This window comes from Bacillus sp. NTK034 (assembly GCF_017303275.1).
In the GTDB taxonomy this organism is placed as follows: Bacteria; Bacillota; Bacilli; order Bacillales; family Cytobacillaceae; genus Cytobacillus.
The window spans coordinates 57672-115342 of record NZ_JAFKOJ010000002.1; the positions used below are offsets into that span (position 1 = coordinate 57672).

Here is a 57671-nt window from a genome sequence, read left to right on the forward strand (position 1 = left end):
TTCATTTGGGAATCGGTAGAAGAGCTCATTGCCAGAATTACATCCCTTACTTTCACATCTTTTTGAATCGCACCGCATGTGCCTACTCGAATTAAGTTTTGAACATTGTAGCTCTGCATCAGTTCATTAATATAGATGGAAATGGATGGCACTCCCATGCCTGTACCCTGAACTGATATGCGTTTCCCTTTATATGTTCCAGTATAGCCAAACATGTTGCGGACTTCATTGTAGCATTCTGCATTTTCCAAAAATGTTTCTGCAATATATTTTGCACGAAGAGGGTCTCCAGGAAGCAGGACCGTATCCGCAATTTCGTTTTCTTTAGCACCGATATGTATGCTCATAATCAAAACCTCCAAATTATTTCTGAAGCCTCTGTAAATGCTTCCAAGTCAAACTATACCATATGTGCCATCACTTAGAAACAAATTACATAAGGCATGTTTTTTCTCTGTACGGGAAAGCTATTTTTAGCTTTTCCAAAGGAGGTTGTAATCATGCCGAAAAAAGGAATGAGCAAAAAACTAAGGCAGGCCGTACAGCATGCCAATGAGACAAATCCATCTTCCAGGGCTAATACCGAGCCCAATACATCCAAAACGGTTAAAACAATAAGCAATCGATAAGCGGAGGGATTAGGATGGGCAAAAAGCATCGCAATCGTATAAATTCACCAAAGAAAAATAATCATATTCCTGCCGAAGCAATTATTGCAGAGCAAGAAGCACACGGCAAGGAATACACTGCCAATAAACGCAAGAACGGCCCGGGTTCCAACATTGAATAAAATTTTTATAAAAAGAAGCAGGAGAGCTATAGTGCCCTCCTGCTTTTTCATTTAACGTATATGTATTCGATTAACTTCTTCCCAGCCGCCCGGCTTTAGCTGATAATAAAATTGCCCTCTCCTGCCTTCATCAATATAGAGTATATCCCCTGTGGAAATAAATCGGCCATCAAAATCCCCAGGGATCCGGTCATGCACATTAAACTTCCTAAAAACTGAATCCAGGCATTCCACATGGGTTAAAGCTTCTACATTTAGGCGATATACTTGCTGAAAGCCTTTTTTGTCCCTAAATTTAGGTGTTTGAAAGATCGTCACATCAAATTCTTTTCTTTTGATTCTTGTTAATTCCTTCAGCATATGGCATCCCCCTCTTATTCCATGCATCCGCTTGGCTGATTTACCTATTAATTGAATTGATCTGTCAGCTGCTTTGACGAATAAGGTCTTCAAAAGCATTTTTATGGCATTTTTTTATTTGCGGCCAAAATTTCTAATAACAATTTTTTATTACTGTTTAATTAGCCATTTTTCTTGTCGTTTCCTCCATCAAAAAAATACTACTTTTGTCGATTCACGGCTTTTTTCACAAAGAAAACGCTTTCAAAAGTATCCAACCTGCATATTATGTATAAAAGTCTTTTCGGGAGGTGATGAAAATTGTTGGTATCCAAAAAGCCTGTTTTATATTCAATCCTTATCGGATTGGCAATAATGACTATTTCTTATTTTTTTCAGCCTCTCATGCCTTTTCAGTCTATCGCACACAGAGGCGCATCTGCCCTTGCACCGGAAAACACGCTTGCATCATTTGAAAAAGCTATTGAATTGGGCTTTGACTATATCGAGTTAGATGTAAGGCTGAGCAAGGATAAACAGCTTGTCGTTATCCATGACGCTAATGTTTTGCGCACTACCGACGGAGAGGGACTGATTGAGGATTTGACGGTCAGGGATATAAAAAAGCTGGATGCAGGATCCTGGTTTTCTCCTGCATTTGCCGGTGAAAAAATCCCATTATTAAATGAAGTATTAAAAAAAGTCAGCGGGAAAACAGGAATCATAATTGAAATGAAATCACCTGAAAATCAGCCTGGCATGACAGAGATTCTGGCAGACATGCTAAATTCTTATAAACCAGACAATCACATAAAAGTCCAATCTTTCCACATTAATGAGATGAAAAAATTCCACCAGCTTGCACCCGAAATTCCTGCAGGCCTGCTGCTGAGCAAGCACCTGGATTTGTTTCATTTGGCATCCTACCGCGATTTTGCCTCTTTCCTATCTGTTCACCATCTCTTACTTTCCAAATCCTTCATTAATCAAGCTGAGTTATTCGATTATGAGATATACTCGTGGACCATCAGCAAGCAATACCAGTTTGCAGACATGCAGCGGCTCGGTGTTCATGGAATTATTTCCGATGATGAGAAGAAAATTCCCGACTCAATCATGTACGTGCTAATCACCCCATTTTTAAAAGGACAGGATTTTCTAAAAACACTTCTGGCATAACTATATGCATTCCACAGCCGCAGTCTGAGCATAAAAAACGATGGGCTTCACCCATCGTTTTCATTAGCATTTATTTAGGCATATTTTGCAATGACAGACTGAAGCTTTTGCTGCATATAAGGAATATCTGCATTTGTAACAGTGAAACGGACAAAGGTTTCATCCATTTCCAGTGCTTCTGCCAGGAATCCGCCCAGCCCTCTCGCTTTGCGGTCTACTTGTATCATGATCTCTGTCTCTCCATTTGACTGCGGAAAAAATACAACTTCCAGTTCATCCAGCTTTCCTCTGAAAGGACCGGAGACTGGAACAAATTCAAACTCTTGTATAAACGGCAGCCTCCTGCGGAGGCGGTGCGGAGCCTGTTCGCATTCTGCTTCCCGCAAACGGAATCCCATACTCGAAACAGCGTTCAATACAGAATCCATTAGCGGGTTTGCCACGACTCGAATATAATCCTTATCGGCAGGATCCACTGCGTTTTTTATATCCAGCCCAGTCGCCACCCAAATTTTTGTTTTCCCAAAAGACAAAGGCGTGTCAGCTGGAAGATTAAAAGTAAAAGGAATTTGCTTTCGTTCATTCGCAGCCAGGGTGAAGGCTTGAGAGAGCCTGAAACGGTCAATCAAACCCGAGACTGTATATTTTTTATCATCTGATTCTTTAATGTAAGTAGTATTCAATGAAAGATAAATATCATCGATCTTCTGTTCGGTGCTTCCCCCTGTGATCTCTACAACACCATTAAGGGCTTCACCTGGGGCTGCTGAATCCTTTTCAAGTTTCGTATCGACTTTTGCCGACCCAATTCCCACACTTGCCAGGACCTTATTAAAAAATGACATATGCTTCTCTCCCTAGTTCTTTTTTTATTTTATTTCTTTCCCAATTGAAGATTTACCTTCCAGCCGGCCAACTTTTTTAACCATCTCCGGCGGTCTTTACTATATAACACAAAGCACTTGCTTCATTTAGATGTACGTGTTCATAACAAGAAAAGTTTCATTTTTTATATGTGCTGCTACATATTTTTTTATTTGCAGAAATTGCTTTACCATTTTTCAGCGTTTTCTTTTAAAGATGTATCAGAATATGTATGTGCATGATGTTCCTGCTGCTCCGCAAAAAAATGACGAGCACCTTTCCTCGTCATTTTTCTATATTAGTCATCTTCAATTTCTTCATCAATGATGCACTTTTGCAGCAGGTATTCAAATGTGATATCTGCAAGTTCATCCAATTCTCCTTCAGTAGGCACATAACCTCTTTTTGCCAGCTCATGAAAGAAAAACTCAGCAATTTCTTCCGTATCTATTACGACCTCTATTTCCTTCACAGCAACGCCCCCTTTGTACAAAATGTATGAAGCACTGAATGGATTCATGCAAAACAACTTTCAGAAAAGTTATATTCTTTATTTTGTTTTACAGTGCATTTTTCTTCAATTAGGACATACAAATAGGATAAGCAGCTAATATCGATCCATTTTATTCAGTAATTGAGGAGGCAGTGACATGTCAAGTATATCCAGACTGGTCCTAATCATTAAAGAAGATGTCAATCGTGAAGAAAGCTCCATTATAAATCTTTATAGCAATCTATTAAATGCTTTATTTAAGCTGGTCATATGGTTTGGCATCCCTTTTTTGCTGTATCTCCTAATCACTTGGCTCTAAGAAGCTTAGACCTCTGAGCTGCTTTTGCTTTTTACACAGTGCTCTTATCATCATTATTGGCAATATGCTTCAGTTTTCTGAGTATTACCCGCATGATATGCTTATACTCATCATCCTGAAACATTTCATAAAGAATACGATAATCATTATATATATCAAGCAAACCATCAATCAGCACTTTTCTTTCTTTTATGCCTTCAAGCAATTCCTTTTCTGCCTTGCGGAATGAATGAGCGGATTCCTTTAATTCAGGCAGCTTTTCTTTTTTATTTATCATATAAAGGAGTCCCAGCTTCTGGATAAAGGCATCTGCACTTTCAGCATCCGCAACGAGTGTCAGCTCTTCCTCTCCTGCCTCCAGCCATTCCCCGTCATTAATTCTCGAAAGCTCATAAATAACATCTTCCCATGCGTCTTCTTTGTATCTCCAAATTTCCGTCCTGAAGCCTACTATTTTGAAAAGATCCGAACCATACCCCTTGACTTGGACAAGGTCGCCAAAAAAGTATTTATATTCGATGTCAATATGCTCCTTTTCCATAATCTCACCTTCATACTCAGACAGCATTTGAAGGCTGGATTCCATATATAGACCTTCGCTTTTATTGACTTCATAGACGTACATATCATCTAGCCATTTCACATCTGTTACTTTTCCGACTGTACCATAAATAGTGATCACGACTGTATCACCGATTTTGTACTTTGGTTTCTTCTTTTTGCTCATTTCCTCCATCCTCTCAATGACTGAGTCGTGAGTATTGAATACAATAGTATATGCACTTTTTATGAAAATCGTCCGTACGTTCATCACAATCAAGCAAAAAGCGCAGCTAAATAAAAAACACTCCAGAGTCGGAGTGTTTCCATGAATTCATTTAGCTTTCAGAAAGAATATACAATTCCCAGACTTCATCAAAGACAGACATGCTCTCAGGATAACTTCCGTTCATTTCAAGGTAAGAGCTGATCTCATCATAATCATAGGCTGTTTTCGGAAAGCTGTGATCCTCATAAGCATCATTGGCAAAACGGCTGATGTGATCCTTCGGTGCAGGGTGCCTGTACTTCATTAAAAAGTGATAGAAAGTTTTGGACATACTAACGCCTTCCTTTTTTCTGTCGTTCATTAATTTATTTTCTACTATAATTGAAATGTGCTCAGTTCGTCTACTAATTCATAAGAAAAGCGGAAGGCGCCCGCTTATAAAGGAACGCAGACTAAAAACGCCACGTCCTGTGGCAACGTCTGCATGACCCGCATCCTGCGGGCCTCAAGCATAAGACGAGCCGGCTGAAAGGTTGTTCTTTAACCTTTTGGCCGGCTTGGCTTATGACCTCGAGCCGATGGCCCCTGGAGCTAGACAGTTATCTAACTTTAAATTTATACATTCTTATCTTTTAGAAAAAGCAGCCCGTATATCTTTTCGGGCTGTCCTTATCACTTACTTATCATAGGAAGAGAAATCGAAATAATTTCGCTTCAGCAGCCTCGGCAGCTCCATCAGCTTTTCGAAACTAATCTCTTTTCCAATTTTTTTCACATCAATCAAAAATAGTTGGTCCTCAATCTCCTTAACAAGATCATCGGTCTGGTAAACCATATCACAATCCCTGCAGGAAATGGAAGGTGTCTCATTGATTTGGATAGCCCTTGTTCCATCAGGCAGCTCCCAATAAACAGTTTCCCTGCTCTCATTAATATTTTGGCTTTCACACCATGCACATTTAATTTGCATTCCTAGCCTCCTATTCCTTTGCTGCTGCCGTCTCGGCATCCGTTTGAGCTACTGGATTCTGCTTCGTCTGCTGGGCATTGAATTTCTTTTCCTTTAGTTCATCCCGTTTGTCACGTTTATCCTTCAATGAACTATGGGAAGGATCGCTTTCATATTTTTCACGGCGGTCAAGTCTTGCAAGCCCTTCAGGTACAAGATTAAACTGCTGATCATTCATCAGTGCGGCTATTCCGACATTGGACCGTTTTTCATCCATTTCCGGGTAAACTTCTTTAAAATACCCTTCAGCACGGCCAGGAACATAGTTTTCCGGCTCCGGATAAGTTGTAATGACTCCTTCAAAATTACGAAGGACCACTTTATCGGCACTTTGTGATATTACGTAATTTGGCTGCAAGGAGATTTTTCCTCCTCCCCCAGGCGCGTCCACAACAAAAGTTGGAACCGCATATCCCGAAGTATGTCCTCTTAATCCTTCAATGATCTCAAGCCCTTTTGAAACTGGCGCACGGAAATGGCCAATCCCTTCAGATAAATCACATTGATAAATGTAATAAGGCCGGACCCGGATTTTAACAAGGTCATGCATTAGTTTCTTCATAATTGGAACGCTGTCGTTTATGCCCGCCAAAATAACAGATTGGTTGCCAACTGGAACACCTGCATTTGCCAGCATCTCACATGCTCTCTTGGAATCTTCGGTGATTTCAATAGAAGTATTAAAATGTGTATTCAGCCATACCGGATGATACTTCTTCAGGATATTGCATAAATTCTCGGTAATCCGCTGAGGAAATACAACAGGTGCCCTCGTGCCGATTCTGATGATTTCAACATGATCGATTTCCCTTAAATTCTTCAGAATGTATTCAAGGATATTGTCATTGATTAAAAGGCCATCCCCGCCAGATATGAGAACATCTCTAACCTGAGGGGCACTCCTGATATAACTGATCGCTGCATCAAGCTGTTTTTTCGGCACTCCCATGCCAATTTGACCGGAAAATCTCCTCCTTGTACAATAGCGGCAATACATGGAGCATTGATTTGTCACCAGAAATAAGACACGGTCAGGATAACGGTGCGTCAGGCCAGGGACAGGAGAATCTTCATCTTCATGCAAAGGATCTTCAAGGTCATATTTTGTTTTATATATTTCTTTTGAAATTGGTACCGATTGCATTCTGATCGGGCATCGCGGATCATCCGGATTCATTAGGGATGCATAATAAGGTGTAATGTTCAGCGGAATCGTTTTAGTCGAGATCCTTACCCCTTCTTCCTCATCCGGAGTGAGGTTTATGACTTTCTTCAGATCATCAACGGTGCGAATCGTATTTGTCAGCTGCCAAAGCCAATCATTCCATTGTTCATCTGTGACATCCTTCCACAGTTCAATGTCTTTCCAGTAACGATCCGGTTTATATAAAAAGTTCTTCAATTAAATTCCCCCTATATGGATTTCTTTAAAATATACACTGCAAGAATCATGCCAATCCTGAAGCTTTCGTATTATCATATGAAAATACTGCCGGAGAGGCGATAGTTAGCAGCTGAGGGGATATTTTTATTAAACTATTGTCTTTGAAACAAAAAAAAATGCCGATTATTCGGCACTTTCATAATTGCTGCAGGCAAGGCTCCTTTTATTTATTTCAATATTATACTTTGCCAGTTTATATTGCAGCGTTTGACGCGGAACCTCCAATAGCTTTGCGGCTCTTTTAATATTTCCATTGGTCTCTATAAGAGCTTTTTCAATTAATGCTTTCTCCTGTTCTTCCATACTCGCCTTTAATGGCTGAACCTTTAGTGAACCATCCTGTTTATCCTTTTGCAGCTGCTGCTTCATTATCACAGGCAAATCCTCAGCCTTAAGGAAATCATCCTCACAGACATTCATCATATATTCAATTGTATGCTTTAATTCCCTGACATTTCCGGGCCAATGATATTGTCTGAAAAAGGCAAGTACATCATCCCCGATTCCGGAAAGGTTTTTGTGTAAAACCTGATTAAATCCCCTAATAAAATAATGTGCAAGAAATTCAATATCTTCTTTTCGATCCCTTAGAGGAAGGAGCCCGAAAGTGAGAACATTTAAGCGGTAAAATAAGTCTGTTCTGATTTGGTTTTTCTCCAGTGCTTCCACTGGATGGATGTTCATGGCTGCAATCACTCTCACATCTACATGAGAGCTCTTCGGGCTACCCACTCTTCTGACAATCCCATCCTCCAGCACTCTAAGCAGTTTTGCCTGAAGCTCAAATGGCATGGCATGAATTTCATCAAGGAAGAGTGTTCCCCCATCCGCTAATTCAAATAGGCCCGGCCTGTCTACAGCTCCTGTATAGCTTCCTTTAGCCGTCCCGAAAAGAATGCTTTCAAGCAAGGGTTCCGGTATAGCTGCACAGTTCTGGGCAATAAATGGCCCGGCAGCTCTTGAGGAAGCATGGTGGAGTCCCTGAACAAAGAGCTCCTTCCCGCATCCGCTTTCGCCAAACACCAGAATGGAGGAATTAGACTTGGCCAGTTTGGCCCCTTCTTTTTTAATTTTTTGCATTTCCTGATTTATAGTGAGAAGGCTATCCAGTGTGTACTGAACATTATCTGCAGCAGTCTTTTTTTTGACAGGCTGTGTTATTTTTTTTCGCAAATCCAGCAGGCTTTCAGAAAGAAGCTTCAACCTGGAATAGTCCTTAGCAATCTCAACAGCTCCCGCTACTTTCCCATCTACAGCAATAGGGAGAGTTGTATTAATGGTTTCTATTTGTGCGCCATGAAGGTTCACATAGGATTGCGTTTGATTATAGATCGGTTTTTTTGTTTTCATTACTTTTAATAAGGTGCTTGTCTCTTTATCCAATGAAGGAAAGACTTTCAGAACAGGTTTTCCGATAACCTCAGAAACCTCCAGACCATCGTGTCTTGCAGCAATTTCATTATAAAAAATGGTATTTCCATTCAAATCTACCACATGAATCCCTTCATCAATGCCCTTTAATATGGCTGCCAGAACTTCTTTTGAAATGCTTTGAATTTCAGTCATCAATATTCCCTCCCATATATATGTATATGACAGGGTGCCGAAAATTTGTCAGGATGGTGCCGAAATACTGGCACTATTTTATGTGTCTCCAATAATCCGCTGCAGCCAAATTCTTTACCCAGACATTCATATTTTCAAGTTTATCGAAAATATAACAATTGTTAAGCAGCCGGCCCCGATAGGAATAGCCCAGCTGATGCAGAACGGCATTCATTCCGAACGACAGCGCTCTGGCAATGGAGTAGGCACAGAATACACCCTGCGATTTTAAATCCTTTTCCAATTTTTCAAGGAGTATTTTCATTAAACCATGTTTACGGTGGGACGGAAGTGTCGCACAATCTGTCAGTTCTGCGTTTTTATAAAAAAGATTGACCTCCGCTGAAGCTGCACTCACAAGGTCATCATTATTCCGGAATGCGTAGTAGATGGTACCTTCCTGGATGGTCTTTTTAATATATGCGGGATCATGGAGAGGTGTTGGATAAATTTGAAATACTTCACGGTAGAGTGCAGCAAGTTTTTCTGCATCTTGCTCCGTTATTTTCAGGAGCTGATATTCGGAAGGAGGCATAATGACATCCGGGTTTCTTTCAATGGCTACTACACTTGTAATGATGCGGTCTTCAGAAATCCAATGTGGATTGATTCTTCTTTCATCTGAGAAATATTTACAGAAAAAGTATTGATTAGAGCCCCGGAAATACCCGTCAATAACAGCTTCGCATTGAAAACCCATTGCAAGAAGATCCGAATAATTTTCCACTCTTCCTCTAAAAATTAATTTCTCACACTGCTGTTCTTTTGCGGTTCTCTCTGCTTCATGAACGGCATCTTCCAATTTCCCTGCATAATCGTCTACTCTTAAGCGTTTATTGAATGGATCAAGGTATAATTCGGCAAGAAAGTTTTCTGTTTTTATTTTTTTTACAGAAGCTGTATTATGCATCGCTTGGACCCCCTTCAATTAAAAAACTGCCCAGCCAAACGGCCAGGCATTTATAGATTTATTAAGAAATTCTGGCCAATACTGCCTTTTTTCCGGCCGAATTAGCGGTTTTACCGGCCAATTCGATTAAAATACCGCCCAAACCCAGGCATTTACCGGCCGAAGAATAATTCCTGTCCTTCATCTTAGTCAATCTTAAAGCTGATCAGCTTCATCTCTGTCATTTCTTCAACAGCATATTTTATGCCTTCACGTCCCATTCCGCTCATTTTTACTCCACCATATGGCATATGGTCTACACGGAAGGTTGGGAAATCGTTAACCATCACACCGCCAACATGAAGCTCTTTTGCTGCTTTGAAGGCTTTGTTCACATCATTGGTGAATACACCAGCCTGCAGGCCATAATCTGAATCATTCACAAGTGCCAGCGCCTCTTCAAAGCTGCTGAATGAATTAATATGAACAACAGGTGCAAATGCTTCCTCACATGAAATCTTTTCTGATTGGTCAACGTTCAGCAGGACGGTTGGGTGCAATGTATTATTTTCCGCCTTACCGCCAAGAGCAAGTTCTGCTCCGCTCTTAACGGCACTCTCGATCCAGCTTTGCGCGCGGTCGGTGTCACTCCTGGAGATCATCGCAGATAAATCTGTTTCCTCATTAAGCGGATCGCCAATTTTTAGCTTTTTGGCTTCCTCAACGAAGCGTTCTGCAAATGTCTGGTACAGGGATTCATGCACATAGATGCGCTGAACGGAAATACAAACCTGCCCCTGGAAGGCAAATGCCCCTGCTGCAATTCGCGCGACAATTTTCTCGACGTCTGCATTCTCATCCACTACAACTGCCGAATTGGAACCCAATTCAAGTGTAACTCTCTTTAAACCTGCATTTTCGCGGATCTGCTTTCCTACTGCAGGGCTCCCTGTAAAAGTAATCATCGATATGCGGTCGTCTGCAACAAGTACATCGCCGACCGTTCCGCCGCTTCCTGTTATTACATTCAGAGCTCCCTCAGGAAGTCCGGCTCTGTGAAAAATATCTGCTATTTTATATGCCGACATTGGCGTTTGGGATGCAGGCTTTAATACAACCGTGTTTCCGGCAGCAATTGCAGGACCCACTTTATGGGCAACCAGGTTCATAGGAAAATTGAATGGAGTGATTGCGCCGATAATTCCAAGCGGCTCCTTTACTGTATAGGCTACCCTCCCTTCGCCTCCAGGAGCAGCATCCATGGGGATTGTCTCTCCATAAAGCTTGCGCGCTTCCTGGGCAGCGAAGGTATATGTCATGATGGTGCGGTCCACTTCTCCTCTTGCAGCCTTTAAAGGTTTAGATGCTTCACGCGCAATGATCATTGCGCACTCTTCTTTTTCTTCCTTCATGATGGCAACAGCATTTTCCAGTATTTCTGCCCTTTTATGGGCAGGCATTTCTGCCATTATTTTTCTGGCCTGATCTGCCGCATCAATCGCTGACTCCACATCGGAAGGAGAAGCCATGGCAACTTCTGCAATAACCTCCCCGCTGTACGGGCTTTTCAATGCTTTGTAGTTCTCAGTTTCCTTGAACCTTCCGCTGATCCATAAATGTTGTTTCATTGATATTCCTCCTTAAGTGCAGCATTCACCTATTACTTCTTCTAGTACGGAAAATCCTTCATTGAGCTGTTCATCGGTTGTAATAAGCGGAGTGAGCAGACGAATGATATTGCCAAAGAGGCCTGCGCTCATAACAATGAGGCCGCGCTTGTGTGCTTTTGACAGGATCTCCTGAACAATTTCCTTATTCGGTTCCTTTGTATCCTGATCCTTAACAAATTCAACGGCACACATTGCCCCTAAAGACCGAACTTCACCCACTTGCTTATATTTTAAAGGAAGATCTGAAAATTTTTCAGTAAAAAGGCTTCCGATTTCATTTGCCCTTTCTAATAATCCTTCTTCCTCAATTGTTCGAATCACTTCTAATGCGGCTGCACATCCGAGCGGACTGCCACCATAAGTTCCGCCAATTTCACCGATATTCGGTGAATCCATTATGTCAGCCCTTCCAGTTACAGCACTGATCGGCAATCCGGCAGCGATTGATTTTGACATCGTAATTAGATCCGGCACAACATCATAATGCTCCATAGCAAACATTTTGCCTGTCCTGCCAAATCCCGTTTGTACCTCATCAGCGATAAAGAGGATTCCATGATTTTCACAAAGCTGTTTTACACCTTTTACAAAACGTGAAGACGGCATAACGAAACCGCCCTCACCCTGTACAGGCTCCATAATGACAGCAGCAATCTCTTCAGGTGGCACCTCACTGAGAAAAAAAGTTTCGAATCTCTTAATTAAGGCAAGATCATATTCTTTATCCTTCAGACCCTCGCTGCGGTAATAATAAGGATAAGGCCATTTATATGTTTCAGGTGCAAATGGCCCGAATTCATATTTATATGGTTTAACCTTGCTCGTTAAACTCATGGACATATACGTACGGCCATGAAAACCCCGTTCAAATGATATGATCCCTTTTCGGCCGGTATATTTCCTTGCTATCTTAACGGCATTTTCCACTGCCTCTGCGCCGGTGCTTAAAAAGAATGTTTTTTTGCTGTGTTTTCCGGGTGTAATGCTGTTAAGTTTTTCTGCCAGCTTAATATAGGGCTCATACATCATGACATGGAAGCATGGATGAAGATATTGGTCAATTTGGGCATGCAGGGCTGCTACAACCCTTGGCGGGCAGTGGCCAACATTTAGAGTACCGATTGCCCCGGCAAAATCAAGAAAAGTATTTCCGTCTATATCTGTCAGAAGTGCTCCTGCCCCCTTATCCGCAAATGTCTGCATCGTGTTAAATGGTCCCTTTGGCACATTCTCCTCTTTTTTAGCCAATAATTCCTTTGCTCTCGGTCCGGGTATCTCCGTCCTTATTTTAATTGATCCCATCATCATTTCCCCTCTCACTGATTAGTGCCGCACCATTCCAGTATGGCCAGAGCAATGATTTCAGCAGCTTCAAAGACTTCCTGCAAGGAAATATACTCGTTAACATCATGGGCAGCTTCAGTCACTCCGGGGCCAAAGATAACCACTGGCGTATTCCCAACTTTGGAAAGTATGCCTCCATCCGTGCCCCAGGGTGATGCTTCAACAGCCGGCTGCATGCCTTTTACTTCTTCAAAAGACTTCGATAATACGGTCATTATAGGGTGTTCCTGTTCCAAATCACCTGGCAGCCAGCGTCCGCCGAACCATTCAACTTGAGGAGGGTTCTTTTTTAGCCACTCATCATTTTGTGCTGCATCCCTCAGGCACTGTTCCAGCTCTTTTTCTGCAGATTTCATTTCTTCATCTGGCGCCACCCCCATCCTTCCCTCTAAGGTGGCAATATCCGGCACTGAAGATGGCCATTCTCCGCTATTTATTTTTCCGATATTAATAGGGATCGGAATAGGAATCTTGGAATATAGCGGATCCTCAATTCTAAGGTTTCTTAATTTTTCCAGCTCTTGAAGCTTTGTCATCACTATCATGGCTTTTTCGATTGCATTGATCCCTTCATATCTGGTTCCTCCATGAGCAGAACGCCCTTTGACTGTTATCCGAAACCACATTGAACCCTGCTGTTTTGGGAAAAGCTTCATATTTGTCGGTTCAGGAATGATTGCCCCGTCGGCTGAATATCCCCGGAGGACAGCAGCCAAAGTTCCCGCCCCGCCGCTTTCTTCTTCTATCACACTTTGGAATATCACATCCCCTTTAAGCTTGATTCCAACCGTTATGATGGCTTCCATTGCAAGCAGGAGCGAGACAGTTCCCCCTTTCATATCCGTAGATCCCCGGCCAAAAAGTTTTCCATCTTCGATTCTTCCGCTAAATGGATCATGGTCCCAATCGTTTCGGTCTCCCTCTGGAACAACATCAATATGGCCATTCAGTATAAGGGACCTTCCCCCGCCTGTTCCTTTCAAAGTAGCCACCACATTGGGATTACCGGAAAAATCCTTTCTATCTGAACAAAAGGCAGGATGTTTGGTCAATTGCTCCTTGCCAATTTCCCAAATATCAAGGGTTAGTCCAAGTTTGCGGCATTTTTCAATAATGACAGCCTGTGCACTGCTTTCTTTCCCACGTATGCTTCCTTCCTGGACAAGCTGCTGAAGAAGTCTTGTTCCCCTTTGCCTATTATCTTTCAGCCACTGTTTAATCTTTGCATGTGCATTCATATTCTCACTCCTTTTTTGAGACCACAGCCAAACATAGAATAATATCTATCAATTAATCACTCTCACATCCCCAGCAATTGTAAAACCGCAGCCGGTATTCTCCCTTACTGCATGAATCGAATGCGGTGCAAATAATTCAGTCAGTATCAGTCCATGATTCTTTATTTGAAAGACAGCCATCTCCGTAATAATCATGTCTACACAGCGGGCAGATGTAAGCGGCAGACTGCACTCCTTCACAATTTTTGAATTTCCGTTTTTGTCTGTCTGGTTCATAAGGACAATTACTTTTTTGGCTTTTTGGGCAAGCTCCATTGCCCCGCCCATACCAGGAACTTTTTTACCAGGTACAATCCAGTTGGCCAGATCTCCCTTTTCACTCACCTGCAGGGAGCCAAGGATCGTCATATCAACTCTTCCTCTGCGTATCATCCCAAAAGCAATAGTACTGTCACAATACGAAGCACCTTTTACAGCGGAAACGGGAAAACCGCCAGCATTACAGAGATTTGCATCTTCCTTCCCTTTCTCCGGACTTGGCCCCATACCCGTAATGCCATTTTCCGCATGAAACATTACTTTTGTCCCATCTGGCAAATGATTAGGAACAAGCGAAGGGATTCCAATGCCGAGATTTACAATCATCCCGTCCTTTATTTCTTCAGCTGCACGTTTTGCAATGCGATCTCTGATTTCTACTCCCATGCCCATTTCCAATTAACTCCTTTCGAAGGGACAATATAATCCACAAAAACCCCTGGTGTTATAATTTCATCAGGATCGAGGCTGCCAAGAGGGACTATTTCCTCCACTTCTGCAATGGTCATATCTCCTGCCATAGCAACAATCGGGTTTGTGTTTCTCGCACTTTTGTCATAAATTAAGTTTCCGTAAGGATCAGCTTTCTTTGCAAAGACAATTGATATTTCAGCTGTTAGAGCCGATTCGATGAGATATTTTTTCCCACTCAAATTACATGTTTGCTTATTGCTGGTTACAATGTCATTATCAAGGCCAATATCGGAAAGAATGGCAGGGATGCCGACTCCCCCTGCACGGATCCTTTCCGCCAATATCCCCTGTGGTGAAAATTCCACTTCCATTTTCCCATCTGTCATTAATTGGCCGGCTACGGGATTTGAGCCGATATGGGAAGCAATCATTTTTTTTGCCCTTCCCTGGCTGACCACTTTCCCGATGCCAATATGGGGAAACCCTGAATCATTGCCAATAAGCGTTAAGTCTTTGAATCCATTTTCCAAAATGCCGTCAATAAGGGCAGGAGGGGTGCCAATTCCGCCGAATCCTCCAAACATAATGATCATGCCATCCCGAAAATGCTTCATTGCCTCATCAATTTCAATGATTTTGTTAAAAGTGTTTTCCATATTTATTCAGCCTCTTCCTCAGCAAAGATCAAGTGATTTTCTGTGAAAATCTGTAAAGTACTTTCAAACCTTTTCACCAGATCATCTATTTCCCTTTTGGTAATGGTAAGCGGCGGTGCAATCAGTACAGCATCTCCATCGGTGCCGGTTTTGCCTGCCCCCGCAGGGTAAATAAGCAGTCCCTGCTCCTGAGCTTCCTGTATTAATCTCTGTGTCAGATTAAACCTTCTTGAAAACGGCTCTCTTGACAGCTGCTCCTTTACAAATTCAAGTCCGATCATCAGTCCTTTTCCTCTTACATCACCAATGAAAGAAAATTTGGATTGCAGTTTTGTCAACTTATTTTTCAAATACACACCTTTGCTTTCCACTTCAGGGATGATGTTATTTTTCTCAATATACTCAAGTACTGCGAGAGAAACTGCGCAGGACTGAGGATTGGCACTCAAGGTATGGCCGCTCATAATGCTCTTTGACCCTGCCAATATAGGCTTCATAACTTCATCGCTTACAAGGGCAGCCGCAATCGGTGCATAGCCGGCTCCCATTCCTTTACCAAGGGCGACAATATCAGGTTTCACATTCCATTGCTCGCAGGCAAGCATTGTCCCCGTTCTCCCAAAACCAGTCATAACCTCATCAGCAATAAATAAAATTTCATACCGGTCACAAATTTCTTTTATTATCCGGTAGTAATCCTTTGGAGGGGTAATAGCTCCCCCTGCAGCCCCAATGACCGGCTCTGCAATAAATGCAGCAATATTCTCTTGCCCTATCCGTTTAATGATGGTTTCAAGTTCATGTGCACAAAGATAACCGCATTCAGGCGCTTCTAAATTGTAGGGACACCTATAGCAATAGGGCGGATGAATGACAGGAAAATCTTCGAGCAGGGGTATGAAGCGCGCCCTTCTGCCGGTATGACCTGACATGGATAAAGCACCAAGGGTTATGCCATGATAGCTCATCCACCTTGAAAGCACCTTTGTTTTTGTCTGAATGCCTTTTTCCTGCCAGTATTGAATCGCTATTTTCATAGCTGTTTCAGTGGCCTCAGACCCGCTGTTCACAAAAAAGCTCCAATTCAAGTCACCAATCGCTGCCTCTGCTATTTTATGAGCAAGCTTTTCAGCTGCCCCGCTGGTAAATTGCGAACGATACACAAAAGAGACTTTCTTAGCCTGTTCATGCATTGCCTCAATGATTTCCTCAATACCATGGCCAATATTGGCCGTTATCGCACCAGACGATGCATCCAAATATTCCTTTCCGGCAGTATCATATAAGTAAACTCCCTTGCCATAATCAATTATCGGGTACTGCGCATCAAGCATCGGCTTAATTAAATTCGACCGGTTCATCATAGTACTCCCTCCACCTATAATTGCGAAAAATGCCGGCGTCTAATCAGTATCCGCCGATGGCTTCATGAGCATTCACAGTAAATCTTCAAGTCTAACAAGCCAATCATTCTCTATCATTTTTGGCAATATAGTAAATTGTATGAGGTCACTTCAGAAATCTTTCATAAAAGAATTCAGTATTTTAGTCAGCTATTTTTTCCTTGCATAAAAAAACAGCCGCTGGGAAGCGGCTGCACCAAATTTCTTTTTGCTATTTCTGTTCAATCCAAATTTCACTTTCAAAACCTTGTGCTTTTATTGCAGCCCTTCCTCCAATCGGGATAGTGGCATAAGGCTGTACATGGCCAAAATTCACATCAGCTATCACAGGAAGGCCGTGAAGCTCTTTTTTCGAATCAATAATCTTTCTCAGCGCCTCTTCGGTAACATGGGAATTCTTCTGAAACCTGCCAATCAGAATTCCTTTAATGCCTTGAGCATCAGGCAGGTGCAGCAGTGATTGGAGATCCCGATCAAAGGTAAGAGCATGTGATTCCTCATCATTTTCAATAAATAAAATTGAATCCTTTAATGATGGCATGAAATCTGTCCCCTGCAGCAAATTAAGTGTGCATAAATTCCCTCCAATTAATCTGCCTTCTGCATTCCCTTCCTGGATTACCGTATACCCATTATTTTTGATGAAATGCCTGTCTTCCTGATCAAGGTACCATGGATCATCACTCCAATGTGGCGATGCGAGGATTTCATAAGGAGCGTCATTGGTTACTGCATTAATAAAAGAATCAAGAGTGTACTCAAACCCATGTTTAACACCGAAGCTTGAAAAATGCGGGCCTGAATAGGTGATCAATCCTGTTTTTTTATAAACGGCGCCCTGCAGTGCTGTGATATCACTAAATCCGCAAAATATTTTCGGATTGTTTTTTATTATCCCGAAGTCTATGTAATTCAAAAGCTGGTTGGCGTTATAGCCGCCAATCACTGTCAGGATTCCCTTTACATTAGGATCAGTAAAAGCATCATGCAAATCTTCAATTCTCTCTTCAATAGAAGTACTGAAAAACTCATCATGAAGTTCTGCATTTTTGCCGTATGTTACTGTGAATCCAAGCTGATTCAGCCGTTCCTGGGCGATTCGCAATTGTTCGCCTTTTATGAGGGCCATGCTTCTTGACGGTGCAATGACCCGGATCTCATCCCCTGGCTTTAAACGCTCTGCAAGCATTCTGTCCTCTCCTTTGCCGCTTTTAGTCTTGTTTATTGTTCTACATTCTATCAGATACAGTCTCTTTGAGAAATAACTGTTTTTACATAATGAAAAAAGGCCAGCTTTTCAGCATGGCCTTCTGCTTTTATACTATTGCAGGTTCCCTTCTTGGTGCATTGCTTTTCTTCTCTACAATATCCCTTGCAATCCAAACTCCGCACGCTCCCGCTTGTGCGAGCCCTCTGGTGATGCCTGCACCGTCCCCGCCGACATATAGGCCGCTGATTTCCGTTTCGAATCGGTCATTCAGTCTTGGGCGCGCAGAGTAGAATTTTGCCTCCACGCCATAGAAAAGTGTATGTTCTGATGCAAGTCCAGGAGATACATGGTTTAAAGCCTCAGTCATTTCAATCAGGCTTTTCATTGTATTATATGGAAGCACAAGTCCTAAGTCGCCAGGTACCGCTTCTTTTAAGGTTGGCTCCAGAAATCCTTCCTTAATCCTCTTCTCAGTAGATCTTCTTCCTTTTAATATATCTCCATACTTTTGAACAATGATTCCGCCGTTTGAAAGGCTGTTGGCAAGCCTTGAAATTTCGTGTGCATATTCATTTGGCTTATCAAACGGTTCTGAGAATGTATGGGATACAAGGAGCGCAAAGTTTGTATTAGGGCTTCCCAGTTTAGGGTCTTTATAAGCATGGCCATTCGCAAGCATGATTCCGGAGTGGTTTTCCACTACGACGTGCCCAGATGGATTGCTGCAGAATGTCCGCACTCTTGTACCTACAGATGTATTAAATGTGAATTTTCCTTCGTAAAGATGTTTATTGATCTCTTCCATGACAATATTGGAAGTTTCAACCCGGACGCCAATATCGACCTGATTATTGATCATCTTTAATCGGCGGGACTTCAGGAGGTTTGCCAGCCAAACAGATCCATCTCTCCCGGGTGCTACAACCACCTTATCAGCATGAACCTCATTTCCGGACTTCAGCATGACACCCTTAATGCGATGCCCATCAGGCGTTTTTTCGGTTATGAGGTCTTCAACCTCAGTCTTATAGGACATATCAATTTTTTCACGCAAATATTCATAAATGCTTTTTAGTATTTCAAGGTTCTGCTCAGTACCTAAATGCCTAACCTGTGCACGAAGAAGTTTTAGTCCCGCTGCATAACCGCGGCGCTCAATATCTCTCACTTCATCAGTCATTGGATCTGTGATGCTTTCAGTTGCACCGTGTTTCAAATTAATTTCATCTACATATTTTATCAATTCAACAACCTGTGAATCAGGAAGATAATCTGTCATCCATCCGCCGAATTCACTTGTAATATTGAATTTTCCATCTGAATAAGCACCTGCTCCGCCAAAACCATTAGTGATTGAACATGCCGGCAGACAGCCTGCATACTCTTTTCTTCCCGCGGCAGGCGGGCATTTCTCAATCTTTTTCTGTAAAATCGGACAATTTCTCCGATAAATATCATGACCTTTATCAATTAATAAAATATTTGCTTCAGGCATTTTTAATGTTAATTCATAACAAGTAAATATTCCAGCCGGTCCAGCACCGACTACAATAACATCATAATTTGCATTCATCGTCCTTTTCCTCCAGACGCATTATTCGGTAATTTCATTAACCCTAGGTAACTATATCAAACACTGAAGAAACGGTCAATCCTTTTTACGAACTATTTAATTAAATCAATATTTATTGTTCGGTTTTGAAATAATTTATGTAAAATTCCGTGAATATCGCAGCCCCTGCAAGCTCCTCAACAAAAAGAAGGCTGCTCATAAAGAGCAGCCTCCACAAGACTTATCTAATGTTACCAATTTCCACAGCAGCATGCTCCGATAATAATCAATAGAATGAACAATACGACGATCAATGCAAAACCGCCATATCCACATCCTCCATATTGAGCACCTGCTACAGGATAGCCATATCCTGGATAGCATTGGTCATAGCCAGCACCAGCAACTGCACCTTTATACATTAATAATCACTCCTCAACAAGATTTCTTGGGCATTTTCAATATTAATGTATGTGCGCAGAACTTGACCCGCATGTGCATTTGCCCATTTTTATAAAAAAACGGTGAACTCCATTTTAAACCTTCCCCCATAGCCATTATTAGGGTACGATAACATTAAGAGATTCAGAAGAGAAGCGGGGGATTCAAACCAATGAAGAAAAGGAAGATCGGCATATACTTTTTTATCATCACTTTTATATATGGTTTGTATCATTTGTTTGATAGTTTTTCTAAAGCCGAAGGGGCAAATCCAAGTAACGTATATCAAAAGTTATCGTCAAAAGAGAATATCAATTACCTCATTATTGGGGACAGCATAGGCAGGGGGTCGGGTGCGACCTCCAAATCATCTGCATGGTTTACAAGGCTTGAGCGGCATATGCATAGTGAATTTGGGATTAAAGCCAAAAGGCATTCCATAGTCCAAAGCGGTGCCACTGCCTTTGAAGGTTTATATAAGCTTCAGCAATCCGAACATTTAGGAAAAATTGACTTAACTTTTATCGTGTTTGGGGAGAATGACCGCAAATATATGGATGAAAAGCAATTTTCATATTTCTACGAAGGACTTATCCGGAAAACCAAACAGCTCTACCCTGACACCGAGATCATAACCATTACAGAAAATCCGCTTGATAATGAGGCATTTGTTCAGGCAATTTCAGTTATCTCTAATCACTATGGTGCAAAAAATGTGGATATGAGAAAACCATTCGGACAATCCGGAATGCCTGCAGAGGAACTGACTAAGGATATGGTCCATCCAAATGATGAGGGCTATAAAATATATGCAAATACACTAATCAGGAAAATAAGAGAATTAGCAGGCAGTCATGCAGAGATTGCTGAACTTTCTGCCCCCATTCATGAAAATGCGGATATCGAAATAGCATCCATCCCTCATGTTACCGATATATCGGGTTCATTTATTCACAAAGACGGCATTTGGGAGAGCAGCAAGGCGGGTGACAGTCTTGAATATCAATTTAGCGGCCCTTTTCTTGGAGTCAATATGATTCGAAGCGAAAAAGGCGGGAAGATGGATGTTTTTATAGATGATATTTATATTACATCTTTATCCGCCTGGTGGCCTCTGACTAAAGAAAGATATCAATATATTGTCAGCGGCCTCGAAAACGGACCGCATCATGTGAAATTTATTGTGACTAAAGAAAAATCAGTGAATAACAGTACTGACGATGCAGTTATTCAAATATCCTCCATACTTACAAAATCAGAATAGCAAAGTTTTTTCGTTCGAAAGAGGAGAGCAATTCATGAAGAGTTTATTCAAGAATTTTATTAATGGGATTCTAACGATTGTGCCCATTATTTTAGCAATATTTGTTGTGGTCAAAACCTTTTTGTTTCTTGATGGCATTACAGGGAATCTCTTAAAGCCTTATTTAAAAGATGATTATATACCGGGAATAGGATTGCTCGCTACACTTATCCTTATTACCTTATTAGGATGGCTTTCAACAAAGTTCATTACCGGATCCATTATTAAGCTTGCAGATCGCCTGCTGGAGAGAATTCCTCTGGTTAAAACGATTTACACTGTCATTAAAGATACTGTTCATTCCTTTCTTGGTGAAAAGAAATCATTCTCAAAAGTAGCATTGATTACAATCCCAGGAACTGAAATGAAGAGCCTTGGGTTTATTACTTCGGAAGGACTGGAAGATTTTTATGACCCGCTGAGGGAATATGCAGCTGTCTATGTACCCCAAACCTTTCAGGTTGCAGGCTTCACGTTTCTAATACCTAAAGAGCAAATAGAAATCATAGATGTTAAGCCCGAAAATGCAATGAAATTTATTCTATCTGGGGGAATGACCTCGAAGGGAACACCAAACAAGGAACGAAGTTTATAAAAAATCATGTATAAAGCCGCCCAATCATTGGGGCGGCTTTTTCTGATTATTTCGCAGTAACTGTCATTACTGTAGATGTACCTCGCGTTACGGCTCCAGCTGCATTCTTCTCAAGAGAAGCGACCTGGTCGCCATTAGTGATAATGATCGGAGTGACAGTGCTTTTTGCTTTTTCCTTAACTAGGGCTAAATCAAACGTTACAAGCTTATCACCTTCGCTGACATTTGATCCCTCAGATATATGGGTCTCGAATCCTTCCCCTTTCATCGAAACCGTTTCAAGGCCAATATGAATTAAAATCTCGGCACCATTCTCAGCACGAATCCCAATTGCATGCTTGGTAGGGAACACTTGAACCACTTCTCCATTCACCGGGGAAACAACTACCCCTTCTGCAGGTTCGATTGCAATACCGTCCCCCATCATTCTTTCTGCAAAAACAGGATCAGGCACTTCTTCCAGATTAACTGCTGTACCTGTCAAAGCAGCCTTAACCTCTATTGCTTTAACTGCTTCCTTTTTGCCAAATAATTTCTTAAACATAAAAACACCTTCCATTTCTTAGTTCTCATCATTAAATAAACGCAGAAACTCTTTATAGCCTTCTTCCTCCAGTTTTTCCTTAGGAATAAACCTAAGTGCAGCAGAATTAATGCAATAACGGAGGCCCTCAGGTCCCGGCCCATCATCAAATACATGACCAAGATGGGAATCTGCTGATTTGCTTCTCACTTCTGTTCTGACCATATAGTGGCTGCGGTCTTCTTTTTCCACAATTTCCTCATCCTGTATGGGCTTTGTAAAGCTTGGCCAGCCACATCCTGCGTCATACTTGTCTTTTGAGCTGAAAAGAGGCTTGCCGGAAACGATATCGACATAGATTCCGTCTTTAAATTCATTCCAATATTCGTTGCGGAATGGCGGCTCTGTGCCATTATTCTGAGTTACTTCATATTGCATTGGATCAAGTTTCTGCTTCAAATCTTCTCTATTTTTTTCCATTATTCTTCACCCCAATGCTTATTAATAAATGCCTTTCTTCCTGAGCCGGTTTGATAGGAATTGTATCTTTCCGGATTTTTCTTGTAATAATGCTGATGATAGTCTTCTGCAGGATAAAATTCTGAAGCAGGCAGAATCCTGGTAACAATCGGTTTCGTAAATGGTCCGGTTTCTTCAAGCTTTTGTTTGGATTCTGCTGCCGTTTGCTTTTGTTTTTCATTGTGATAAAAAATCGCAGTCTGATATGATTGGCCGCGATCATAAAACTGCCCGCCTGCATCTGTTGGGTCAATCTGCTGCCAATATAGTTCAAGAAGCTTTTCATATGGGAAAACCTCAGGATCAAATGTAATTTGAACCGCTTCGTAGTGACCAGTCGTTTCTGAACAGACTTGCTGATAAGTTGGACTTTTTACATTCCCTCCGGTATATCCAGATACTACTTCTTCAATTCCAGGCTGTTCATCAAAAGGCTTTACCATACACCAAAAGCAGCCTCCTGCAAACGTTGCCTTTTCAAATTCTTTCTTTGTCATGTACTCCACCTCTTTCCGGCACTTTTCTATCTTTTACTTTTCCCTTAGAAAAATGATTTAAAGCTATATACATAAGATTAATGAAAAGATTCTATATATGCAAAAGAAACCTCTTTAGTGAAGAGGTTTCTGAATTTTTACATTCTTTTCTTCTTTGCTCCAGCGCTCACTTTTTTCCAGCGTTTGTGCTCTTCAGATTGAGCTCTCTTATCTTGCTTTCTGTCCAGATAAGCGAGTTCCTTCAGAAGCTTTTTATAGCTATTAAGACGTGCCTTTGATATGCTTCCGTCTTCTATTAACCTATGCACAGCGCAGCCTGGTTCATTTTCATGTGTACAGTCCCTGAATCTGCAGTTTTCAGCGGCTTGCTCAATATCCGTGAAGCTTTCAGAAAGCCCGCTTTCACTTTCCCATAGCTGAAGCTCTCTCATTCCTGGAGTATCAATTAATATGGCGCCGTCAGGAAGAAGGATGAGCTCCCGATGAGTAGTTGTATGCTTTCCTTTATCATCACTAATTCTAATATCCTGGACTTTTTGCTTATCCGCGCCTAGAAGATAATTTGTAAGAGTGGATTTTCCCACTCCTGAAGAGCCGAGTAAGGCGATTGTTTTTCCTGGCTCTAAAAACGGCTTAAGCTGATCTATTCCCATCTCTTCAATGACACTGGTTGAAATAACAGGTACACCCATGGCAACACTGCCCACCTCACCGAGCTTATCGTCCAGATTTTCACAAAGATCAGCCTTGGTAAGAACAATGACAGGAGCTGCCCCGCTTTCCCATGATAAAAGCAAATAACGTTCCAATCTCCTTAAGTTAAGATCCTCGTTAAGAGAATTAACCAGGAAAATAGTGTCTACATTAGCTGCTACAATTTGCTCTTCAGTGTTCAACCCTGCTGCTTTCCGTGAAAATTTGCTTTTTCTTGGAAGGACAGCATGAATCGTACCACGCTGTTCGCCCGCCCTTTCTTTGATGACAGCCCAGTCACCGACAGCAGGATAATCTTCTCTGGATGATGCATCGAAAGAAAACTTACCTGATACTTCACAAAGCATTTCACCGTTATCTGTCCAAACGCGATACATTCTTTTATGCTCTAACGCAACACGGCCAATTTGATATCCTTTTTCTTCATACGCTGAAAATGCCTCTTTAAAAAAGTTATTAAATCCAAATTTATTAATTGTCAATGTTGTTCCTCCATGCTTATAGAAAATTATTTTACATACAAAAAAACCATAAGCCATCAGCCCATGGTTTTATAATGCAAAGTTCAATAAGCAGTGGAAAACAAACTGGTCCGCTCGATTAAACGATCACCATCTGGGCTGTGCCTGAATTATTTACAATGAACGTATTTGCATAAAGTTCTCTTTTCATAGCACATCACCCGCTTTCGTTTATTTGGTTTTATTATATGGAATATTGCACCAGAAGTAAAGCCCCTTTTATTTTCTTTACTTCAATTTTCACATGTGGCATTCACCAGGCAATAGCATATGTTTTTGAAGCAATTCTGATTTCAGACTAATGCGCTCAAAATTCGTTAACAAAAAGGGAATCCTTTACAAAAGGATTCCCTTTTCTCATTGAACGGGCACAAGAAGAGTAAAACGAATATCGTCCTGCTTTAAATTAAATTCATCCACTTTTACTTTCACATCACTTTTCAGCTTCATTTCCTGCAGCGACACATAAATTCGTTCTTGCTGCGGCTGGATTGTAACCCCTTCTGGAAGCTTGTAGCGGTCTTTTACCAGCTTTAGGACATGTGATACAGGGAGATTCAGCTGTCCTACAGATATGGATTTTTGCTGAAGGACTACATCCCCATTCTCCAAGGCTTCTGGTTCAAATGATAATTTCATTTGCAGATCCTGGCTGAAGAAAGGGATCGTGCCATATAAATCAACTTCATCATTCAGGAGAACTTTATAATCTATTGCCCCTGTCAGTCCTTCTTTTTCAAGATAGTGGTTAATGACTCTATTCAAGTCTTCTTTATTGGCTTTTATGTTAAAAGGAACATACTTATCACTATTTTCGGTGATCACTGTATAGTCTTCATCATCTGCCGGCATGCTAATAAAAATAAACAGCACAATTAAGATGAATGCATTAATGACCAGCAGCGCAAAAAACAGCTTTTTCCATTTGCTATCTTTCAATCATCTTCTCTCCATTTCCTTCTTTGCTTTTATATGGAATTTCTTTCAGAACTTCTTCTGTGAGGATCTGATGAACTCGGCCAGCTATTAATTCATAGCCTTTGTCATTTGGATGAAAATAGTCTGTATATAAAAGATTATCATCGGTATTTTCAAATATATCTTCTATTTCAACAAAATACGTTCCCGGATAATTTTTTAATATAGCCTGGCTTGTGCCATTCCAATCTTCAAGAATATGATTTATTTCGGTTATTTCGGAAAACCATTTTAAGAATGGATTATATAATCCTATTAAAACGATTTTACTATTAGGGTTTACCTCTTTAATCGCATCTAAAACCTCAATCAGATTTTGCTCATAATTTTTCTTTTCTTTAGTAAAAGCCCTCAGCTTTAGGTTTGAAAAATTCTCACGGACAACTTTCATAACATCATTTCCGCCAATGGTTATGATAATCGCGTCTGCTCTCTTCACAACATCTTTCACTTCTTCAGTCCCTAATTTTTTCAATAATTGATCGGAACGATTGCCTCTTACCCCAAAATTATAAAAAACAGCGTCTCGAACACTTTTGTCTTTTTCCAGTGACATTTCAAGATATGGCACGTAACCTCCACGCTCAGTACTGTCTCCAACCCCCTGGGTTAAAGAGTCCCCTACTGCAGCAACAGTAAGATTTCTTGGGAAAAAGTCGAGGGGAATTTCCTCTTTAAGTGCGAGTTTAGATTCTTTTTCAGAATGAATGATTTCGCTGTTGTTTGATGAACTGCAGGAGGCGAGAAGCAGCATGATCAAAAAGATGAAGGTGAAATTTTTTATCATACTATCACCTGCCTAAATAAGTCATTCATATTATAACATGTACTATACTATTAAAATAATTAGCTTTTACCCGGTAGGCTCCCAGGCTTATCCGAAAAGAAAAATAGACCTTTTCCAAGGTCTATTGCAAAGCTTTAATATCATTCATTATTTCCTCTAATGGAATTTCATTAAGACCAGTATAGTATTTCATTACATTTCCGTTTTGATCAACAAGGTAAAAATCAGTTCCATGGATCACCTGGTCGCCTGTTTGAGGCTTTTTCACAATGGTTTTAAAGTAGTCCATAGCATACTTCTCAATTTCCTCCTGGGCATAGCCGGTCAGAAAATGCCAATTGCTGAAATCTGCATTGTATGTTGATGCAAATTCCTTTAATACCTCAGGTGTATCAACCTTGGGGTCAACACTGAAAGATACAAATTCGATATTTTCAATGCCTTCCTTCTCGGCCAAATCCTGAAGCTTTTTCATATTAGCTGTCATTGGCATACATACATCTTCACAGTTTGTAAAAATAAAGTCTGCAACCCATACCTTGCCTTCAAGATCCTTTAAGCCAAATTCCTTATTGTCCTGGTTTGTATACTTAAAATCTGCAAGTTCCCAGTTTAGTGCATCCTTTATGCCACTCTGTCCGCATGCTGAAAGGACTATTAGCAAAAAAGCTGAAACGATACTAGCAAAAACCCTTTTACTCATACATTCACCTGCTTTAATTAGTTACGATGCTAATTTTAGCAAATATTCATGAAAGAAGAAAGAAGTACTTGTGACAAACTTGTGAATAGAAGCTTTTGCCCTTTTTTTAATAATTCCGGGCTAAGATGGAAACATTCGCAAAAACACTCGTCCATTCAGGGTGTTTTCGTTTTATGATTGGTCATTATCTCATAAAATGTCCTGATAAAATTTGAATAATTAAATTGCACAGCAATCCGATGAATCCGATATTTCATCTTATCTTCAGAAGGTACATGCCTAAAATCTCCAATACTTTGTCCGAATGCATCCCCTTTGTTGACAATTATTTTTACAGGGACATCCATATATTGAATTTCAGCTCGTTCAAGAATTGCCCAAAAGGTTAACAAATCGTGGAGGGGACTGCCGCTTATGCCAGGGTAAGTTTCTTTATAAAAATTAAAATAGTAATCAACCATAGGCTTAAGAAGCAAGCCAACTTTATTTTGCACAGACTGATAATAGGCATCAAGGGCGTCGACAATAGCTGGTGTAATGATTGCAGACATCGTTACATCCAAAGGAAGAATATGAATTTTTTTCGGTGCATTTGTAAACACGACATTGGCCGCATACGGATCCCCATAAAAATTTGCCTCAGCCACTGGAGTCACATTGCCAGGAACATTGAATGCCCCTCCCATTATATAAAAGTCACTGACTTTACTCATGAGTCCAGGGTAAAGGATGAATGCCGCAGCCAGTGAGGAAAGTCTGCCTACATTTATGATAACCATATCATTTTCATACTTCTGGATCAGGCCTTTGAAATCATCGAAATTTTCAAATATATTATTGGAATTCTCAAGATTCGGCATAATCGGGCCGAGTCCCTCTATACCGTGGACGTCCGGATAATACACCGGAACTTCCCCTGTTAACGGCAAAACAGCTCCGCTGAATACAGGAATTTCCTTGTGTCCAGTTATTTCTTGCAGGTAGGCAGCGTTTCGGATGGCATCTTCCCTTGATACATTTCCATAATCTGCAACAATCCCAACGATATTGATTTCTTCTGAGAAAAAGGCAAAGATCACCGCAACAAAATCATCTATACCAAAGTCACTGAATAATAGGACATTTTTTTTCTTCAACCCTACACCCCCATAATTCATTTTATTCGGGGGATAAACAAGAATGGCAAATATTTTCAATTATAGAATGAAAGTTAATAAAATTAATCCGTAGCCAGCGGAATGAATATCCGGAAAACCGTTCCTTTTCCTTTTTCACTGTTAACCTCAATACGTCCCTTCATCCGGTCGACTATTTGGTAGCACACCAGGAGGCCCATCCCAGTTCCCTTTTCTTTCAAAGAATAAAAAGCGGTCCCCAATCTGTCCATTTCTTCCTTTGTCATACCTACTCCTGTATCAGAAATTTCAAAAACACAATATTTACCTTCTCTGGATACAGACAGCGACAAACGGCCGCCATTTTTCATGGCTTCAATGCCGTTTTTGTATATATTGATCAAAACCTGCTTTAACTCACTTGCATTCCCTAGTATCCATATCCCTTCAGAGATCTCCGAAACAACAGATATATTTTTTGACATCATGGCATATGAGTTCATTAAATCAATTACACTTGCAGCAAGGTCTCCGGCATTAAAAGACTCTACTTGTTCTAAATCAGGTTTGGCAAGTGATAAATAATCGTTTATGATTGTTTCCGCTCTCTCCATCTCATCAATCATAAGCTTTATGTACATTTTTTCTTCTTCAGTCATTTCTTCCTTAGCCAGAAAAATCTGGAGAAATCCTTTTACCACTGTCATTGGGTTCCTGATCTCATGTGCGACCGAAGCCGCAAGCTGGCCAATTGCGTTCATCTTTTCAGCTCTTTGCAGCTCCTTAAGAATCTTTGTCCTTTCCATGATATGCTCCATTTCCCCTATTGCTTCTTCAAAGCGATGTGAAGTGGAAATATTCCTTTGTACTGCCCCAAATTGTTCGGAAGTCGCGGACAGCCTTTCAAAAAGGATAGCCAGCCGGGTTGTCATAAAGTTAAATCTCTCAGAAAGAATGCCTAAATCTGCTTGATTAGAAGGCTTTAACTTTACGTTAAAGTTACCGCTGCTGACTTCCTTAAAACCAGAAATAATATCATTAATTGGCTCTAATACTTTTTTAAGACCCTTTTTCAAAACAAAATATACTAAAAAGATAATGATTAAAAACAAGCCAGATAAATAAAGGGCTAAATCTCTTTGAATCGATTTCAGCACAGCTGCATCAATATCTATGCATAAAATGGCAATAATATTTCCCTTGGAGTCCTCTATAGGTGCAAAGGCAGAAATCCAGGTGCCAAACTGATCCTGATAAACCTCACTGGATACAGCCTTTTTTTTCTGCACAGCATTCGTGAAACCATTTATAAAATCGTCACTTGCTGAATAAAGCGAAAAAGATTCCAGGCCCATTTCTTTAAAGCTTTTGGAAGTTACCAATAATTTTATCGAGTTATCATCAATTTTTTCCGGCATCAGCAGTGATGCATTTGAATAAGCTGACTTTTCATTCACTAATGAAATAAGATGATGCAGCTTTTTATATGCAGGATGTAACGGATCGTGATTTTCCTTAACTTTTTCAACATCTTCGTATGTTATAACTGAACTCCAAAGAGATGCCATGTCTGTCACTCTATCTGTAAGCTGCTTCTCCAGCTGCCGGTTTTCAACCATAAAGCTGACACCTGCTGTAAAAACCGTGACAAAAAAAGAAATGAGGAAGGAGAATAACAGCACTTTTCTGAACAAAGGCAGATTTTTTATTTGATCCTTCATATAGCAGTCACCGATTCCTTTTATTCTAAGTAGCTATCTAACCTCTTTCGGCAAAATTCTGCTGAAATCCTTTAAAAACGCCAAAGTTTTAAAAAGCAGGCATAGAGTTATCCGCAAAAAAACGCATAGCCTGATTAGCCATGCGCTAGTTTTATTAATCTTCCAGATGATACATAAATCCAATAGCTCCTGGTCCCGTATGCGTACTGATAATTGGAGTTGTTTCTTCAATTTCAATCTCTGCAGCAGCATCCAGCTCTTCAATCATTTTCTTCAGTTTTGAAGCTAACTCAATGCCTTCTGCATGGACAAGGCCTACACCCTTTATTGTTTTCCCTTTGATATCCTCTGCAAATTGCTTGGCCAAATATTTGGCAACCTGGGTATGGCTTCTTACTTTGGCGACAGGTGTGTATACACCGCCTTCAAGCGAGGCAATTGGTTTTATATTCAGCAAGGACCCGATCATGGCCTTGCCTTTGCCGATTCTTCCGCCTTTTACGAGATTTTCCAATGTATCCACTACTACAAACAATTTAGTATTACCGCGAATGGTTTCCAGCCGGCTGACAATTTCCTGTATACTTTTCCCTTCGCTGGCCATTTTTGCGGCCTCTAAAACCTGAAAAGCCAGTGCTTTGGATATATATCTGGAATCTATCACTGTAACATTTGCATGTGACATAGCAGCCGCGCTTTCTGCTGACTGAACAGTACCGCTCATTCCGCCAGTCATATGAATAGAAAGAATTTCATAGCCCTGGTCACCAAACCTGTCATACACCTCAGCGAATACTCCCGCAGGAGGCTGTGAGCTTTTAGGCAACTCGTTCGCTTCTTTCATTTTTCTCATGAATTCAGATGGAGTAATATCAACCCGGTCCAAGTATGTATTTCCTTCAATGTGAATAGATAGCGGGACGACTTCAATATCGAATTTTTCAATTAATTCGCTGGATAGATCAGCTGTAGAATCTGTAACAATTTTTATTTTAGCCATTATGCTTTCACTTCCCCTGCATTAACAATTAGTTCATATTATACATTCAAGCAAAATACAAATAAAGCAATAAATACAAAGCTTGTATTTCTCCTCCTCAAGCAGCAAAAAAAAACCGGCTGGCTGCCGGCATCAATGTTGTTAAGCGTTATTTTTTAATTCTGGAGTCTTAAAAATCTCTTCATAAACAGGCCACTTTAAAACTCGCTTTAGATATTCTCTAAAAGAATGGTTCTTAAGTGTTTTTTCATTGGCGTTAGTGGCCGCAATAAAAGTTTTCAAACGGACTTGGATCATAAAATAATAAGGGTTATCTTTTGCCAATACAGGAATTTCAATAATTTTTACCTTCTGTCCAACAGCATTTTTGAACTCTAGGCTTTTAAATAGCAAAATATCAATCCTCTTTTTCACCCGTTTGTTTATATTATACCCCAAATACGGCTCGAAATGTGTCTGATTATGCTATCTGAATAATTTTTTTATGAAGAAGCCTCATCTGAATTCTCTGCCTTTTTAAGCTTTCTTTTGTAGACAATTTTTGATAAGTTGATGCTTATTTCATAAAGCAGAAGCAACGGAATAGTGACAAGAATATCAGACATGAAGTCAGGAGGTGATATAACAACCGAAATCACGACAAGGACAAAATAAGCATACTTCCTGATCTTTGTTAGCACATAAGGATTAATGATTCCTAGTGAAGTCAGGAACATAATGACTACAGGGAGTTCAAACAAAACTCCAAAAGGCAAAGTCATATTAAGCACAAAGCGGAAATATTTATCCGCAGTGAAATTAGCCTCAAACATTTCTCCACCCAATTCAACAAGAAAACTTAATACGGTGGGGAAAATGACAAAATAGCCGAAGCAAAGGCCAATAATGAACAAAATAAAAAGTGCCGGCACATAAGAAAGAGAAATCTTCCGCTCAGCTGCTGTCAGAGCAGGCTTGACAAACAGCCAAGTCTGCAAAGCCAGAACGGGAATTGTCCCTGCAACGGCAATAACCGTAGCAAGCATAAAGTAAACCCAGATAATATCACTTGGGCCCAGGACAATCAATTTGACATCCAGGTCTCTTACCAGCCATTTATAAATATCCTCCACAAAAACAAAACCTGCAATAAAAAACAGGATAAATGCTGATGCCGTTATAATGAGTCTTTTTCTTAATTCATCCAGATGTTCGACTAAATTTAACTCTTTTTCTTCCATACAATTCTCCTGCTAATTTTATAAAAAGCCAGGCTTTGGACCAGCCTGCTGTATCTTAATCCAAAACAAAAAGGCGCAAGAAGTATATCCTTACACCTTATTTAACCGTTTTTTTCTTAGAATCCTGTTCAAGTTCTTCCATTACGTCACTCGTTAGGTCACGTGTGGATTTTTTGAATTCTCTAAGTGTTTCACCAAAAGCACGGCCAATTTCCGGCAGCTTTTTTGGTCCGAATATGATTAACGCCAAAACAAGGATTAAAATTAATCCCGGAACACCAATATTTGAAAGCATATTCACATCTCCTTTAAAGTACTTCCCTTCTGAATCTAATACGATTATAGTACTTTTCAAAGGAAATGTCACAGATATCATAAAAATTCATATATCAGTCACAAATCATAGTAAATAAAAATGAATCTGCAAAGTCATCGGGGTACTTATACCAGCAGATGAAAAAGGTTACTGTCTTTGTTTATCTCTTTGTATGAGAATCCCTTTTTATTCATTCTCATAATGAGGTCACTATAATCCTCTTTATTCTTTAACTCAATTCCAACAAGGGCTGGACCATTTTCTTTATTATTTTTCTTCGTGTACTCAAACCGTGTAATATCATCTGTTGGGCCAAGAACCTCGTCAAGAAACTCTCTTAATGCTCCCGCACGCTGAGGAAAATTCACAATAAAGTGGTAAAGCAGGCCTTCGTAAAGCAAGGACCTCTCTTTAATCTCCTGCATTCGTCCAATATCATTATTGCCTCCGCTGATCACACATACGACATTTTTCCCTTTAATCTGCTCCCTGCACATATCAAGTGCGGCTATTGGCAGCGCACCGGCAGGCTCAGCCACAATCGCATGCTCATTATATAATTCAAGGATCGTCGTACACACTTTCCCTTCAGGAACCATAAAAATATCATCAACCAGCTCATTGCAGATCTCATAGGTTTTTTCACCGACACATTTTACTGCCGCTCCATCTACAAACTTATCAATTTCATCGAGAGGTGCTACTGTTTGAACCCTGATTGATTCACTCATCGACGGTGCTCCTGCCGGTTCTACTCCAATCATCTGCGTTTCCGGTGAAATACTTTTTATGTAAGTGCTCAGTCCTGCCATTAATCCGCCTCCGCCAATACTCGCAAAAACAAAATCTGCAGGCTCCTCACAGTCGTTAAGGATTTCCACCGCTACCGTCCCCTGTCCTGCAATCACCATTTCATCATCAAACGGGTGAATAAATGCCCTGCTTTCCGCCTCTGCACATTTAAGAGCTTCGTAATAGGAGTCATCAAAAGTATCTCCTACGAGAATGATTTCCACTGAATCCCTTCCAAACAGCTCCACTTGACTTACTTTTTGCCTCGGTGTGGTTGCCGGCATAAAAATTTTCCCCTGGACTCCAAGATGCCTGCAAGCATAGGCGACTCCCTGTGCATGGTTCCCCGCACTTGCACAGACAACACCATTTTCCAGTTCCACTGCAGTTAAAGACTTAACTTTATAGTAGGCACCTCTTAACTTAAATGAGCGGACATGCTGAAGATCTTCTCTTTTTAGATAAACATTGCACCCATACTTTTCTGATAGACGTTCATTTTTCTGTAAAGGTGTATGGGCAACAATATCCTTTAGCTGCTGGTATGCAATCAAAATATCTTCCAACTGCACCCATTTTTTTGTCATTACCTTCTGTTCCATTTTGCCACCCTCTTCTTTACAAGTTATTAATTTGTACATTATACCATGACAAATCATGTTTTCAATCGGGTTTTTTTAAAATTTACATTTTTCGAATTATTTTAAGGGTAGAAATCGCTGAAGCTGACATATAATAAGCAAAAGTTAATTTATATCTCAAAGGGGTGCGGGAATGGAGTTTTCTTTATGCAGTCTGGATAGTGCTTTGCCTGTGGAAGTAACATTGGATGAAGATAACGGCCGGTATATGATTCGGAAAAGCGACACGAGCGGGGAGTACTTCAACAGTGCTGATGAATTAATACAGTGGGTGAAAACCAACTTTACAGCAGAAGAGTTTTGCGATCCCAAAGAATACCATGGAATGATTCAGAAGCTGACAGATTATTTAGTGAATCCCAATTTCTAAATTAATTAACCGCTAAAAAAAGGCCCCTGACTGAAAGGGGCCTTCTTTTTATGATGCGATCTTCTTGCCTTTAAGGCTGCTGCAGATTATTTCTCTCACTTCCCGGGCAAGAAACTTTGCATCCAAATCTTTAACAATCTTAGAGTTCACTGGCTTACACACCCGGATTTCTATTTTAGCAGGCTTTATAAGTCTCCCATTCTTTTCAAAGACATCGGCTGTTCCTTTAATAGAAATTGGCACAATCGGAACACCCGCATCCTGTGCAAGCCGGAATCCTCCCACTTTAAAAGGCGCTACCTGCCCGCCCTTGCTTCTGGTTCCTTCCGGGAAAATCAGGAGAGAGTGCCCCTGTCTTAAAAGTAATGCAGCATCCTTTAAAGAATTGATAGCCTTGCTGCGATTGCTGCGATCAATAAAAACACAGTTCATGACTTCCATCCATGAAGAGATGATGGGTGCTTTCTTAACTTCAACTTTTGAAATAAAACCAAAAGGTTTATCAATGGATGCAAGAAGGACTGGAATATCAAAATCTCCTTCATGGTTGCAAACAATGACAACAGGTCCTTCGGGAATCAATTCCTGCCCCTTAATTTTCAATTGAGAGCCTGAGATTTTCATTATTGCTCTGGCCCACTTCTGAGGCACATTATGGATAATGCGGTCGCGTTCCTCAACAGGGAGCGCAGGATTCATTTTCCTCATGCGGGTTAGTGCAGGCAGGCTATAAACCAAATATCCGCCCATATACAGAAAAAAGATTATTAATCGAAGCATAATGACCTCCAGGTCTTGGGATGGTTTACATTATATAATAATCAGTTTTTTTTCACTATATGTTCACAGTTTCTACTAAAAAAGCAGCCCGCTGGAGCGAGCTGCCTTTTTTAGATTATTTTCTTTTATAAATGAGGAATTCAAAATCATATGGATTTTTTTCATCCCTGGTGCCCTTCTCCCTTGAAAGGAGATCCCATTCTGACATATCTAATTCCGGAAAGTATGTGTCTCCTGCAAATTGATCATAAATCATAGTCAAATAGAGACGATCTGCTGCAGGAAGAATGGCTTTAAAAATCTCGGCACCGCCAATGACGAAGATTTCATCTTCCTTTACACCGCTGTACTTCAGAAGCTCTTCAACCGAATTAACAACTGTGCACCCTTCACAGGAAAAGGATTCATTGCGGGTTATAACAATATTCTCTCTCCCCGGCAGAGGTCTTCCGATTGAATCCCAGGTTTTTCGTCCCATGGCAATCGGATGCCCCATCGTAGTTCTTTTAAAGAACTTTAAATCCTCAGGCAGATGCCAGGGAAGTTTATTGTCCTTGCCGATCACACGATTCTCATCCATTGCCCACATTAAAGAAATCATACACTGACAACTCCTTTAATATGAGGGTGGGGATTATAGTCTTCCAGCTGGAAATCATCGAACTTAAAGCTGAAAATATCCTTCACATCCGGATTAATAATCATTTTTGGAAGCGGTCGGGGATCACGGCTCAGCTGGAGGTTTACCTGGTCAATATGATTCTGGTAGATATGCACATCTCCGAAAGTATGTACGAATTCACCAGGCTCCAGATCGCACACCTGTGCAACCATCATAGTCAGTAAAGCATAGGATGCAATATTAAACGGAACCCCGAGAAAAACATCCGCAGATCTCTGATAAAGCTGGCAGGAAAGCTTTCCATCTGCTGCATAAAACTGGAACATGCAGTGGCAAGGCGGCAAAGCCATCTTTTCTATCTCCCCAACGTTCCAGGCATTAACAATCAGCCGGCGTGAATCGGGATTTGTTTTAATCTGTTCAATCAGGCTGCTAATCTGATCAACTGTATTCCCATCAGCACCTGTCCATGATCTCCATTGATGACCATAAACCGGCCCAAGATTGCCTTCCTCGTCAGCCCATTCATTCCAGATTCGCACACCATTCTCCCGAAGGTATTTTACATTTGTATCACCGTTTAAAAACCATAACAGCTCATGAATAATGGATTTCAAATGCAATTTCTTTGTTGTTACCAATGGGAAGCCTTCCTGAAGGTTAAAGCGCATCTGGTAGCCAAATGTACTTATTGTTCCTGTACCCGTGCGGTCTTCTTTCTTTGTACCATTCTCCAAAACATGCCTGCATAGATCCAAATATTGTTTCATTTCAACCCAACCTTTTTTAAATACTTAATGATATTGTACACGAATTACCGGAAGTTTCACATGGGATAAAACTTTAAGAAACCCCTGTTTTTTTCAACAGGGGTAAACTTAGTTTAATTTGTTTATAAACTCATAGGTTTTAGGAGCATTCACACTTAATAATTTCCTTGATTCCCCTCCTGCAAAATACATGGCAAAAGCTTCAGCGAAATATTCTTCAGGGAAGGAAAGAAAATAATTTTTACCCGGAAACAATTTAGCTTTCTCAGCTTTCCAGACAGAGAGAAACTTCTGATTAAAACGGATGCCATTGTATACATGGCGATCAACAGAATGGGCAAGTTCATGAAGTTCCAGATTAACGGAGCCATGGCCTTTCCCCTTATCACTGTATCCTATTTTAACAAGGACTGTTTTTGACCCGCCAATCCCCGGGACATCATCCCAGGTGGTTCCCCCTGTATAGCCGCGGGGAATTACCCCTTCAAGGTGCTGGGCTGTAGGATTATCAGTAAGCTTTCCTACGAATAGTTTCACCCTGATATCTTCATCCTCTATTTTGGACAGAAGGGAGGCGGGCAAATTATCCACCCGGGAAATCATTTCAGCAGCCTCTCCCTCATCAAAAGGTTCAAGCGGCAGTATAAAAATGTCGCCAAGCTGTCGTGGAGATTTTAAACTGAGAAACTCTTTAAGCTGGGAGGAGTGCGGATAATCCTTTAGTTTGATCCCGCCCATGGCAGCCTGAGAGTTCCCCAGCAGTGCAAGGGAAACCATCATGATTGTAAATGTCAGTGCCATTTTGCGCATTATAAAAGCCCCTTCTGTTAATCTAAGATGTATAATTTACGGGCAACAGAGCTCTTTGAAGTGTCTAAGCTGCGGAACTGCCTGAATGGAGAAAAAAATTTTTTACCGTTCTGTTAATCTATTAAAATTATAACATACGAATGAAAGAATTGAAGGAAACAAATGATGGGAAAATAAAATGAAAATTCAAAAAGGGCCCGAGTAAATTCGGGCCACAGCCAATGGTCAGCTTTATTAAGAGTATGAACGCACAACATCTGACAGGCCTGGAGAAGCCGTTCCAGTGCCAACTGCAGCAAACTTCCAATCGCTTCCATGGCGATAAATCTCACCAACAATTAAACTAGTTTTTCCGCTGTAATCATCAGTCAGGTTATAGTGAATCAGCTCTTGTTTGCTGCCTGAGTTGACAACACGGATGAAGGCATTTTGAATCATCCCAAAATGCTGCTTTCTCTTGACGCTGTCATAGATGTTGACAACGAAGACCATTTTGTGAATGTTAGCAGGCACTCTGCTTAAATCAATCAGCACTTGTTCGTCGTCTCCATCTCCTGCACCCGTCAGATTGTCCCCGGTATGCTGGACACTTCCATCACTGCTTTTTAGGTTGCCGAAATAAATAACATCCTTATTGCTCTTAAGCTTTCCATTTTCACCAAGCATGATAACAGAAGCATCGCAGTCGATATTCGCACCGCCGCCGCCTCCGAATAAAGAGCCCAGGAGACCGCCGCCTCCACTTTTTTGCACTGGATCCCAGCCTAATCCTACCATAATTTTAGATAATCCCGGATTTCCTTTAGTTAAGTCAACACGCTGGCCTTTTTGAAGATTTATTGCCATATCAATTCCACCTCATCAATAATTTATATTTTATTTAAAATGAGCAGCTGCCTAACCCTGCTGCTTCATTTTTTTAAAGTTGTCCTGCAGCTGTTCCAGTCTCCTGGTTCCTTCTTCACGTAAACGCTTGTTTTCTTCTTCTATTGATTTTGTCTCCTGCATACCTTTCATGATGATATTCCAGGATTCCTCAATGGTTTCAATCTTAATGCTCGGGCCGCCTGCCAATCTTGCGATATCCGCACTTTGATTAGAAATATTCTGGGCATTGCGCACAAGCATTTCATTTGTCCGTCTGTCCAGCTCGCTCATTGAATCTGCAACAAGCTTTTGTCTCTTAGCTGCCACTGCCTGAATCAGGCCATTCTTAAAGATTGGAATAGTGGTTACGAATGCAGAATTAATCTTCCCGATAAGCTTGGTATTGCCTCGCTGAAGCAGCCGGATTTGCGGTGCAGTCTGAAGAGCAACCATTTTAGCCATTTCAAGATCATAGACTCTTTGCTCCAGCAATTCGATGGCATTTCTTAATGTATCCAGCTGCATCGAAGCCATTTGATCCCCCTGAGCCGCCCGTGCTTCCAGCTGCGGAAGCTGATTGGCTTTTAAATCGTCGGCTTTCAGCTGTCCTGCCACAGCATATTTTTCGAGAGTCAGATAGTACTGATAATTTTGCTCATACATTTGTTCAAGCATGGTTGTGGAGTCAACCATTTCACTTTGGTATTTGGATATTTCAACATAAACTTTATCAATTTCCGCGCCCATTGTCTGATATTTTCCGAAGAGCTTTTCAATCATCTTTTCTCCGCGCTTGAAAAGCTTGCCAAAGATTCCTTTTGATCCTTGCTCGAAATCCTTCTTGTCAAATTTGTCCATAATTCTGCCGAGCTGCTTTAAAAGTTCACCTGAATCTTCAACCTTCGTTGTTCTCATGTTGCCCAGTATCTGATCTGAAAAGCGGGATATCTGGACAGCAGGCTCTTTACCGAATTCAAGTATTTGAATTTGGTCCTTCTCATCTATGGACCTGGCCAAATTTTGCACCTCAGGCTCCTGCCTTAAAGCAAGCTTAATTTCTGATACCTTATTCTCAGTTAATTTGTCATCCTGCACCTGTGTTGTTAAATTCAAGTCTGTTGCTTTAGTCGGATTCATTTTCAATCACCCTTTAAATTTTTTAATAAGCCTTGAAAGAGAACCTTCTTTAGAAAGGAAGGCTCCTTAAATTCCTGTTCAAAAACAACATCCTCAAGCCAATGGACATCATATAAATCTTCCTCAATGAAGTTTTCAATGTCGTTATGGCCCGGAGGATTATACAATACAATATCCAGTCCAAACTGATTAAGCAGCAAAAGAAGTGCGGCATCCGATCTTACCATCGTCCCGTTCAGCTCGTTGTTATAAAGGATAATCTTAGGGACTTCCTGCGAGTAATCAAATTGCTGCATTAATTTTAGAATACTCGGCGGGATCTGCAGGCTTTGGCTAAATAGATAAATCTTCAATTCTTCTTCCGATTCGCTGGAAAGCGGCTTTAAACGCGGATGTTCACACATATTCCTAATGGCCATTGCAATTCCATTTTGCAGGCCGCCAGGAAGCTGCTGATACCTCCAATAATGTCCAGCAATGATTTTTTCAGGGTCAAGTTTCCCTTCCCTGTCAAGAGCATTGCGATAATGGAACCGAAAATCATTGTTGACGCTATTTGTAAAAGGAAATCTCCTTATCAGCAAACTTTCATCATACTGACTGATTGTTTGAATTCGATCCCAGTATTCCTTGCGGTTCCTGCTTACACCCAGGACCTTTGAAAATAAGGAAGGTATCATGACCCTTCCTTCTTTCACTTCGAAGTTAGGGCGGATCATGGCTTTCTCTTTGATTAAAATAAAGAGCTCATCATAAGTGGTTTTCAGAGTTACAGAGGAAGGTGTATAATCCCGCAGCTGCCAGGGTTTATATAGTCCTGAACCCTCATGGTTAAGTATCGTTTCGATTTCCCTGGAGGCCCTATAGGCAACTGTAGCACTCCTTCTTCTCTTTTCTTGGGGAAAGGGCTCTGGCTTTTTCTTTTCAGGGTAATGATGAACAAAAGACTCCTGAACCACCGGATCCATTTTTGCCGGAAGATCTTCCCCTGAAGGAGAAAAATAAAGAATATCGCACCCGATTTGAATTAAGTAGTACAAAAAATAATAATGACTCTTTGTCCCATTGCCGTACCATAGGATTTTTGGCATGGCCATTTTAGGGTCAATATCTTTAAGTTCTGTCCCCAAATGGTTAGTGGACCACTTAATCACATCTACAAGCACTCTTCGGATATCCTGGTTTTTTAATCCGGCTGGTTCATGTTCAGAAAAAAGTTTCAGCATACTGATCATCGCTTCTCTTATCTTCCTGTGCATAGAAGGTGAGGATGATTTAAGCAGCAGCTGTTCCCCATCAAGGAAAGCAGCAAAGCGATTTATGGATAAATCCTGTTCACGGTTTATGTTCAGGACTTTTTGTATCGCCTGGAACTGCTGATTATTAATGGTCTTATCCAGATGTTCTTCACTCAAAAGGTGAAGCCCTGCATTCTCTGTGTAAATAAGATCGAAAAGATGATTATAATATTCATCTTCATCGAGCGGAACCCCAAGAAACCTGGCAACAATCTGGCCTATATGCAAAGTTTGCTGTTCCTCTCTGTAAGTTTCACGCTCGTGATTGGGCTTGGTTAAGTGTGAGGTCCAATTCTCATATGTAACCTTTAAGATGTGAGTTTTGATTTGACTGTACGACAAGTTCAATTTATATCCCTTCCCTCTATGAGCGAAAGATGCATTCTTATCATTTCATTCAAAAATGGCGTTTCAGTTCCCGGATAATGGGACCGGGAAATAATATGTAAACTTATTACCATCATATCATAGGAATACAGCCTTTTTCTAAAATGGTTTAATTTCTTTACGATTTAACAGTAAGAAAGTTTCAGTTCAGCAGTATTTTTAATAGCTGAATAACCTCAATCACCATTATTCCTGTCCCCGCATAAATTGGAGTACTCTGTGAAGGAAGGTGAATCAGTATGAGGCTGCTATTTCGAAGAGTGAGATATCAGGGGATCGATCATGATCTGGATATAATCAGGAATATGTTATGTTCAAGTTCTTTTGTTTTTATGGACATTTTTTTATTGTCATTAATCCTTGCCATTTTCACTTTTGCCAATTACCAGTCTATTGCCATCAGCAGCTTAGTCTTTACAGGATGCTATACTTTTTGCATCTGTTTATTTATCGTTTTAAAAAAATGGCTGAGGGACCAGCCGGACTAAACTCTTTCTTTAATATTATTTAAAATATCATTTAGAATTTCTTCCCCGGCTGCTGCCCCTAAATTATTAGAAATCAAGTAAGGATGTGAGAGGGCTGGATTAGCTGCCAGCTCACCATGGTTTGGGACGTATGGGAAATCACAGAACTTTAAAAAATCATGGTCCAGAACTGAATCACCTGCTCCAAAAACAATATTAATTCCTTCCCGATTCTTAATAAATTTTACCGCCTCGCCTTTACAGATGGGATTTGGCATAAAATACAGTTTTCTCCCCTGAAGGGATATCCTCCACCCATAAGACTCAGTCAGTCTTACTATTTCCTCTTGGGCTGCTGCGGTTATTTGTTCATCCAGAATATAATAAAAGAAAAGATTTTCAGCCGTTTTTATTTTTCCGTTCAGTTCCAGGCATTGAGACCTGTCCATCATTTCCTCAAGCACTGCACACTCTGCCTTTAGACGCTTTCGGACTATGCCTGACCACTCCTCAAGAGGTTTTCCATTATAATGGATATTTGCTCCATTCGATGTGACAGTGTACGGAATGTTAAAGTCATCCTGAAAAAGGAAAATACGCTTATATTGTTGGTATGTTCTCGTTGTAACAGGCACAAAAAGAATGTGAGCGGAAACCTCTTTCAGCATCATGAGAGCCTCATAAGTCATAAAGGCTACTTCCCTGCCATCTTTACGCTCAACACCTATTAAATTTTCTTCTTCTGCCTGTCCAAAATCAGCTAGTGCTTTATTTGAGTAGATTAAAGTCCTGTCCAGATCTGAAGCAAACATCCTCATTATTCTTCTCCCGTCTTTTTAATTAATCCACAGCATGTGTAGCTCATTTCAGGATAATGAATAATCTCGACATTCCGCTCCTTGGCCAGCATAACAATATGGCGAACATATGGGCTTTCCGGGTCTTTCATCAGGATTTTCCACGGAAGTCTTCTCAAAAGAACTCTGGTGGTTTCTCCGACTCCCGGCTTTACAAAGTTAATGGATTCAATTTTAAATTCCTCTTGTATTCTCTGAACTTCTTTCATTCCTTTAAAACTTGCTTCTCCCGGGCTTCTCACGATAGTGGCCGCAAGTTCAGCTGCTTCCTGTTTAACAGCCGAGAACTCCTCTGTAATCGCTGAGAGATAATGGTTAGAAACATCTGCTTCCTCAAGCTCACTATAATATTTTGCGCCATGGAAATCTTCCGGACCAATTAAAGATTCATTTAATACTGTTCTGCTGACCAATCCTGAAACAGTAGAATTGAGGCAGGCACTTGGAATCAGAAAGTCTTCCCTTGTTCCATAAAGTGTTGTGCAAAAGCCTGGATCCGCAAGAACGGCCAAAGTGTCATCGAGAAGAACACCATAAAGTTCATGGAATTGTCTGCAGGCCTTGGTTAATTCAAAGGAAATAGCCCCTTTGCCTGTCCATCCATCCACAAACTGAATATTGCAGCCAGGATGTGAATTTAAGATATGCTTTATCGCATTTTCGTCGATTCCCCGGTCCCTGATAATGGAAATGCTGTAATGCGGCAATCTTACTCCATATACTTCATAAAGATACCGTTTTATTAGAATACCGACAGGCGTCCCTGCTCTGGCCAGGGAAACTAAAACCGCATTTTCTCCTTTTTGCTTCCAAATTTGTTCAGAAACCACTCCTGTGGACAATGCTGTTTTTCGTTTGTATTCATCAAGTGTTTCCCAAAACAGGGAAAGGTAATTTTCAGGAGGCTGGTATTCAATAGGAAGTGTTTCACTATAATGCTGACCGGACTGAATGTTTTTTTCCCTTTGCTCAATGGATCCTTCAAGTGAATATCCGCTTAAATCCTTCAGTAAAAATACAACGTCATCTTTACTATATGAACCAAATTTTTCCTCAATTATATTCATTTCTTTCACCCCCATTAAAGCAAACTATTTTTATATTCTTTATATATTTCTTTAATTGATTGATAAAAGGCATAAGTGAATCTTTTTCCGGCTCTCTTTCGAAAAACAGGAATAGTTCTTCATAATAGTCCTCTGGAATGTTATAAACAAATTGTGCCATTTCAGGGTCTTCAGGGTTTTGAAAGGAAATGCCGTATTTGGCTCCATATTCATTATCATTACTTACAAATATGGGACTGCGTGTTGTTGAGTGGAATTTTACGCCTTCCCCCATTAACGAGGCAAGTTTCATAGGGATATACATAAACTCCCCTGTTCCAAGACATAGCGTATTCCTGCCATCCCGTTTACCTGATAGGTATTGGCCGATCTCAGCTAATGACACACTTAATCTGGCTTGGCGTTTTGCATCCAGCCCGAAACGGCCAGAATCTTTTAAATAAGGAATAGTTCTGATTTCACCGCTTAGAGCAGCAGAAGGCTCATTCATCGGGCTTAATAGTTCAGGGAATTCATTATTTATATGAATATAGGAAATTAGCCCATCATTTCCTTTCAGTTCATCAGATGACTGACTTTCATGCACTTCAGGGGAACCCTTAACGTCGATCTCCCCTTTTAGAAGAGACACACTGTGAATAATAATGCCCAATTCTTTTTCAAGATCATCAAACAGAATCTGGTTTTTTAGGGAACGCCAATCCAGAATAGAGACGACTGTATAAATCTTTCTGGGAAAGCGTTCATGAATGGATCGGATGATATTAATAGCTGTTTTTCCTGTTGTCATTTCATCATCAACAAGAATGATCTCTCTCTTATTATCCAAAAGGCTTTCATTTGTGTAGCATCTGTGGGAAGTAGCATGGGAATGTTCTTCTTCAAATGTTATGACAGAATTCTTATTAATCAGCTGTTCTCTTGTTGTGTGAAAGTAATCGGCACGTTTGAATGATTGAAAGAAAGCATGTCCAAGTGCCGTTGCTGTTTCGGCAAAACCGATAATGACAGGGTTATGGTCTTCATGAATAAAAGGGCTGCTGTTTTTAATGCCTGGACCGTTTTTAAAAGCAGATAGAAGCTCAGCGGTCTTTCCTGTCTCCACCTTCTTTACCTTTTCCATATAACGGCTGGCAAGCAGTTCCCCTGTCAGGAGTCCGATTTGGGGATTAATCGGAATATGTTTCCCGAGTACTTTGCTGACAAATAAAAAGGATCTTTTTTTATTTATTCTTGCGGCCATGACAAACAAATCTTCAGGCGCAAGCTCATAAGGGTTATCGGTTATCTGAATATCAACGGTTAACGAGTTGAGTATCTGAATTGAATGTTTCGTTTTTGAGAAGGTCAATGTATGTGATCTCATCCTGCAGCACCCCGTATACTTCTGATTTTAATAATATTTTTTTAGCCCAATATAAATGGGGTTTAATTTCATTCATTTTGTTTTGGTAATCACTTTTCATAACCCCTATTTTTCCGCCGGCCTGACCGGCGATGCTCTGTGCATCCAAATACTCTTCAAGGGTTACAGTATTCAATGCCTGTACAGGCCTGATATGGGTTGGATGGATAATGGTTTTTCCAGTTAAGCCATTTGAAATATCCATAGAGATTTCTCTTATTAATCCGTCCATATGCCGATCAATTAAGTCCGTCCTCATTTTGAGCCCATCCTGCCCAAGACGTTCCCTGAATGGCGTCTGCCTTATTTGAGGCTTCAGAAGACGCTCCTTTGAGGAGAAATATTCCCATACCGGGCCTGAGATGACATATGGCTGGTCCCCACGCAGAAAAATATTAATGATATCTGAGATACAATCTCTTATTACAGCAATATCATATACAGTAGTATCTGAGTTTCTGCGTATTCCATATAGCCCGCTAAAATCAGTGGCACCAATCCGCACATTCAAAATCAGTTCAGAATATTGGTCCAAAACCTTCTTAATGCCGATTAATTCATCAAGCCTTGTTTCTTTTTGAATGATTTCTTTCGTTTCCAGAATCGGCATGGCATATAAACAATAACCATAAGAATTAAGCTTTTCAATTTCAGTTAAAATTCTGCTTCCTTCAGCCGGATAGAACTTTGGCAGGACAAAGCCAGTAAGAAGATGCATGCCATTGGGAATTCTGCTTTTGAGTCTAATAAGCTGATCATAGCTTCTGATTCGCACGAAGATCAAAGGGAGATCTTCTTCTTCACAAAGCCCCTTCGCAAGGTCCGAGCTCAAATTTTCCAATTCCAAAGACAGCAGGTCTTCTGCCTTTTCCACTTCATCATCACCAATTGCATCTTCAAGGCATATGACCATGGATGTAAGGCCTGCATGCTTTTTGGAGAGCAGATCCTGATGAATATTAGGCCTTGTTGCCGGCATATATAACGTTGCTCCAAGTGCATATGCTAAAAGATCCCTGCCTGACCTCTTGTTAAAATGGCCCGGCTTTTTGTAAAACACCTGATTTATTTTTTCATCCGGAAGATCGGAAAATAGTCTCATTTTTGCAGCTCCATTCCTTCACTTAAATACTACTTTCTTCCTTTTCCACCCAAAAAAGATAAAAATAAAAGGGAGCGGACATGTGTCTGTTCCCTTTTAATCGTAGAGCAATTAAGATATTAAGTTCAGCCCTGATCTGCAGCTTCCTTTTTTGCATTCCTTGCATGAACAATAAATGTAATAGCAAACACGATAACCAATACAATAAAGAAATAAATATGGTCAATATGAATTCCAGCCGCACTGGCAATCATCTTAGCAGAAATAAGAAGGATCAGAATATATGAGCTGGTTTCCAGTTCGGGTACCCTGTCAATCAGTTTTAAGAATACTCCTGCTACACCACGCATCATGATAATTCCAAGCATGCCTCCTATTAACAGCACCCAGATTTCCTGACTCACTCCAAGCGCAGCCAATATGCTGTCTATTGAAAAAGCAATATCCATTAATTCAACTGCAATGACTGTACCCCAGAAAGTACCGAAAAGGCGAATTAATAAGCCTTTCTGATTAATCCCTTCAATTGCCTCTTCATCACCGTCTTGCTCGGCTTTTCGCTTATCAATAAAATACTTGATTGCAAGCCAGGCTAAATAGGCTGCACCCAACACCTTAATATACCAGAACTCAATTAAGAATACACCGATTCCAATGGCAATAAATCTGAAGAAATAAGCACCTAACAAACCATAAAAAAGTGCTTTCTTACGCTGTTTTTCCGGCAGATGTTTTACCATCACAGCAAGTACGAGTGCATTATCAGCAGACAATAAGCCTTCTAAAATGACAAGTGTCCCTATCAGTGCCCAGCTTTCCGGCTTTGATAAAGCCTCAACCCACATTTCCCAGTTAAAAAACTGGGAATATGTATGCATTATAGATTCTAAGATTTCCATTCTAATTTATTCCCCCCGGATGATGACTATTTCATTCACATAAAAGACCCGGCATTGCCGAGCCTTATTAAGCAAATATACCTCTTATTTATCCAACCTGTAAACCAAAATCTTTTGCCAGTGCAGCCAATCCGCCCTGATATCCGCTTCCAATCGCACTGAATTTCCATTCTCCGTTATGTCTGTAAAGTTCTCCAACTACCAGGGCAGTTTCAATAGAGAAATCTTCACCTAAGTCATAGCGGATCAACTCTTCGCCTGTATCTTCATTCAGGATCCTCACATAGGAATTTGATACCTGTCCAAAGTTCTGATTGCGTGCTTCTCCGTCATGAATCGTGATAGTGAACGTAATACGCTGTATGTTTGCAGGCACATTAGCCAGGTCAATTTTCACCTGCTCGTCATCGCCATCCCCTTCACCTGTACGGTTATCTCCAGTATGTACAACAGAACCATTAGCACCTGTAGTATTGTTGTAGAAAACAAAGTCGCTTTCAGAAGTTACCTTCCCAGTGTCTCCAAGCAGGAATACGGAAGAATCCAAATCGAAGTCATTTCCGCCATCGTATTTATTTGTGTCCCATCCAAGTCCGACTATTACCTTAGTCATACCTGGGTTTGTTTTTGTTAAGTCAACTTTTTGTCCTTTTGATAAACTTACTGCCATTTCAACTCAAACCTCCATTATGTAGAATAAATGTATTTACGCTATAAATCATGAAAAGTTTCATAATCCATAAAAATATTTTTTCATATTCCAGGATTTATTTCAATATTTAAGTCATCCATTTCGGCGGAGTGTTTTTATTCCAATAAATTGATCCAAGTTCATGGTGTGTCTGAAAATTATCATGGTGTGTGTGATAGTGAAAATTAAACCAGTATCCCTGCTGTGGAGGATGGTCCCTTCTTACATGGAAGCGAATGACATCTTCATTCGCCTTGCTATTGGTGATATGGAAGATTTTTTCCGACAAACCGCCCCCTGGAGTTTCTGTAACCTTTAAGTGAGCAAGACTTTCTTCGGGAAATTGCACCGCCACCTCCTGGATGGCTTTCTCAATATTTGGAAGTATCACCTCGTTAAACTCATCTTCAATAACAGGGCCTATCTTTGCACCAAACTTTTCATATGATTGTGCCTCAGCTTCTATAAGCATTTGCCTGATAAAGTCATCTTTATCAAAATTAGTATCTTCCTCTTCAGCAAGTTCTGCACTGTTTTCCGAGTTTTCCACATCAGAAGCTCTAGAAGCTTTTAACTGGCTGGTATTTTCATATAGAAAAGCCTGAGAAGGTGTGACGAGGCCAAATGTTAAAATGGTAACAAGTACAACAAAGGATTTTCTCAGCCAATTCGGCATGTTTTTTCGCCTTCCTTTCTGCTAAGCAAGGATTTTCTTAAATATGCCGCTTTTTTCAATATTTGCGGCAGCTTGCTTTAATACATCTTCGGGCTGAACAAGTGCAATCCGGACATATCCCTCACCCCATTGGCCAAAGGCACTTCCAGGGGTTACGACTACGCCGGCGCGGTTAATCAAATCAACCGCAAAATCCCGGGAGGAGCTGTATCCATTTGGAACCTCTGCCCACAAGAACATTGACCCCTCCGGCTTGCTGATATCCCACCCGATATTTTTCAGCTCTTTTAATAATACATCTCTTCTTTTTCTATATGTTTCTCTCAAATCCTGCAAAAAAGAGGACTGATCATTCAATGCTTTCACTGCAGCTGACTGCACCGGCAAGAATACCCCATAATCCAAATTGGATTTGAAATTGGCCAGCAACGCAATAAGCTGCTGATTACCGGCAGCATATGCCACCCTGCATCCTGCCATATTAAAGCTTTTTGATAGTGAATTCATTTCAATCCCTACATCCATTGCCCCTGTAACAGACAAAAAACTTAGAGGTTTCTTCTCATAATAAAGTTCTGAATAAGCAAAATCATGCAATACAGCAAAGCCGTACTTCTTTGCTAGTTGGATCACCTGAAGAAAAAACTCTTCTGTCGCCATTGCAGGAACAGGATTGCCGGGGAAATTCAGAATCATTAATTTCGTGTTTGCGAGTATTTCATCAGGGATTTCATCAAAATCCGGCAGGAAGCTACTGTCCTTTTTTAAGGGCATGCCGTACATCTGTGCCCCGGCCAATGCTGCACCTGCAGCATAAGCAGTATATCCAGGGTCCGGGACAAGGATATACTCTCCAGGGTCACACAGAACCATCGGCAAATGAACCAGACCGTCCTGGGAACCCATTAAAAGCAGCACCTCTGAAGTTTCAAGATCTACTTCAAAATTTCGTTTATAATAGCTGCAGACTGCAGAATGAAATTCATTTGTACCTGTTAACGAGTACCCATATAATTCTGGTTCCCGGGTTCCTCTTGCTAACTCCTCCATAACAAAAGCGGGAGGGGGCAAATCAGGGCTGCCAATGCTCAAATCAATCACCGGAATTCCGTCTGAAAGTTTCGAATTCTTAATTTGGGACAATTCAGCAAACACACTTTCCGGAAAAGAAGCCATTCTTTTTGAAATAGGAAATTCCATAGTATCCTTCCTCGCTATGTATCTCAATTCTATTTTTCTATTATACTTCTTTTCAAACCAAATTTAAATTGATTTCATGTATCCTTAAAAAGAACAATAGATATATAGTAAAAAATATATTTGCCGGATTATAAAGCAGCAAAGCGGGGAATAATAAGAACAAATCGTGTTCTTCAAGCCGAGGAGAATAAAAAGGGGGAAATTCAAATGGATTGGTCTGTATTCTTTGTTATTGCAAGCCTTTTGCTGATGGCTTACTTTGTTTATCTGGCCATCGCAGATTAAATAAGAAGGTGCCTGGTATTCAGGCACTTTTTCTTATTTTTCAATTACCCCAAAATGAAATTTCGATGACTTTCTTTCAATTACTTTGAAGCCATATCGGTCAAACCTTGAACTTCTAAAGTGATCCTTCAGAACCACTCTCTGTCTGGCTGCTCTTTTTGCATGAAAAATAACTTCCTCTGACAGGTCCTCATAAACAGCAAAGTTCCTCAGTGCTTTAATCCCCTCTGACTCAAGGATTTTTTCTTCAAACATGGGATCAAAATAGACAACGTCATAACTGTCCGGGGGCAATTTTTTCAAATAAGGAAGGGCCATTGACGACTCCACCTTTATTCTTCTCATTGCCTGATTCATACTATCAAGCCCCGAGTCCCATTGTCTAAGGCCATTCGCCACCAAGAAGGAAAGATATTTATTTCCTTCCAGCCCTGTAACTTTGCCTTTACTCCCTGCTGCATAACTGGCTGTTATGCTGTCCGAGGCCAGTCCAAGGGTACAATCTAGAATACTGCTGCCTTCTTTAAGCCCCGCAGCCTGAAGAAAAGGATCACCCTCTCCTTTTAGGAGACGCTTTACTCTGAACATCGCTGAACTGGGATGAAAGAAGAATGGCTGGCTTTCACCTATCGGAAATAGCTCCAAACGTTCTTTTCCAACTACTATGCAGTCTTCAGGAACTTGTTTTTGGATCATTCCTACAGACCTTTTATTCCTGCTGATATATTCTGCACCCAATTGTTCGGCAATGTTTTTTGCTTTTTCTTTCATTGCTTCATTGGTGCGTCCGGCAGTTGTAATAATCATTGTGTTCACCTGAATTTCTTAATTTTGCTATAAAAAAAGGGTGCCAGCAGACACCCCGTTTTGTTTAATCTTTATATTCTCAGCAATTCGCCTCAAAAGCCGCAAGAAGATTTTCCATGATCGCTTCCATGGAATGGTCTTCAATATCATGGCGGTGAATGAAGTGCACAACTTCCTTCCCTTTTAAAACAGCCATAGAAGGAGATGAAGGCTCATATCCATCAAAGTACTCGCGCATTTTAGCTGTAGCTTCTTTATCCTGTCCTGCAAACACCGTCACTAAATGATCAGGTTTCTTTTCACTGCGTAAAACGGCCTGTGTAGCTGCCGGCCGAGCCAGTCCAGCAGCACAGCCGCAAACTGAATTGACAACAACAAGAGCTGTTCCTTCAAGACCTTCCATAAACTGCTCTACATCCTCTGAAGCCGTCAGCTCTTTAAAACCAGCCTGTACAAGCTCCTCACGCATCGGCTTTACCATTTGTTTCATATATTCTTCATATGCCATAGACATAAAATTGCCTCCTCCTTAAGCTGCAGTTTGTAAAGTAAGCATACTATAACGTATGATCTTTATGCAATTTTTCTATGCCGGGTATTACTTTGTAATCCGTTTTATCGTCCTATTACGGTATTCTATCGTCCTAAATCACATACATATCGGCCAAAAACTCTTATCACCAAGAAAGCCAGTCATAAATGACCGGCTTTCTTAACATTATTAAATTTTCATAACGCCGCCTGTGCTGGCATTGGTTACAAGCTTCGAATAACGGGCAAGATACCCTTTTTTGACCTTTGGCTCGAAGCCTTGCCAATTGGCTTTGCGTTCTTCAAATTCTTCATCGGAGATTTCCAGGTTGATTGTACGGTTATTCAAATCCAATTCAATGATATCTCCATTTTCCACGAATGCAATAGGCCCGCCTTCAGCAGCCTCAGGAGAAATGTGCCCAATGCTGATTCCCCTGGAAGCCCCTGAGAAACGGCCATCTGTAATCAGGCCGACTTTTGCCCCAAGTCCCCGGCCAACAATCTGGGAAGTAGGTGCAAGCATCTCCGGCATTCCAGGCCCTCCTTTGGGACCCTCATATCGAATGACTACAACATGGCCTTCCTGCACTTTACCGGTAATTATTCCGGATAATGCCTCTTCCTGCGAATCAAAGCAGATGGCTGGTCCTCTATGGTATCCGCCTACTGATTCATCAACAGCACCGACTTTTATAATTGATCCTTCAGGAGCAAGATTTCCAAACAGAACTGCCAGCCCTCCGCGTTCAGAATGCGGATTCTCCAGGGTACGGATTACGTTTTTATCCAGGATTTCACTGCCTGCTACATTCTCCTTTAGAGGTTTGCCGGTAACTGTCAGACAATCTCCATTCAGAGCGTCCGGCTTTTTAAGCAATTCATTGATGATCGCACTGACTCCGCCCGCATTATGAACATCTTCAATATGATAATCTGAAGCAGGAGCAATCTTCGCTAAATGCGGAACCCGGTTGGCAATCTGATTAATTCGTTCAATCGGATATTCAAATTCGGCTTCGTGAGCAAGTGCCAATGTGTGAAGAACTGTATTGGTTGACCCGCCCATTGCCATATCCAGGGCAAATGCATTGTCAATCGCATCAATTGTAACGATATCGCGCGGCTTGATGTCTTTTTTTATTAATTCCATCAGCTGCTTGGCTGAACGTTTAACAAACTCTTTTCTCTCTTCTGATACTGCCAGAATCGTCCCATTGCCAGGAAGTGCAAGACCCAGCCCTTCTGCCAGACAGTTCATGGAATTTGCAGTGAACATTCCGGAACATGATCCGCAAGTCGGACAGGCAACCTGCTCGATTTCCTGAAGCCTTTTTTCATCGATTTGTCCAGATTCAAAGGCACCTACACCCTCAAAGACAGAGCTTAAAGATAAAGGTTTTCCGCTTGAATCAACGCCAGCTTTCATCGGGCCTCCGCTGACAAAAACGGTTGGAATATTAACCCGTAAGGCCCCCATCATCATTCCAGGCGTAATTTTATCGCAGTTCGGGATACAGACCATTCCGTCAAACCAGTGTGCAGAAACAACTGTTTCAAGTGAGTCTGCAATGATTTCGCGGCTTGGCAGAGAATAGCGCATGCCAATATGGCCCATGGCAATTCCATCATCTACTCCGATGGTATTAAATTCAAATGGAACTCCTCCTGCTTCACGGATTGCTTCTTTAACAATTTTACCGAATTCCTGCAAATGCACATGTCCAGGTACGATATCAATATAGGAATTGCACACAGCAATAAATGGTTTTCCGAAATCCTCTTCCTTTACCCCGGCAGCACGCAGCAAGCTGCGGTGCGGAGCCCGGTCTGTGCCTTTTTTGATCATATCACTTCTCATCTGTGAACCAGTCATAGTATGTAATACCTCCGTTTACCCTAGATTCATAATCTCTTATTCTATGGGAATAATATGATAAGCCTCCTGCTCCCAAATATTTTCTTTCCAATATAGACCCTTTTTCGGATAATTTCAATAATTTTTACAAATTTATTATAATTTTTCGCTTTAAATGGGTGAAACTGCAGTGTATGCAAGTTATGGAATTCAATAATATGGGACCATCAATAAAAAACCGGGCACACATTTTTGCTTCAGTCGTTTCCTTACTGCTGCCTTCATTCCTAAGACGCCGGGAACAATTCCTTATATGCCCAACAAAAAAACCGCTCCAGATTTTCATTCTGTGAGCGGTTTTTTTCCTGTAATTATTCCTGGCCCTGTTTCCGGGATTCAGTCATCTGTTTCCAAACTGACCCTTTTGCTTCTTCTCCATGTTCAATTCTTTCAATAGCCAATTTGATTTGCATGCTGACTTCGAATTCCGGATCGTCTTCTGCTGCTTTTAAAGCAGGAAGCACACTTTCATCACCCACTTCGTAAAGGAACATAGCCGCACGCCAGCGCACAAGTTTACTGTCATCCTGCAGTGCTTCCTTCATGGCGTCCATTGCTTCTTCAAATCCCAGGTCTGACAAACAATCCCCTGCTGTACGTCTTACAGTGACCGTTTTATCCTTTAATGCTTTGTACAGGAGAGGCAGGACACTCTTATCCTCAATCATCCCAAGATAAACTGTCGCAAGTCTTCTGATTGAAGCCTTCTCATCTTTAAGCGCTTTTTCAAGCACAGGCAGGTCCTCCAGTTCAGGATCATCCATCTGTTCGAGTTTTTGATAGCGCTCCCGCCAATCCGGGGAATCCAGATCTTCGACAGACAGTTTAAGAAGGGAACGTGCGTGTTTTTCCTCCGCTTTATCCGGGCTTTTTGCCGTTTTAACAAGTATCTGGAGTCTTACTTCTGGATAGGCAGCCATTAGTTCTTCAACAATATCATGGCCAACTTGGTCAAAGTCTCCATAGCGGACACCGAATTCTTTCCACTTGCGGACCATGACAACGTTATCAGCAGGATCCTGGGCCTCTGAAACAGCACTGATAAAGTTTTCAGGAAGTCCAAAGCGCTTTTCTTCTGTGCCGTCAGTCAGTTTCACCTGCATGGGAATTCCTTTATACATTTGGACTAACACTTGGACTTCGCCAAAATGTTCATCGATGCCGTTGTCTTCTGTGCCTTCATTTTCCACATCCTCGCCAAAAGCGGATCTTACTTGAGGGAGAAGCTCTTTCCAGTCATATTTCGCATTTCTTTCGACAGCAAGGAAATCGGCAACATGGTACACCCCTTTGATTCCTTCAATTTCAAGTATATCTAGAATAATCTTTGGAGCTCCTTCCTTTTTTTCCTTTTTATAATTATTGGCCTTCCCCATCGGAAGCTCTTCATCAAGAATAACCTTCATAGTGTTTGGACTTGGTGTTGGTTCGATTGCTTTTATTCTCAAAAGTATCACCCTTTTTTATATATTCACGATGGTAACTGGTATTATTTTAACATAAGGAGATTATCGAGGCATTTTAGCTGTTTCTGAATATGCAAAGAAACCCGGGAAAAATCCCCGGGTATGAATTATTCATTTTCAGCTGCTTCTGAAAGATAGCTCCATCTCTCAATCAAGTATTCAAGTTCTTCATTCAGCTTTGTTTCTTCTTCTACTAAGGCCTGACCCTTTTCAAAGTCACTGCCGATGCTGGCCATTTCTGAGGAAATCGCTTCGAGACGGGATTCAGCCGCTTCAATTTTACCCTCGATTTCTTCCCATTCCTTTTTTTCTTTGTAGCTCATTCTCTTCTTTTTCGGCTTAGTTTCCCTCGCCTTTTTGGGGGCATGATCAGCTTCCTGAACAGGCTTGGCATTCTCGCTTTCAAGAAATTCACTGTAATTTCCATAGTAGGATTCGATTTTGCCCTCGCCTTTTAATACAAGAAGCTGCTCAGCCACTTTATCCAGGAAGTAGCGGTCATGCGAAACTGTAATGACTACACCGGGAAAATCTTCAAGATAATCTTCGAGAACCGTCAGGGTTTGAGTATCAAGGTTATTGGTCGGCTCATCAAGCAGAAGAACATTAGGCTCAGACATTAAGATTTTCAATAAATACAGCCTGCGTTTTTCCCCGCCGGAAAGCTTGCGGATAGGAGTGCCGTGAGAATACGCCGGAAATAGGAAGCGCTCCAGCATTTGAGCTGCAGAAATCGTTTTGCCATCGGAAGTTTCAACCACTTCTGCTGTTTCTTTGAGGTATTCAATCATGCGCTTGTTCTCATCCATATCTTCGCTTTCCTGTGTATAGTAAGCGATTTTTACTGTCTGCCCAATAATGCGCTTACCGGAGTCAAGCGGAATCCTGCCTGCCAGTATGTTAAGCAGAGTGGATTTCCCCGTTCCATTTCTTCCGATAATCCCGATTCTATCCCCTGGTTTAACAAGGAGATCAAAATGATCCAGAATCGCTTGAGAGCCATACTTTTTTGAAGCAGATTCAAGTTCAAATACCTGTTTTCCGAGTCGGCTGCCGCTTAGGGACATATCCAATTTTTCGGAGGATTTAACTGAAGCAAGCTGGCTGTCGAGGGTTTCGAACCGCTGAATCCTGGCTTTTTGCTTGGTGGTACGGGCTTTTGCACCTCTTCTGATCCATTCCAGTTCCCTTCTGAACAGATTTTTCTGCTTATCAATTGCTGCTGCTTCATTTTCCTCTCTTACCGCCTTTGCTTCAAGGAATGCAGCATAATTCCCTTTATAGCTGTACAGATTTCCGCCTTCAAGTTCAAACATTCTATTTGTAACCCGGTCAAGGAAATAACGATCATGTGTTACAAGGAGCAGCGCTCCCCTGTACCTGCCCAGATATTCTTCCAGCCATTTAACCGATTCAAAATCAAGATGATTTGTCGGCTCGTCAAGAATCAGCAAGTCAGGTGACTGGATCAGTACTTGCGCCAGCGCAACCCGCTTCTTCTGCCCGCCAGAAAGCTCTCCAATCTTTTTACTGAACTCCTCGATACCCAGTTTAGTGAGTATCGTTTTTGCATCGGTGTTCACTTCCCAGGCATCAAGTGTATCCATTCTTTTTTGAAGTTCAAAAAGATTTTCCTGGATGTCTGAATCCTCAGGATTCCGGCTAAGCTCCAACAAAGCTTGTTCATATTCTCTCTGCAGTACAAGAATTGGCGCATCTCCTGCAAAAACCTGCTCGAGAACTGTTAAATCATAGTTAAGTTCAGGCTGCTGTGCTGAATATGAAATGGTGTAATCTTTCGGCGTGACTATTTCTCCAGAGTCTGGCAGGTCAACACCGGCAATCACTTTCAGCAGGGAAGATTTCCCCGTACCGTTTACGCCGATCAATCCTGCTCTTTCCTTTTCAGCGATTGTAAAAGATATATCAGTAAAAAGTTCTTTCTCTCCATATGTTTTTGTAACATTCTCCACAGAGATCATCTTCATGCTTGACCATTCCATTCTTTAAAAAATTGATGCAGATACTGCTCCATCATTTGATGCCGCTCTTCTGCCATTTCCCTGGCAGTGTCAGTATTCAGCAGGTCCCTCAGCTTCAATAGCTTTTCGTAAAAATGATTGATGGATGATGACTTTCCAGTCCGGTATTCAACTTCAGACATTTCCCCTCTGATTTCAAGACCGGGATCATAGATCGGCTGCCCTTTTTTTCCGCCATAGGCAAATGCCCGTGCAATCCCCACAGCACCAATCGCATCCAATCGGTCTGCATCCTGGACTATTTGGGCTTCCATGCTTAAGGCCTTCTGGTTATTGCCGCCTTTAAAAGAAACTGAATCAATAATTGTCTTAATGCTGCTGGAAACTTCTTTTGCTATCTCAATTTCCTGCAGAAAATCAGATAACTTCCTTTCTCCCGCTTCCTTTGAAGTGTTCAGCTTAGCATCGGGTATATCATGAAGCAGCGCTGCCATTTCAATTAAAAAAGAATCTCCTGCTTTTTCCTTTTTGGCAATGCAAAGGGCATTCTTTCGCACTCGCTCAATATGATGCCAGTCATGCCCGGTTGTATCTTCTCCGAGTGTATCCCGGACAAATTTTTCTGTTATATGTATAATTTTTTCCACATTATTTCACCTGCTTTCAAACTCCACTGTCCATTTTAACATTAGTCTCAAAAAGAAACGATGGCAAGGTATTCTATATAAATAGAACCATTTGATAGATCCATTATTACAGACAGCACCGATAAAAAAATGGTGCAGAAAACCAGTAATTGATTTCCTGCACCAGGTCCCTGCATTATTTTATTCCAGGCCATTCAGCCAGCTGATGCCGAGTGTATTTTCACCTGCATGGACGCCAATGGTGGCCCCCAAAGAATAGCATCCAAATTCAACACCAGTAAATTCTTCCTGGAGTTCCTTCTTCCAGGTTTCCGCTTCTTCCGGATGTAAACCGTATAGGATGAATACTTCCTTCAGCGGTTTTCTCTCATGTGCACCCCTCAGCAGATTCACAATTTTGTCCTTTGCCTTTCTCTCGCTTCTGGCTTTCTCCTTTACGCTTAATTCTCCATCATGAACGGAAATGATCGGCTTTACATTTAGCATGCTGCCCAGGAAAAATTGAACTCCGGACATCCTGCCGCTTCTATGAAGCTGTTCAAGACTCCCAATGAGGACATATGTTTCGCCCGTATCGCGAAGTGCCTCAAGCCTGCGGATAATGTCATCACTATCCAGTCCGGAATCTGCCAATTCCATCCCCTTAAGGATTAATCTTGTTAAAGGGTATGATAATATCTTGGAGTCAATGCTGTGTACTGGTATATCAACCAGCTGGGCGGCCTGTTCACTGGAAGAA

Annotated in this window: 63 protein-coding genes (2 of these 63 cut by a window edge); 8 read left to right on the top strand and 55 right to left on the bottom strand. The window is 41.1% G+C overall.

Annotation, left to right across the window (positions count from 1 at the left end; genetic code table 11):
- Positions 1 to 347: the 5' end (the start) of a purine-nucleoside phosphorylase gene (gene deoD / locus JI665_RS06390; RefSeq protein WP_206837893.1), read on the bottom strand. 358 nt of this gene lie to the left of the window's left edge; 347 of the gene's 705 nt are visible here — the first part of the coding sequence; it begins with the start codon at positions 345 to 347; its stop codon lies beyond the left edge, outside the window.
- A 153-nt stretch (positions 348 to 500) separates the two neighbouring features.
- On the opposite strand from deoD, the gene JI665_RS28895 reads away from it, so the two are divergent.
- Positions 501 to 629 (top strand): hypothetical protein, encoded by a 129-nt coding sequence (locus JI665_RS28895; protein WP_280516070.1) that lies wholly within the window; start codon positions 501 to 503, stop codon positions 627 to 629.
- 14 nt (positions 630 to 643) lie between these two features.
- Positions 644 to 790 (top strand): hypothetical protein, encoded by a 147-nt coding sequence (locus tag JI665_RS06395; RefSeq protein ID WP_206837895.1) that lies wholly within the window; start codon positions 644 to 646, stop codon positions 788 to 790.
- Between the two features lie 51 nt (positions 791 to 841).
- On the opposite strand, the gene JI665_RS06400 is transcribed toward JI665_RS06395, so the two are convergent.
- Positions 842 to 1150: a YodL domain-containing protein gene (locus JI665_RS06400; RefSeq protein WP_206837896.1), complete on the bottom strand. Its 309-nt coding sequence runs from the start codon at positions 1148 to 1150 to the stop codon at positions 842 to 844.
- Positions 1151 to 1450: 300 nt separating this feature from the next.
- Here JI665_RS06400 and JI665_RS06405 point away from each other — a divergent pair, with 300 nt between their 5' ends.
- Entirely contained in the window at positions 1451 to 2308 is an 858-nt protein-coding gene (locus JI665_RS06405; RefSeq protein WP_244671118.1) for a glycerophosphodiester phosphodiesterase, read from the top strand.
- Between the two features lie 74 nt (positions 2309 to 2382).
- Here JI665_RS06405 and JI665_RS06410 read toward each other — a convergent pair whose 3' ends face one another.
- Together JI665_RS06410 and JI665_RS06415 are read right to left on the bottom strand one after the other, a co-directional pair.
- Positions 2383 to 3153 (bottom strand): sporulation protein, encoded by a 771-nt coding sequence (locus tag JI665_RS06410; protein ID WP_206837899.1) that lies wholly within the window; start codon positions 3151 to 3153, stop codon positions 2383 to 2385.
- 317 nt (positions 3154 to 3470) lie between these two features.
- Positions 3471 to 3644: a YozD family protein gene (locus JI665_RS06415; protein WP_009332582.1), complete on the bottom strand. Its 174-nt coding sequence runs from the start codon at positions 3642 to 3644 to the stop codon at positions 3471 to 3473.
- 178 nt (positions 3645 to 3822) lie between these two features.
- On the opposite strand from JI665_RS06415, the gene JI665_RS06420 reads away from it, so the two are divergent.
- Entirely contained in the window at positions 3823 to 3984 is a 162-nt protein-coding gene (locus JI665_RS06420) for a hypothetical protein (RefSeq protein WP_206837901.1), read from the top strand.
- 31 nt (positions 3985 to 4015) lie between these two features.
- Here JI665_RS06420 and JI665_RS06425 read toward each other — a convergent pair whose 3' ends face one another.
- The 15 genes from JI665_RS06425 to JI665_RS29185 form a co-directional block, all read right to left on the bottom strand.
- Positions 4016 to 4711 (bottom strand): hypothetical protein, encoded by a 696-nt coding sequence (locus tag JI665_RS06425; RefSeq protein WP_206837904.1) that lies wholly within the window; start codon positions 4709 to 4711, stop codon positions 4016 to 4018.
- Between the two features lie 151 nt (positions 4712 to 4862).
- Positions 4863 to 5084 carry a YozE family protein gene (locus JI665_RS06430; protein WP_206837907.1) on the bottom strand — a complete coding sequence of 74 codons (222 nt, stop codon included), beginning with the start codon at positions 5082 to 5084 and terminating at the stop codon, positions 4863 to 4865.
- A gap of 345 nt (positions 5085 to 5429) precedes the next feature.
- Positions 5430 to 5723 (bottom strand): YokU family protein, encoded by a 294-nt coding sequence (locus JI665_RS06435; protein WP_206837910.1) that lies wholly within the window; start codon positions 5721 to 5723, stop codon positions 5430 to 5432.
- Positions 5724 to 5733: 10 nt separating this feature from the next.
- Positions 5734 to 7164 carry a lysine 2,3-aminomutase gene (ablA, locus tag JI665_RS06440; protein WP_206837913.1) on the bottom strand — a complete coding sequence of 477 codons (1431 nt, stop codon included), beginning with the start codon at positions 7162 to 7164 and terminating at the stop codon, positions 5734 to 5736.
- Positions 7165 to 7329: 165 nt separating this feature from the next.
- Positions 7330 to 8772 carry a sigma-54 interaction domain-containing protein gene (locus JI665_RS06445; protein ID WP_206837915.1) on the bottom strand — a complete coding sequence of 481 codons (1443 nt, stop codon included), beginning with the start codon at positions 8770 to 8772 and terminating at the stop codon, positions 7330 to 7332.
- Positions 8773 to 8845: 73 nt separating this feature from the next.
- Positions 8846 to 9721, bottom strand: a complete 876-nt coding sequence (ablB, locus tag JI665_RS06450) for a putative beta-lysine N-acetyltransferase (RefSeq protein ID WP_206837917.1) — start codon at positions 9719 to 9721, stop codon at positions 8846 to 8848.
- Between the two features lie 185 nt (positions 9722 to 9906).
- Positions 9907 to 11328 (bottom strand): aldehyde dehydrogenase family protein, encoded by a 1422-nt coding sequence (locus JI665_RS06455; protein ID WP_206837920.1) that lies wholly within the window; start codon positions 11326 to 11328, stop codon positions 9907 to 9909.
- 12 nt (positions 11329 to 11340) lie between these two features.
- A complete protein-coding gene (gene gabT, locus JI665_RS06460; RefSeq protein WP_414635265.1) occupies positions 11341 to 12672 on the bottom strand; it encodes a 4-aminobutyrate--2-oxoglutarate transaminase in 1332 nt (443 codons plus the stop codon).
- Between the two features lie 14 nt (positions 12673 to 12686).
- Positions 12687 to 13952 (bottom strand): peptidase, encoded by a 1266-nt coding sequence (locus JI665_RS06465; RefSeq protein WP_206837923.1) that lies wholly within the window; start codon positions 13950 to 13952, stop codon positions 12687 to 12689.
- Positions 13953 to 14000: 48 nt separating this feature from the next.
- On the bottom strand, positions 14001 to 14663 hold the full coding sequence (locus JI665_RS06470; RefSeq protein ID WP_206837926.1) for a 3-oxoacid CoA-transferase subunit B: 663 nt from the start codon (positions 14661 to 14663) through the stop codon (positions 14001 to 14003).
- Positions 14648 to 15340 (bottom strand): CoA transferase subunit A, encoded by a 693-nt coding sequence (locus JI665_RS06475; RefSeq protein ID WP_206837928.1) that lies wholly within the window; start codon positions 15338 to 15340, stop codon positions 14648 to 14650. Before JI665_RS06475 ends, JI665_RS06470 begins: the two co-directional genes overlap by 16 nt.
- A 2-nt stretch (positions 15341 to 15342) precedes the next feature.
- Positions 15343 to 16701 (bottom strand): aspartate aminotransferase family protein, encoded by a 1359-nt coding sequence (locus JI665_RS06480; RefSeq protein ID WP_206839279.1) that lies wholly within the window; start codon positions 16699 to 16701, stop codon positions 15343 to 15345.
- 253 nt (positions 16702 to 16954) lie between these two features.
- Positions 16955 to 17932: a S66 family peptidase gene (locus tag JI665_RS06485; RefSeq protein WP_206837931.1), complete on the bottom strand. Its 978-nt coding sequence runs from the start codon at positions 17930 to 17932 to the stop codon at positions 16955 to 16957.
- 127 nt (positions 17933 to 18059) lie between these two features.
- Positions 18060 to 19526, bottom strand: a complete 1467-nt coding sequence (locus JI665_RS06490) for an NAD(P)/FAD-dependent oxidoreductase (RefSeq protein ID WP_206837933.1) — start codon at positions 19524 to 19526, stop codon at positions 18060 to 18062.
- A 230-nt stretch (positions 19527 to 19756) separates the two neighbouring features.
- Positions 19757 to 19927 (bottom strand): YjcZ family sporulation protein, encoded by a 171-nt coding sequence (locus JI665_RS29185; RefSeq protein ID WP_206837936.1) that lies wholly within the window; start codon positions 19925 to 19927, stop codon positions 19757 to 19759.
- A 191-nt stretch (positions 19928 to 20118) separates the two neighbouring features.
- Here JI665_RS29185 and JI665_RS06500 point away from each other — a divergent pair, with 191 nt between their 5' ends.
- Both JI665_RS06500 and JI665_RS06505 read left to right on the top strand, forming a co-directional pair.
- The gene (locus tag JI665_RS06500; RefSeq protein WP_206837938.1) at positions 20119 to 21210 is read left to right on the top strand and encodes an SGNH/GDSL hydrolase family protein; all 1092 of its coding nucleotides are present in this window, start codon (positions 20119 to 20121) and stop codon (positions 21208 to 21210) included.
- Positions 21211 to 21244: 34 nt separating this feature from the next.
- Entirely contained in the window at positions 21245 to 21844 is a 600-nt protein-coding gene (locus JI665_RS06505) for a DUF502 domain-containing protein (RefSeq protein WP_206837940.1), read from the top strand.
- 46 nt (positions 21845 to 21890) lie between these two features.
- On the opposite strand, the gene JI665_RS06510 is transcribed toward JI665_RS06505, so the two are convergent.
- From JI665_RS06510 to ilvA, 14 genes are all read right to left on the bottom strand, one after another.
- Positions 21891 to 22388 (bottom strand): PTS sugar transporter subunit IIA, encoded by a 498-nt coding sequence (locus tag JI665_RS06510; protein WP_206837942.1) that lies wholly within the window; start codon positions 22386 to 22388, stop codon positions 21891 to 21893.
- 18 nt (positions 22389 to 22406) lie between these two features.
- The gene (gene msrB / locus JI665_RS06515) at positions 22407 to 22847 is read right to left on the bottom strand and encodes a peptide-methionine (R)-S-oxide reductase MsrB (RefSeq protein ID WP_206837944.1); all 441 of its coding nucleotides are present in this window, start codon (positions 22845 to 22847) and stop codon (positions 22407 to 22409) included.
- Complete coding sequence (msrA, locus tag JI665_RS06520) at positions 22847 to 23383, bottom strand: peptide-methionine (S)-S-oxide reductase MsrA (RefSeq protein ID WP_206837947.1); 537 nt, start codon at positions 23381 to 23383, stop codon at positions 22847 to 22849. Before msrA ends, msrB begins: the two co-directional genes overlap by 1 nt.
- 137 nt (positions 23384 to 23520) lie before the next feature.
- Entirely contained in the window at positions 23521 to 24579 is a 1059-nt protein-coding gene (rsgA, locus tag JI665_RS06525) for a ribosome small subunit-dependent GTPase A (protein ID WP_206837950.1), read from the bottom strand.
- Between the two features lie 396 nt (positions 24580 to 24975).
- Positions 24976 to 25557: a YpmS family protein gene (locus JI665_RS06530; RefSeq protein WP_206837953.1), complete on the bottom strand. Its 582-nt coding sequence runs from the start codon at positions 25555 to 25557 to the stop codon at positions 24976 to 24978.
- Positions 25547 to 26383 carry an SGNH/GDSL hydrolase family protein gene (locus tag JI665_RS06535; RefSeq protein WP_206837955.1) on the bottom strand — a complete coding sequence of 279 codons (837 nt, stop codon included), beginning with the start codon at positions 26381 to 26383 and terminating at the stop codon, positions 25547 to 25549. Before JI665_RS06535 ends, JI665_RS06530 begins: the two co-directional genes overlap by 11 nt.
- Positions 26384 to 26504: 121 nt before the next feature.
- The gene (locus tag JI665_RS06540; protein WP_206837957.1) at positions 26505 to 27086 is read right to left on the bottom strand and encodes an SCO family protein; all 582 of its coding nucleotides are present in this window, start codon (positions 27084 to 27086) and stop codon (positions 26505 to 26507) included.
- A gap of 155 nt (positions 27087 to 27241) precedes the next feature.
- Positions 27242 to 28222, bottom strand: a complete 981-nt coding sequence (locus JI665_RS06545; protein ID WP_244671119.1) for a nucleoside hydrolase — start codon at positions 28220 to 28222, stop codon at positions 27242 to 27244.
- Positions 28223 to 28305: 83 nt separating this feature from the next.
- A complete protein-coding gene (locus JI665_RS06550; protein ID WP_206837959.1) occupies positions 28306 to 29922 on the bottom strand; it encodes a sensor histidine kinase in 1617 nt (538 codons plus the stop codon).
- Positions 29923 to 30076: 154 nt separating this feature from the next.
- Complete coding sequence (locus tag JI665_RS06555) at positions 30077 to 30922, bottom strand: DegV family protein (RefSeq protein ID WP_206837961.1); 846 nt, start codon at positions 30920 to 30922, stop codon at positions 30077 to 30079.
- Positions 30923 to 31063: 141 nt separating this feature from the next.
- The gene (locus JI665_RS06560; protein ID WP_206837962.1) at positions 31064 to 31315 is read right to left on the bottom strand and encodes a DUF2535 family protein; all 252 of its coding nucleotides are present in this window, start codon (positions 31313 to 31315) and stop codon (positions 31064 to 31066) included.
- An 89-nt stretch (positions 31316 to 31404) separates the two neighbouring features.
- The gene (gene tatC / locus JI665_RS06565) at positions 31405 to 32142 is read right to left on the bottom strand and encodes a twin-arginine translocase subunit TatC (RefSeq protein ID WP_206837965.1); all 738 of its coding nucleotides are present in this window, start codon (positions 32140 to 32142) and stop codon (positions 31405 to 31407) included.
- A gap of 97 nt (positions 32143 to 32239) precedes the next feature.
- Positions 32240 to 32437, bottom strand: a complete 198-nt coding sequence (locus JI665_RS06570) for a twin-arginine translocase TatA/TatE family subunit (protein WP_206837967.1) — start codon at positions 32435 to 32437, stop codon at positions 32240 to 32242.
- 146 nt (positions 32438 to 32583) lie between these two features.
- A complete protein-coding gene (ilvA, locus tag JI665_RS06575; protein WP_206837970.1) occupies positions 32584 to 33852 on the bottom strand; it encodes a threonine ammonia-lyase IlvA in 1269 nt (422 codons plus the stop codon).
- Positions 33853 to 34024: 172 nt separating this feature from the next.
- Here ilvA and JI665_RS06580 point away from each other — a divergent pair, with 172 nt between their 5' ends.
- A complete protein-coding gene (locus JI665_RS06580) occupies positions 34025 to 34261 on the top strand; it encodes a hypothetical protein (protein ID WP_206837973.1) in 237 nt (78 codons plus the stop codon).
- Between the two features lie 48 nt (positions 34262 to 34309).
- On the opposite strand, the gene JI665_RS06585 is transcribed toward JI665_RS06580, so the two are convergent.
- From JI665_RS06585 to JI665_RS06615, 7 genes are all read right to left on the bottom strand, one after another.
- Positions 34310 to 35041, bottom strand: coding sequence for a lysophospholipid acyltransferase family protein (locus JI665_RS06585; RefSeq protein ID WP_206837976.1), 732 nt, complete (start codon positions 35039 to 35041; stop codon positions 34310 to 34312).
- Between the two features lie 115 nt (positions 35042 to 35156).
- The gene (locus JI665_RS06590; RefSeq protein ID WP_206837979.1) at positions 35157 to 35642 is read right to left on the bottom strand and encodes a dihydrofolate reductase; all 486 of its coding nucleotides are present in this window, start codon (positions 35640 to 35642) and stop codon (positions 35157 to 35159) included.
- Positions 35639 to 36433 (bottom strand): thymidylate synthase, encoded by a 795-nt coding sequence (locus tag JI665_RS06595; RefSeq protein WP_206837982.1) that lies wholly within the window; start codon positions 36431 to 36433, stop codon positions 35639 to 35641. Before JI665_RS06595 ends, JI665_RS06590 begins: the two co-directional genes overlap by 4 nt.
- 108 nt (positions 36434 to 36541) lie before the next feature.
- On the bottom strand, positions 36542 to 37243 hold the full coding sequence (locus JI665_RS06600) for an anthrax toxin lethal factor-related metalloendopeptidase (protein ID WP_206837984.1): 702 nt from the start codon (positions 37241 to 37243) through the stop codon (positions 36542 to 36544).
- 234 nt (positions 37244 to 37477) lie between these two features.
- The gene (locus tag JI665_RS06605) at positions 37478 to 38089 is read right to left on the bottom strand and encodes a TerD family protein (RefSeq protein WP_206837987.1); all 612 of its coding nucleotides are present in this window, start codon (positions 38087 to 38089) and stop codon (positions 37478 to 37480) included.
- A gap of 51 nt (positions 38090 to 38140) precedes the next feature.
- The gene (locus JI665_RS06610; protein WP_206837989.1) at positions 38141 to 39247 is read right to left on the bottom strand and encodes a toxic anion resistance protein; all 1107 of its coding nucleotides are present in this window, start codon (positions 39245 to 39247) and stop codon (positions 38141 to 38143) included.
- A 2-nt stretch (positions 39248 to 39249) separates the two neighbouring features.
- Positions 39250 to 40887: a YceG family protein gene (locus JI665_RS06615; protein WP_206839281.1), complete on the bottom strand. Its 1638-nt coding sequence runs from the start codon at positions 40885 to 40887 to the stop codon at positions 39250 to 39252.
- Between the two features lie 284 nt (positions 40888 to 41171).
- Between JI665_RS06615 and JI665_RS06620 the strand changes: the two genes are divergently transcribed.
- Positions 41172 to 41420, top strand: coding sequence for a hypothetical protein (locus JI665_RS06620; protein ID WP_206837991.1), 249 nt, complete (start codon positions 41172 to 41174; stop codon positions 41418 to 41420).
- Here JI665_RS06620 and JI665_RS06625 read toward each other — a convergent pair.
- The 15 genes from JI665_RS06625 to JI665_RS06695 form a co-directional block, all read right to left on the bottom strand.
- Entirely contained in the window at positions 41417 to 42217 is an 801-nt protein-coding gene (locus tag JI665_RS06625; protein ID WP_206837994.1) for an HAD family hydrolase, read from the bottom strand. The genes JI665_RS06620 and JI665_RS06625 overlap by 4 nt on opposite strands.
- A complete protein-coding gene (locus tag JI665_RS06630; protein WP_206837995.1) occupies positions 42217 to 43323 on the bottom strand; it encodes a cysteine protease StiP family protein in 1107 nt (368 codons plus the stop codon). Before JI665_RS06630 ends, JI665_RS06625 begins: the two co-directional genes overlap by 1 nt.
- Entirely contained in the window at positions 43310 to 44689 is a 1380-nt protein-coding gene (locus JI665_RS06635; RefSeq protein ID WP_244671120.1) for a phosphoribosyltransferase family protein, read from the bottom strand. The genes JI665_RS06630 and JI665_RS06635 overlap by 14 nt, the downstream gene beginning before the upstream one ends.
- A complete protein-coding gene (locus JI665_RS06640; RefSeq protein ID WP_206837998.1) occupies positions 44619 to 45830 on the bottom strand; it encodes an HpcH/HpaI aldolase/citrate lyase family protein in 1212 nt (403 codons plus the stop codon). Before JI665_RS06640 ends, JI665_RS06635 begins: the two co-directional genes overlap by 71 nt.
- A gap of 125 nt (positions 45831 to 45955) precedes the next feature.
- A complete protein-coding gene (locus tag JI665_RS06645; protein ID WP_206838001.1) occupies positions 45956 to 46729 on the bottom strand; it encodes a TerC family protein in 774 nt (257 codons plus the stop codon).
- 88 nt (positions 46730 to 46817) lie between these two features.
- A complete protein-coding gene (locus JI665_RS06650) occupies positions 46818 to 47399 on the bottom strand; it encodes a TerD family protein (protein WP_206838003.1) in 582 nt (193 codons plus the stop codon).
- A 109-nt stretch (positions 47400 to 47508) separates the two neighbouring features.
- Entirely contained in the window at positions 47509 to 48096 is a 588-nt protein-coding gene (locus JI665_RS06655) for a YpjP family protein (protein WP_206838006.1), read from the bottom strand.
- A gap of 21 nt (positions 48097 to 48117) precedes the next feature.
- Entirely contained in the window at positions 48118 to 49296 is a 1179-nt protein-coding gene (locus JI665_RS06660) for an LL-diaminopimelate aminotransferase (protein WP_206838008.1), read from the bottom strand.
- Between the two features lie 318 nt (positions 49297 to 49614).
- Positions 49615 to 50388: a class I SAM-dependent methyltransferase gene (locus JI665_RS06665; RefSeq protein ID WP_206838010.1), complete on the bottom strand. Its 774-nt coding sequence runs from the start codon at positions 50386 to 50388 to the stop codon at positions 49615 to 49617.
- Positions 50389 to 50467: 79 nt separating this feature from the next.
- The gene (locus JI665_RS06670) at positions 50468 to 50902 is read right to left on the bottom strand and encodes a BrxA/BrxB family bacilliredoxin (RefSeq protein ID WP_009332636.1); all 435 of its coding nucleotides are present in this window, start codon (positions 50900 to 50902) and stop codon (positions 50468 to 50470) included.
- A 207-nt stretch (positions 50903 to 51109) separates the two neighbouring features.
- Positions 51110 to 52795, bottom strand: coding sequence for a dihydroxy-acid dehydratase (gene ilvD / locus JI665_RS06675; RefSeq protein WP_206838012.1), 1686 nt, complete (start codon positions 52793 to 52795; stop codon positions 51110 to 51112).
- Between the two features lie 353 nt (positions 52796 to 53148).
- On the bottom strand, positions 53149 to 54285 hold the full coding sequence (locus JI665_RS06680; protein ID WP_206838014.1) for a conserved virulence factor C family protein: 1137 nt from the start codon (positions 54283 to 54285) through the stop codon (positions 53149 to 53151).
- 125 nt (positions 54286 to 54410) lie between these two features.
- Positions 54411 to 56291 (bottom strand): ABC-F family ATP-binding cassette domain-containing protein, encoded by a 1881-nt coding sequence (locus JI665_RS06685; protein ID WP_206838016.1) that lies wholly within the window; start codon positions 56289 to 56291, stop codon positions 54411 to 54413.
- The gene (locus JI665_RS06690) at positions 56288 to 56932 is read right to left on the bottom strand and encodes an HD domain-containing protein (RefSeq protein ID WP_206838017.1); all 645 of its coding nucleotides are present in this window, start codon (positions 56930 to 56932) and stop codon (positions 56288 to 56290) included. Before JI665_RS06690 ends, JI665_RS06685 begins: the two co-directional genes overlap by 4 nt.
- 180 nt (positions 56933 to 57112) lie before the next feature.
- Positions 57113 to 57671, bottom strand: the 3' portion of a protein-coding gene (locus JI665_RS06695) for a DegV family protein (protein ID WP_206838020.1). 290 nt of this gene lie beyond the right edge of the window; only the last 559 of its 849 coding nucleotides appear in the window; its start codon lies off the right edge, out of view; it ends in the stop codon at positions 57113 to 57115.

Bases quoted from the DNA above. Each gene is read 5' to 3' on its own strand.
- JI665_RS28895 (WP_280516070.1), top strand. From the start codon at position 501: ATGCCGAAAAAAGGAATGAGCAAAAAACTAAGGCAGGCCGTACAGCAT.
- JI665_RS06395 (WP_206837895.1), top strand. From the start codon at position 644: ATGGGCAAAAAGCATCGCAATCGTATAAATTCACCAAAGAAAAATAAT.
- JI665_RS06400 (WP_206837896.1), bottom strand. From the start codon at position 1,150: ATGCTGAAGGAATTAACAAGAATCAAAAGAAAAGAATTTGATGTGACG.
- JI665_RS06410 (WP_206837899.1), bottom strand. From the start codon at position 3,153: ATGTCATTTTTTAATAAGGTCCTGGCAAGTGTGGGAATTGGGTCGGCA.
- JI665_RS06420 (WP_206837901.1), top strand. From the start codon at position 3,823: ATGTCAAGTATATCCAGACTGGTCCTAATCATTAAAGAAGATGTCAAT.
- JI665_RS06425 (WP_206837904.1), bottom strand. From the start codon at position 4,711: ATGAGCAAAAAGAAGAAACCAAAGTACAAAATCGGTGATACAGTCGTG.
- JI665_RS06430 (WP_206837907.1), bottom strand. From the start codon at position 5,084: ATGTCCAAAACTTTCTATCACTTTTTAATGAAGTACAGGCACCCTGCA.
- JI665_RS06435 (WP_206837910.1), bottom strand. From the start codon at position 5,723: ATGCAAATTAAATGTGCATGGTGTGAAAGCCAAAATATTAATGAGAGC.
- JI665_RS06445 (WP_206837915.1), bottom strand. From the start codon at position 8,772: ATGACTGAAATTCAAAGCATTTCAAAAGAAGTTCTGGCAGCCATATTA.
- ablB (WP_206837917.1), bottom strand. From the start codon at position 9,721: ATGCATAATACAGCTTCTGTAAAAAAAATAAAAACAGAAAACTTTCTT.
- JI665_RS06455 (WP_206837920.1), bottom strand. From the start codon at position 11,328: ATGAAACAACATTTATGGATCAGCGGAAGGTTCAAGGAAACTGAGAAC.
- gabT (WP_414635265.1), bottom strand. From the start codon at position 12,672: ATGGGATCAATTAAAATAAGGACGGAGATACCCGGACCGAGAGCAAAG.
- JI665_RS06465 (WP_206837923.1), bottom strand. From the start codon at position 13,952: ATGAATGCACATGCAAAGATTAAACAGTGGCTGAAAGATAATAGGCAA.
- JI665_RS06470 (WP_206837926.1), bottom strand. From the start codon at position 14,663: ATGGGCATGGGAGTAGAAATCAGAGATCGCATTGCAAAACGTGCAGCT.
- JI665_RS06475 (WP_206837928.1), bottom strand. From the start codon at position 15,340: ATGGAAAACACTTTTAACAAAATCATTGAAATTGATGAGGCAATGAAG.
- JI665_RS06480 (WP_206839279.1), bottom strand. From the start codon at position 16,701: ATGAACCGGTCGAATTTAATTAAGCCGATGCTTGATGCGCAGTACCCG.
- JI665_RS06485 (WP_206837931.1), bottom strand. From the start codon at position 17,932: ATGCTTGCAGAGCGTTTAAAGCCAGGGGATGAGATCCGGGTCATTGCA.
- JI665_RS06490 (WP_206837933.1), bottom strand. From the start codon at position 19,526: ATGAATGCAAATTATGATGTTATTGTAGTCGGTGCTGGACCGGCTGGA.
- JI665_RS29185 (WP_206837936.1), bottom strand. From the start codon at position 19,927: ATGTATAAAGGTGCAGTTGCTGGTGCTGGCTATGACCAATGCTATCCA.
- JI665_RS06500 (WP_206837938.1), top strand. From the start codon at position 20,119: ATGAAGAAAAGGAAGATCGGCATATACTTTTTTATCATCACTTTTATA.
- JI665_RS06505 (WP_206837940.1), top strand. From the start codon at position 21,245: ATGAAGAGTTTATTCAAGAATTTTATTAATGGGATTCTAACGATTGTG.
- JI665_RS06510 (WP_206837942.1), bottom strand. From the start codon at position 22,388: ATGTTTAAGAAATTATTTGGCAAAAAGGAAGCAGTTAAAGCAATAGAG.
- msrB (WP_206837944.1), bottom strand. From the start codon at position 22,847: ATGGAAAAAAATAGAGAAGATTTGAAGCAGAAACTTGATCCAATGCAA.
- msrA (WP_206837947.1), bottom strand. From the start codon at position 23,383: ATGACAAAGAAAGAATTTGAAAAGGCAACGTTTGCAGGAGGCTGCTTT.
- JI665_RS06535 (WP_206837955.1), bottom strand. From the start codon at position 26,383: ATGATAAAAAATTTCACCTTCATCTTTTTGATCATGCTGCTTCTCGCC.
- JI665_RS06540 (WP_206837957.1), bottom strand. From the start codon at position 27,086: ATGAGTAAAAGGGTTTTTGCTAGTATCGTTTCAGCTTTTTTGCTAATA.
- JI665_RS06550 (WP_206837959.1), bottom strand. From the start codon at position 29,922: ATGAAGGATCAAATAAAAAATCTGCCTTTGTTCAGAAAAGTGCTGTTA.
- JI665_RS06555 (WP_206837961.1), bottom strand. From the start codon at position 30,922: ATGGCTAAAATAAAAATTGTTACAGATTCTACAGCTGATCTATCCAGC.
- tatC (WP_206837965.1), bottom strand. From the start codon at position 32,142: ATGGAAGAAAAAGAGTTAAATTTAGTCGAACATCTGGATGAATTAAGA.
- JI665_RS06570 (WP_206837967.1), bottom strand. From the start codon at position 32,437: ATGCTTTCAAATATTGGTGTTCCGGGATTAATTTTAATCCTTGTTTTG.
- ilvA (WP_206837970.1), bottom strand. From the start codon at position 33,852: ATGGAACAGAAGGTAATGACAAAAAAATGGGTGCAGTTGGAAGATATT.
- JI665_RS06580 (WP_206837973.1), top strand. From the start codon at position 34,025: ATGGAGTTTTCTTTATGCAGTCTGGATAGTGCTTTGCCTGTGGAAGTA.
- JI665_RS06585 (WP_206837976.1), bottom strand. From the start codon at position 35,041: ATGCTTCGATTAATAATCTTTTTTCTGTATATGGGCGGATATTTGGTT.
- JI665_RS06590 (WP_206837979.1), bottom strand. From the start codon at position 35,642: ATGATTTCTTTAATGTGGGCAATGGATGAGAATCGTGTGATCGGCAAG.
- JI665_RS06595 (WP_206837982.1), bottom strand. From the start codon at position 36,433: ATGAAACAATATTTGGATCTATGCAGGCATGTTTTGGAGAATGGTACA.
- JI665_RS06600 (WP_206837984.1), bottom strand. From the start codon at position 37,243: ATGCGCAAAATGGCACTGACATTTACAATCATGATGGTTTCCCTTGCA.
- JI665_RS06605 (WP_206837987.1), bottom strand. From the start codon at position 38,089: ATGGCAATAAATCTTCAAAAAGGCCAGCGTGTTGACTTAACTAAAGGA.
- JI665_RS06610 (WP_206837989.1), bottom strand. From the start codon at position 39,247: ATGAATCCGACTAAAGCAACAGACTTGAATTTAACAACACAGGTGCAG.
- JI665_RS06620 (WP_206837991.1), top strand. From the start codon at position 41,172: ATGAGGCTGCTATTTCGAAGAGTGAGATATCAGGGGATCGATCATGAT.
- JI665_RS06625 (WP_206837994.1), bottom strand. From the start codon at position 42,217: ATGAGGATGTTTGCTTCAGATCTGGACAGGACTTTAATCTACTCAAAT.
- JI665_RS06630 (WP_206837995.1), bottom strand. From the start codon at position 43,323: ATGAATATAATTGAGGAAAAATTTGGTTCATATAGTAAAGATGACGTT.
- JI665_RS06635 (WP_244671120.1), bottom strand. From the start codon at position 44,689: ATGAGATCACATACATTGACCTTCTCAAAAACGAAACATTCAATTCAG.
- JI665_RS06640 (WP_206837998.1), bottom strand. From the start codon at position 45,830: ATGAGACTATTTTCCGATCTTCCGGATGAAAAAATAAATCAGGTGTTT.
- JI665_RS06645 (WP_206838001.1), bottom strand. From the start codon at position 46,729: ATGGAAATCTTAGAATCTATAATGCATACATATTCCCAGTTTTTTAAC.
- JI665_RS06650 (WP_206838003.1), bottom strand. From the start codon at position 47,399: ATGGCAGTAAGTTTATCAAAAGGACAAAAAGTTGACTTAACAAAAACA.
- JI665_RS06655 (WP_206838006.1), bottom strand. From the start codon at position 48,096: ATGCCGAATTGGCTGAGAAAATCCTTTGTTGTACTTGTTACCATTTTA.
- JI665_RS06660 (WP_206838008.1), bottom strand. From the start codon at position 49,296: ATGGAATTTCCTATTTCAAAAAGAATGGCTTCTTTTCCGGAAAGTGTG.
- JI665_RS06665 (WP_206838010.1), bottom strand. From the start codon at position 50,388: ATGATTATTACAACTGCCGGACGCACCAATGAAGCAATGAAAGAAAAA.
- JI665_RS06670 (WP_009332636.1), bottom strand. From the start codon at position 50,902: ATGTCTATGGCATATGAAGAATATATGAAACAAATGGTAAAGCCGATG.
- ilvD (WP_206838012.1), bottom strand. From the start codon at position 52,795: ATGACTGGTTCACAGATGAGAAGTGATATGATCAAAAAAGGCACAGAC.
- JI665_RS06685 (WP_206838016.1), bottom strand. From the start codon at position 56,291: ATGAAGATGATCTCTGTGGAGAATGTTACAAAAACATATGGAGAGAAA.